35 protein-coding genes (2 of these 35 cut by a window edge) are annotated in these 57,671 nt (G+C 42.5%); 12 read left to right on the top strand and 23 right to left on the bottom strand.

Features of this window, described 5'->3' with window-relative positions:
* Both G6Q48_RS14995 and G6Q48_RS14990 read left to right on the top strand, forming a co-directional pair.
* Nucleotides 1–826 carry the 3' portion of an MFS transporter gene (locus tag G6Q48_RS14995; RefSeq protein WP_166267331.1) on the top strand. Its footprint begins 347 nt before the window's first position, so only the last 826 of its 1,173 coding nucleotides appear in the window; its start codon lies off the left edge, out of view; the stop codon is at nucleotides 824–826.
* 242 nt (nucleotides 827–1,068) lie between these two features.
* Complete coding sequence (locus G6Q48_RS14990; protein WP_102139104.1) at nucleotides 1,069–1,476, top strand: helix-turn-helix domain-containing protein; 408 nt, start codon at nucleotides 1,069–1,071, stop codon at nucleotides 1,474–1,476.
* A gap of 626 nt (nucleotides 1,477–2,102) precedes the next feature.
* Here the strand turns inward: G6Q48_RS14990 and G6Q48_RS14985 are convergent.
* From G6Q48_RS14985 to G6Q48_RS14975, 3 genes are all read right to left on the bottom strand, one after another.
* Nucleotides 2,103–3,455 (bottom strand): DNA-processing protein DprA, encoded by a 1,353-nt coding sequence (locus tag G6Q48_RS14985; RefSeq protein WP_166267329.1) that lies wholly within the window; start codon nucleotides 3,453–3,455, stop codon nucleotides 2,103–2,105.
* Entirely contained in the window at nucleotides 3,452–5,551 is a 2,100-nt protein-coding gene (locus G6Q48_RS14980) for a RecQ family ATP-dependent DNA helicase (protein WP_166267327.1), read from the bottom strand. The genes G6Q48_RS14985 and G6Q48_RS14980 overlap by 4 nt, the downstream gene beginning before the upstream one ends.
* Before the next feature lie 142 nt (nucleotides 5,552–5,693).
* On the bottom strand, nucleotides 5,694–5,918 hold the full coding sequence (locus tag G6Q48_RS14975) for a helix-turn-helix domain-containing protein (protein ID WP_166267325.1): 225 nt from the start codon (nucleotides 5,916–5,918) through the stop codon (nucleotides 5,694–5,696).
* A 178-nt stretch (nucleotides 5,919–6,096) separates the two neighbouring features.
* On the opposite strand from G6Q48_RS14975, the gene G6Q48_RS14970 reads away from it, so the two are divergent.
* Nucleotides 6,097–6,306 (top strand): IS3 family transposase, encoded by a 210-nt coding sequence (locus G6Q48_RS14970; protein ID WP_166267323.1) that lies wholly within the window; start codon nucleotides 6,097–6,099, stop codon nucleotides 6,304–6,306.
* 668 nt (nucleotides 6,307–6,974) lie between these two features.
* Nucleotides 6,975–7,235 (top strand): hypothetical protein, encoded by a 261-nt coding sequence (locus G6Q48_RS22820; RefSeq protein WP_166267321.1) that lies wholly within the window; start codon nucleotides 6,975–6,977, stop codon nucleotides 7,233–7,235.
* A gap of 262 nt (nucleotides 7,236–7,497) precedes the next feature.
* Here G6Q48_RS22820 and G6Q48_RS14960 read toward each other — a convergent pair whose 3' ends face one another.
* From G6Q48_RS14960 to G6Q48_RS14935, 6 genes are all read right to left on the bottom strand, one after another.
* Entirely contained in the window at nucleotides 7,498–13,266 is a 5,769-nt protein-coding gene (locus G6Q48_RS14960; protein WP_166267319.1) for an AAA family ATPase, read from the bottom strand.
* Between the two features lie 73 nt (nucleotides 13,267–13,339).
* Nucleotides 13,340–13,816, bottom strand: coding sequence for a protein kinase (locus G6Q48_RS14955; protein ID WP_166267317.1), 477 nt, complete (start codon nucleotides 13,814–13,816; stop codon nucleotides 13,340–13,342).
* Nucleotides 13,809–15,818, bottom strand: a complete 2,010-nt coding sequence (locus G6Q48_RS14950) for an integrase (protein WP_166267315.1) — start codon at nucleotides 15,816–15,818, stop codon at nucleotides 13,809–13,811. Before G6Q48_RS14950 ends, G6Q48_RS14955 begins: the two co-directional genes overlap by 8 nt.
* Nucleotides 15,811–17,394, bottom strand: coding sequence for a phage integrase family protein (locus G6Q48_RS14945; RefSeq protein ID WP_166267313.1), 1,584 nt, complete (start codon nucleotides 17,392–17,394; stop codon nucleotides 15,811–15,813). The genes G6Q48_RS14950 and G6Q48_RS14945 overlap by 8 nt, the downstream gene beginning before the upstream one ends.
* 5 nt (nucleotides 17,395–17,399) lie before the next feature.
* Entirely contained in the window at nucleotides 17,400–18,572 is a 1,173-nt protein-coding gene (locus G6Q48_RS14940) for a tyrosine-type recombinase/integrase (protein WP_072667565.1), read from the bottom strand.
* A 219-nt stretch (nucleotides 18,573–18,791) separates the two neighbouring features.
* Nucleotides 18,792–19,313: a single-stranded DNA-binding protein gene (locus G6Q48_RS14935; protein ID WP_102139105.1), complete on the bottom strand. Its 522-nt coding sequence runs from the start codon at nucleotides 19,311–19,313 to the stop codon at nucleotides 18,792–18,794.
* A 585-nt stretch (nucleotides 19,314–19,898) separates the two neighbouring features.
* On the opposite strand from G6Q48_RS14935, the gene uvrA reads away from it, so the two are divergent.
* The gene (gene uvrA, locus G6Q48_RS14930) at nucleotides 19,899–22,733 is read left to right on the top strand and encodes an excinuclease ABC subunit UvrA (RefSeq protein WP_166267311.1); all 2,835 of its coding nucleotides are present in this window, start codon (nucleotides 19,899–19,901) and stop codon (nucleotides 22,731–22,733) included.
* 87 nt (nucleotides 22,734–22,820) lie between these two features.
* On the opposite strand, the gene G6Q48_RS14925 is transcribed toward uvrA, so the two are convergent.
* The 3 genes from G6Q48_RS14925 to dnaB all read right to left on the bottom strand — a co-directional run bounded on the left by G6Q48_RS14925 (nucleotide 22,821) and on the right by dnaB (nucleotide 26,898).
* Nucleotides 22,821–24,014: an amino acid aminotransferase gene (locus G6Q48_RS14925; protein ID WP_166267309.1), complete on the bottom strand. Its 1,194-nt coding sequence runs from the start codon at nucleotides 24,012–24,014 to the stop codon at nucleotides 22,821–22,823.
* A gap of 102 nt (nucleotides 24,015–24,116) precedes the next feature.
* Nucleotides 24,117–25,199, bottom strand: coding sequence for an alanine racemase (gene alr / locus G6Q48_RS14920; RefSeq protein WP_166267307.1), 1,083 nt, complete (start codon nucleotides 25,197–25,199; stop codon nucleotides 24,117–24,119).
* 286 nt (nucleotides 25,200–25,485) lie between these two features.
* A complete protein-coding gene (gene dnaB / locus G6Q48_RS14915; RefSeq protein WP_004260904.1) occupies nucleotides 25,486–26,898 on the bottom strand; it encodes a replicative DNA helicase in 1,413 nt (470 codons plus the stop codon).
* Between the two features lie 212 nt (nucleotides 26,899–27,110).
* On the opposite strand from dnaB, the gene G6Q48_RS14910 reads away from it, so the two are divergent.
* Complete coding sequence (locus G6Q48_RS14910) at nucleotides 27,111–28,094, top strand: quinone oxidoreductase (RefSeq protein ID WP_166267305.1); 984 nt, start codon at nucleotides 27,111–27,113, stop codon at nucleotides 28,092–28,094.
* A gap of 54 nt (nucleotides 28,095–28,148) precedes the next feature.
* Here G6Q48_RS14910 and dusA read toward each other — a convergent pair whose 3' ends face one another.
* From dusA to G6Q48_RS14895, 3 genes are all read right to left on the bottom strand, one after another.
* Entirely contained in the window at nucleotides 28,149–29,150 is a 1,002-nt protein-coding gene (dusA, locus tag G6Q48_RS14905; protein WP_102139111.1) for a tRNA dihydrouridine(20/20a) synthase DusA, read from the bottom strand.
* 213 nt (nucleotides 29,151–29,363) lie between these two features.
* Entirely contained in the window at nucleotides 29,364–29,990 is a 627-nt protein-coding gene (ycaC, locus tag G6Q48_RS14900) for an isochorismate family cysteine hydrolase YcaC (protein ID WP_004260919.1), read from the bottom strand.
* Nucleotides 29,991–30,127: 137 nt separating this feature from the next.
* Complete coding sequence (locus G6Q48_RS14895; protein ID WP_004260921.1) at nucleotides 30,128–30,337, bottom strand: YdgH/BhsA/McbA-like domain containing protein; 210 nt, start codon at nucleotides 30,335–30,337, stop codon at nucleotides 30,128–30,130.
* A 243-nt stretch (nucleotides 30,338–30,580) separates the two neighbouring features.
* Here G6Q48_RS14895 and cbrC point away from each other — a divergent pair, with 243 nt between their 5' ends.
* Nucleotides 30,581–31,168 carry a PF03691 family colicin E2 tolerance protein CbrC gene (gene cbrC / locus G6Q48_RS14890; RefSeq protein ID WP_166267303.1) on the top strand — a complete coding sequence of 196 codons (588 nt, stop codon included), beginning with the start codon at nucleotides 30,581–30,583 and terminating at the stop codon, nucleotides 31,166–31,168.
* A 201-nt stretch (nucleotides 31,169–31,369) separates the two neighbouring features.
* On the opposite strand, the gene G6Q48_RS14885 is transcribed toward cbrC, so the two are convergent.
* The 4 genes from G6Q48_RS14885 to G6Q48_RS14870 form a co-directional block, all read right to left on the bottom strand.
* Complete coding sequence (locus G6Q48_RS14885; RefSeq protein ID WP_166267301.1) at nucleotides 31,370–31,843, bottom strand: DUF6882 domain-containing protein; 474 nt, start codon at nucleotides 31,841–31,843, stop codon at nucleotides 31,370–31,372.
* A 3-nt stretch (nucleotides 31,844–31,846) separates the two neighbouring features.
* Nucleotides 31,847–32,782, bottom strand: a complete 936-nt coding sequence (gene uriH / locus G6Q48_RS14880; RefSeq protein WP_166267299.1) for a uridine-preferring nucleoside hydrolase UriH — start codon at nucleotides 32,780–32,782, stop codon at nucleotides 31,847–31,849.
* A 98-nt stretch (nucleotides 32,783–32,880) separates the two neighbouring features.
* Nucleotides 32,881–35,040 carry an ornithine decarboxylase gene (locus tag G6Q48_RS14875; RefSeq protein WP_166267297.1) on the bottom strand — a complete coding sequence of 720 codons (2,160 nt, stop codon included), beginning with the start codon at nucleotides 35,038–35,040 and terminating at the stop codon, nucleotides 32,881–32,883.
* A gap of 272 nt (nucleotides 35,041–35,312) precedes the next feature.
* Nucleotides 35,313–36,332: a mechanosensitive ion channel family protein gene (locus tag G6Q48_RS14870; RefSeq protein ID WP_102139116.1), complete on the bottom strand. Its 1,020-nt coding sequence runs from the start codon at nucleotides 36,330–36,332 to the stop codon at nucleotides 35,313–35,315.
* 143 nt (nucleotides 36,333–36,475) lie between these two features.
* Between G6Q48_RS14870 and G6Q48_RS14865 the strand changes: the two genes are divergently transcribed.
* Nucleotides 36,476–36,883: a DUF2750 domain-containing protein gene (locus G6Q48_RS14865; protein ID WP_166267295.1), complete on the top strand. Its 408-nt coding sequence runs from the start codon at nucleotides 36,476–36,478 to the stop codon at nucleotides 36,881–36,883.
* A gap of 31 nt (nucleotides 36,884–36,914) precedes the next feature.
* Here the strand turns inward: G6Q48_RS14865 and G6Q48_RS14860 are convergent, their stop codons facing one another.
* The 3 genes from G6Q48_RS14860 to rbsK form a co-directional block, all read right to left on the bottom strand.
* Nucleotides 36,915–37,931, bottom strand: a complete 1,017-nt coding sequence (locus G6Q48_RS14860; RefSeq protein ID WP_166267293.1) for an aldose 1-epimerase family protein — start codon at nucleotides 37,929–37,931, stop codon at nucleotides 36,915–36,917.
* Nucleotides 37,932–37,994: 63 nt separating this feature from the next.
* Nucleotides 37,995–39,302, bottom strand: coding sequence for an L-fucose:H+ symporter permease (gene fucP / locus G6Q48_RS14855; RefSeq protein ID WP_102139119.1), 1,308 nt, complete (start codon nucleotides 39,300–39,302; stop codon nucleotides 37,995–37,997).
* 108 nt (nucleotides 39,303–39,410) lie between these two features.
* The gene (rbsK, locus tag G6Q48_RS14850; RefSeq protein ID WP_102139120.1) at nucleotides 39,411–40,340 is read right to left on the bottom strand and encodes a ribokinase; all 930 of its coding nucleotides are present in this window, start codon (nucleotides 40,338–40,340) and stop codon (nucleotides 39,411–39,413) included.
* Between the two features lie 168 nt (nucleotides 40,341–40,508).
* Between rbsK and deoC the strand changes: the two genes are divergently transcribed.
* Nucleotides 40,509–41,177 (top strand): deoxyribose-phosphate aldolase, encoded by a 669-nt coding sequence (gene deoC, locus G6Q48_RS14845; protein WP_166267291.1) that lies wholly within the window; start codon nucleotides 40,509–40,511, stop codon nucleotides 41,175–41,177.
* A 55-nt stretch (nucleotides 41,178–41,232) separates the two neighbouring features.
* Entirely contained in the window at nucleotides 41,233–42,012 is a 780-nt protein-coding gene (deoR, locus tag G6Q48_RS14840) for a DNA-binding transcriptional repressor DeoR (protein WP_166267289.1), read from the top strand.
* 42 nt (nucleotides 42,013–42,054) lie between these two features.
* Here the strand turns inward: deoR and rnz are convergent, their stop codons facing one another.
* Nucleotides 42,055–42,969: a ribonuclease Z gene (gene rnz / locus G6Q48_RS14835; RefSeq protein WP_166267287.1), complete on the bottom strand. Its 915-nt coding sequence runs from the start codon at nucleotides 42,967–42,969 to the stop codon at nucleotides 42,055–42,057.
* A 233-nt stretch (nucleotides 42,970–43,202) separates the two neighbouring features.
* Between rnz and G6Q48_RS14830 the strand changes: the two genes are divergently transcribed.
* Nucleotides 43,203–45,383 (top strand): inverse autotransporter beta domain-containing protein, encoded by a 2,181-nt coding sequence (locus G6Q48_RS14830; RefSeq protein WP_166267285.1) that lies wholly within the window; start codon nucleotides 43,203–43,205, stop codon nucleotides 45,381–45,383.
* A gap of 380 nt (nucleotides 45,384–45,763) precedes the next feature.
* Nucleotides 45,764–57,671: the 5' portion of an invasin domain 3-containing protein gene (locus tag G6Q48_RS14825; protein WP_166267283.1), read on the top strand. The gene runs 2,024 nt beyond the window's last position; the window shows 11,908 of its 13,932 coding nt (coding positions 1–11,908); it begins with the start codon at nucleotides 45,764–45,766; its stop codon lies beyond the right edge, outside the window.

Here is a 57,671-nt window from a genome sequence, read left to right as displayed (position 1 = left end):
TGCTGCTATCGAAGAAGCACCAATTTCTTTGCGAGCAAAAGCTATTGGCCTTGTCATGAGCGGAGGTATCGCAGCCGCCTTAATCGGCCCAACATTAGCCATTACTACCCAAAGATTTTTTGCAGAGCACCCGTTTGCAGGGCCATTCATCACATTAGCCGCCATCTATGTGGTCGCATTCATTCTATTATTAGTTGTGCCATTAAAGAAAATAGAGAAAACACCATCGGATGAAGCGTTAGTCAAACGCAACTACAGTGCATTGTATTCACAACCTATTTTAAAATTAATCGCCATTGTTAGCGCGGTTGGATATGCCATTGTGGTTTTCACCTTTGCCTCAATACCGTTATCCATGAAACAACATGATTTCGCCTTTTCCTCTATTGCGATTGTATTTCAATTCCATGTATTAGGTATGTTTGCACCATCATTTTTCACTGGAACATTAATCCATCATTTAGGGGCAAAACGCATTATTTTCTGCGGTATCATATTGTTAATTTTATCAGCTACTATGAACCTGCTAGGTAACCATTTTTACAATTATTTGTTGGCTGGTATTTTTGTCGGTGTCGCCTGGAATTTAATTTTAATTAGCACCACTAACTTATTACCACATACCTATGAAGCTCATGAACGCGCTAAAGTGCAAGGAATGACCGACTTTCTTATCTATTTCTTCGGAGGAATAGGTAGCTTAGGGGCAGGAGTTCTTTTCTTTATATTCGGTTGGCAGACGATGAATGCCCTATCTGTAGTCATTTCCACCACCATTTTAATTAGTTTTTGGAAGCTCAAAAAATATATCCCCAAACGCCAATGAAAAGTTACATCACTGTACGATGGTTTTATATTCAGAGAGCCTAATAGTTTTATCTATTATTAATCGATATCATGATGAATATATCTCCTTAAGATAAACTCCACTGGCTATAAACTAATTAAAAATCGGTATTTTGTCTATTTTGCCAATTAACAAACTGTATTCAACTTTGTTTACTATTTATTTATTGGCTATTGGCTGAATGAGGGATAAGATTAAAAAGTAACTAATAGGAAGATATTATGTATAAAGAAATCCCTGTTCCCTGCAATGGGAAATACACAGAATTTCAATCTACAGTTGTTAATGAAATATTAGTTTGGATTGAAATGAACTTAACCAGTCGTCTATTACTTGATGATATCGCACTAAAATCAGGATATACAAAATGGCATTTACAAAGAGTATTTAGAAAAGTCGTTGGTATGCCTTTAGGTGAATATATTCGCCGAAGGAGGATCTGTGAAGCCGCTAAAGACCTGTGTTCCACCGAACTCCAGGTTATTGATATTGCATTAAAATACCAATTTGACTCCCAGCAATCTTTTGCAAAGCGATTTAGAGCTTATTTAGGTACATCACCGTCAATCTACCGACTGTCCGGTGAAAGTCAAAATGACCCATTACTACTGGAACCTAAAGTAGCTTGATACGCTAATATGAAAATAAAATTTATATTTCCTTTTTTAATAACACTACCAATACAAAGCCCTATGTAAGTTAATTACTAGGGCTTTTTTATTTTCTATTCATTTAAGAAACTCTTAATTTAAGATTAATAAACTCTTAAGGTTTTAGTTTTATATTTAGTTTACCATATTAATAAAAAAAATAATTTTCTGGATATATAATTTTATTATTTATTTTATTTGCATACTCTGATAAGCAAACAAAGTAGAACAGTAATTAACATAAAGCAGAGAAAAAACCGTTTAGTTAAGCCTAATATTATCAACTTTCTGATCCGGTACTCTGGGAGTATTTGTCCCAAGCGTAAAGGTAGAATCTTGACACTTTCATTAACAGCACTTTCTCAACTCAGGCTGCTCCCTCAAAATCAAATAGGTAAGTATTCGAAAGCGGGCTGTTTTTAACAAACATTGAATCATATTCTAGTAAGATCTCAGTGAAAAAATCCATTTTCCACTCTTACCCTCAACTCTATATCAAACCTTAGTATTTTTGCTCAACTAACTGTGGAGCCAAAATCAGGCCACTATACTGCGATGACTTCCTGAACTAGCGTCTATTTATTCATAATCATGAATAAATCCCTCTATTTATTATTCTTAACTTGATAACGTACCGGACGATTGAGCTTCTTCACCACGCCATCATCAACAGCGCGTTTCAGCCATTCAGTTAACTGAGACTTATGAAGCTGAGTGCTTTCAACTAGCGTATCAAGGGTAACTGGCTTTTCAGCCAATTGTTGAAGCTCGGAGGCAAACAGCTGATAAAAATCGACAGGCCCTGCTGGCGTAGCTTCGCTTTTGGTTGCCTGCTCTGGAATAGTCTCAATATTTGCCTGACTTTTGCTAACGACTATTTCACGCTCTGACTCGATAACGTCTTCTTCAAGCTCAGATTGTGGCTCAGGACTAGACTGAGGCTGAAAAAACAATTCCGACTGAGCAGGCATGGAAAATAAATCGCCTATCTGCCCTTCTACCTGATTCTCACAGCCACCTTCATTACTCATTAAATCGGAAATAGTGAAGGCTTGAGAGTCTGCCTCCAGCCAACGACCACCTTTGGCAACCAAATCGGCATTCGCGGCATCTTTATCAGTCGTTTGTTTAACCCACAGAGGCACCCATGTTTTTTTCAGATTTTCTTCTGCACCGTTTAGTGTACCGCCTTTTTTACCTGAGTGAATCACCAGAGAGCTATCCGCAAGACAATAGATATATTTATTGCGGGCCATAGCGTTACCTACACTGAATCCTGCCTCAGGGTAGAAAGGCGATACCAACACAGTATGACCATCCATTACCCCTTTTCGCCACTTTCTGCTGGTTGATGCCTTTAGCAGGCTATCGGCCATAATGCCGATCACCACTCCACCTTGTTTGATGGCACCCTGCATTACCGTTTCGTCGACCCCCCGTGCACCGCCAGAAACAATGGCAATACCCTCTACTGCGGCTTTCGCTCCTATCTGTTCGGTAAAGGCCAGATCAGGCTCACTGGCATTTCGCGAGCCAATAACCGCCAAGCCACCTGCATTTAACAAGGATTTATTACCGCAGCCAAATAACACCGGCGGACAATCGGTTTTCAACCGTTGCTTTAGGCGTTTTGGATATTCTGGATCTGAGCGGGTTACAACCCAGAGACCAGCCCGTTGCCATTTTTCCATAGCCAGTGCAAGGCTATGGCCACGACTCAACAATTCAATGATTCTCTCCATGCTGATACGCGCATCGTACCAACCATGCAGCAATGCTTTCGGGTCAGTCATCAACAAGTCGGCGGGAGTGGTGGACTTTTCTTTTAGCCATAAGGCAAAGCGTCCCCACTCCGTATTAGTCAGCGGCTTGGCAGCTTCGCTACTAGTTTTCGAAAAATAACTGGTCAGCAGCAAGGTCGCTTGCGCCGTAGGTGACAATAGAGTGGATTCAATCATGAGTCTTTCACCGAAGATGAAGCTAGTGCCACAGGATAAACTACTCCGCTGCCTGCTTGCTGTAAGAGTGCTGCAATGACCGTCAGCGTCCAGCCGGAGTCTACTATGTCATCAACTAACAAAACTGGCTGTTCCCTATAAAGCTGAGTTACAGCAAACGCGCCATCTAGATTGCGACATTGATGGAAACGATTCTGCTGGCCTTTTTGCGGCTGGTTGTCTTTGACTTTGCTAACTGCATCCACAAATGGTAGACCTAATCGTTCAGCCAGACGACGTGCAAAATCCGGTACCAGTTCAGGATGATTACGCGATGGCACGCAGCACACCCACTGTGGCGCAGGATCCGGCTGCCAGCGCTGAAGAAACATTTCCGCCATGGCTTCAACCAACTCATCGCTGAAACGCCCGGCATGCTTGTTGTCAGCAACCGTACTACCCCAGCCAGCATCCCCCCAGCGGGATAAAACACGGCCTTCTTGTGCGCGAAGTTGCTGGGGTAGATTACCATGAAAATCGTAATCCAGAAAGGAATTGGCCGCCACTTGTGCTTTAGGGGTAATCACCATTTCCGCGTGCTTAAGGAAGGTACCTGCACGATGCACCAAAGCAGGATCAATCGGAGTATTGATGACGGCCTGCCCTAGGCAAGATGAACATTTATTGCAAGGCGTAGGATCGAGATCATCCAGCGCCCGGCGCAGAAAAGTCATTTTGCAGCCAGTATCATTCAAATATGCCTGAACCTCTTGCCATTCGTTCTCCCGCTGCCCGGTTAAGTGAGCAATTCGGGCATGATCCATTTGGTAACGAACCGGTGTTCTAACCCAACGACTTCCGTCTTTAATGACAGGTGCAGGGTTTTCCACGCTCAGCAGCTTTAATACTTTTTCAATCTGGCCATGCCGAAGGTTGGTTTGCTCCTCAATGCTACGGATCGACACACCATCGTTCTGCTCTAGAACTGACAAGATCTCATTAACATGCTCCTCTGAAGGAAAAGCCGAGTCGCGGAAAAATTCATGAATATCCTGATCTTCAACACCCGACATCAACATCCCTACAGCATAAGTAATACCACGACCGGCGCGCCCTACCTGCTGATAATAGGCAACGATAGAGCCCGGCGCTTGATAGTGAATAACAAAACTTAAATCCGGTTTGTCGTAGCCCATCCCCAAGGCTGTGGTAGCTACTAATACCTTTAACTGGTTATTGAGCAGCAGTTCCTCCAGATACTGTCGATATAAGTTGCTATTTTCAAAACCATCTGCTTTAACGCTGCCGTGATAAGCTCTGGCGTCTATGCCATTATCACTTAACCATTCAGCTACCTGTTCGGCATCCCGTACTGTTAAGGTGTAAACGATACCTGTGTTCGGTAATGTAGGTATCACCTGCGCCAACCAAGCCAATCGAGAAGCCTGGTCGGGCAATATCATAGTCTGCAATGCAAGGCTTTCTCGGATCAACTGGCCTCGATGGATTTGAATAGTTCCAAGCTGAGTTTGAATATCCTCAACTACACGGTTATTAGCTGTTGCTGTAGTCCCCAGTACCGGCGTATTGGCAGGCAACTGGCGAAGAATATTCACTATTCGACGGTAATCGGGGCGAAAGTCATGACCCCAGTCCGAAATACAATGCGCTTCATCAATCACCATCAGAGCGATACGATCGGCAATGGGTTGTAACACGGTTTGGATAAAGTTGTCGTTGGTCAAGCGCTCAGGGGAAATCAACAAACAATCGATTTGATTATTCAGAACCCGCTGGGTCACCGCCTGCCAATCGTTTTGATTGCTTGAGTTCATGGTCTCGGCGACAATACCCAAACGCTGCGCCGATTCGATCTGGTTACGCATCAAAGCTAACAAAGGCGAAACGATAATAGTCGGTCCCATCCCCCGATCACGGAATATTTTGGTGCTAATAAAATAAACCGAACTTTTACCCCAACCGGTGCGCTGCACCACTAACAGCTTTTGACGATGATTCACCAATGCATCAATAGCTTCCCATTGGCCATCGCGGAATTCGGCGGCAGGATTAGCTAAGGCAGCTTTTAGTAATTGTTGGGCTTGGGCTCGATTCATGATCACTCCTTGATTTACATGGTTAGCTCGTTACTCATAAGTTTGAGCCGTAGCTAGTCGTGGGCTTTAGGGCATCAGCAGATTTTCACAGTCGTTTTTCAATTACTTCGATGTTTTCCAGTTATGCCGTCGGGCCAAATTTCTAGTTATCGTCTGAACTACTGCTTGCTGATTTAATGACTTCACTCACTCTTGCTCGGTTGTGCTGGGCGGCGATATATTGCTCCAGCTCGCTTTGTTTAAATCGCCAGGAGTTACCAACTTTAAAGCCTGGTAGTTCACCACTTGCAGCCAAACGGTATATAGTTCGTTCATTCACCTTGAGGTAATCGGCCACGTCTTTGATAGTCAATATGGGGTTACTCATGACGAGATTCTTCACCAATGTCGAAAAAGTACCAAAATGTCAATATATAGGATCTGGAAAGGAGATCAAGTAAGAAAAACTTTCAGTCTTATTGATCACCAAACATTCTTTGGTAGTCTGCCTTATAATAGTTGACAGGTATGTTTTTGACCAATCCATTGATTATGTGATGGACGTTGTGACTGGTAAAATCCACTTTGATACTACTGGAAACATATTCGGACTATTAAAACCAGAAATGTACCATGGACATAATTTTCAAAATACCGATGAACTAACTGAAAAAATTGACGAATATATAGAGTATTACAATACCAAATGGGCCAACTCCAAACTAAAAAGCCTGACTCCGGTTGAATATCGAAATCAGGCCTTACAAGCCGCTTAGCTAAAAATGTCCAACTTTATGGGCACTTCACAATTAAAGGACTTTAATTTTCATTTATTAAAAATAACTCCAAGATAAATCCTAGAACGGTAGTTCACATAACACAACGCAAAAACATCTCAAGCCACTGAAAATATTGACTTTTATTGTAACAACAACCCAATTTTGTTAAGTTAAGCTCAATATTGTCAACATTCTGGGCTAGTGCTATAGGATTGCTACCCGCTAAACGTAAAGATAATAACTTGACACTTTCAGCGACAGCACCCGTTCAACAAAAAACCAAACGGGGCTTGGAGTACCCGGTTGGTCATGCCTCTCTCCAATGATTATGTAAGAGTACCCTAGAGGGATTGTCTCCTTAGGTTAATATATTGCTGTTTTGGGCCAGCTACCATTATAGCCAGCAAGCGCTGACGATAAGTAAAGAGTACAACAGACGCCCAGACGAGTAAAACTCTGTAATTGCCCTTTTGGGGTGCAAAAGATTCCATGTTAGGGAATAGAGTAAAAGTATGCTGATTCGATGGTAAGTGGGGTAACAAGCTTTATTCAGCCAAGGAAAAATTGGTTTTACTTCTCTTTAATGGTTAAAATACCCACACATACTGTTCTAGGAAAAACTTTCACATGTGAAAGTTTTTCAGCTCAACCCAAAGGCCGAAAAAATGAGCAGAAAATTAGAAGATATCATTGCAGAACAACCTCAAGAGCTCGTTGATTCCGCAAAAGAAATCGCTTCGAGGCAGCTAATCCATATCCATTTAATCGAGTTATTAGAATGTATTGGGGCAGATACAAACTGCCACATTGATGACTACACAATCAATAGCTTACAGCGATTAAAGCAGCTTGTTGAATCAGATGGAGGTAAACTTCACCTTCATGTTGACCTACCAGACGGCTCACATCACGGTTTTAAGCTATGAATCTTTAACTTTCACATGTGAAAGTTAATGCTTCGCTGGTCTCACTACAAGTCAAGCTGGCGTTGATTCCTAAATCAGGCAAGGAAATACAGTCCCTTAGAGGGCTTGCCGCCTTTGCTGACCAACTGGCGAACCGAGCGTCAGCATTTTGTTCATCACTGTCACCCCGTAAAGGGCTTCAGCAACTCGGCCTTATAGTCACGCAAGCTCAGCATCGGGATGATGAGTTGCTAACTCTATGATGTGAAATAACTCGTAAAAATCAAACTATAAAAAACTCAATCTCTTGCTCATTAAATTCCCTAAAGTTGTCTTCAGCTGTACACAGAATGGCTTTGCATAAGTAACCGCCATTACGTTCTGCTCCACTTAAGCTATGCCATTCCTCAATTTTTTCCTTGCTAACTGCTGTATAAGTTCCACAGAGAGAACGAATCCCTCTGGGGTGAATAGGTTGCCAGTTATTGTACCAAAACGATGAAAAACCAACTTTAGAACCATCGACAGAGTAAATAAACAAACCATCGAAAGATGAGCCGACAATATTTATACCATCATTAGTACATTTGGGAATGTAGAACCCTCGTGATTCGAGATCGGAGTGCCAGTGTCCATACCTCATAAATGGATACGAAGTGCCAGCCATTATAGGAACTTTAGGCATCTGACTATAACCAAACTCATAAGACAGCTCCTTATCCAAAAGATTACCAACGGCCAAACAACCAGAACGCTCTTTTACCTGCATGTCAGGCATCAGCTCAATTTCAGCGCTCACCTTTACAACAGTCAGATCAATCCAGTTATTGTCATCAATTTTTATGGGTAATGAAAATGCTAAAAGGTCATTACTGCCATCTGTTTGTTTAAAGCTGGCTAATCCTTCTTTAACATAGCTGGTTAAATTAGCTTCATTCGGGGAATTATGACCATTCCAAACCGGCAACCATTTAGGTTTTTGAGGGCGAAGCTCCATATACGCAGGTTCGATAGGTAGTGCTGGTATGGATAGATACTTCGCATAAGAATCCGGCATGCCGTAAAATTCTTTGGCTAGGTCTATTGTCCTAAGATATGCAGAACGGCCTCGATGACTTGCTTGCGTATAGAATTGCCCAGTAGCTCTTTGCCTATCGCTGCTAAAAAAGTAATCAATGGTTGTTGCTGTTGATGGTTGATATTCGAATGTATTGTTCCACTCAGTTTGGTAGTGATCTATAAAGGGTAAGCGGGTTCTTTTTGCTTCTTTTTCCAGCCAAGAATAGTACACACGAGGAACATGGCTGCCCTGATAATACTCGAATCTATTATTGTCATGATCCAAAATAATAAAAGGGGAAAATGGATAAACATATTGCCCGAATTCTACTGGGGTCGATAGCAATTCCGATAGTATTAGATCTGACAGTACGGATCTTGCCTTTACATAGTGCCCCAGATCATTTGGACAGACATAACCCTTAGACTTCGCAATAAAAAATACACACAATACTTCTACGCACTCAGACTCTTGCTTCCTACCTGCTAAGTCTTCCTTTAATAACTCTTCAACTCTTGAATGCTGGGCTATCAAAAGTCGTGAAAGCTGTTCTATTACCCACAATTTTACAGAGGGTATAGGTAACTTTAGCCTTGAAACTAACGTCTTGAGCATCGCTTCCTCGAGAGAGTCATCTTGACGCCAATCCCAGACCGGTTTTGCAAGTTGAAGATTGCGAACGCTCTCTTCCAAGCTTATAACCATCTCTAACGTGAGCTTGAGCGCCTCATCTTTCCTCCCACCATAAGAAAGCAAAAAAACCAGTTTATCATTCGGAATAATTAAGTTGCCAAACTTATCTTTCCAATTATCCGGTTGTGATGTTGTTAATTTAATAAATTCGTCAATTTTCTTAGGGTATTGCTCTGCAACCATCTTAAGCCGATTAAGGCTATTTTCTGAACGCTCATACCAATCAGACCACCCTCCCATTGCCTTGTGAGCCGCAACCAAAAGATCAAAGGCTTTCGTTTTACCGTCTAGTTTTTTAACACTAAAAAAAAGAAGATCTAACAAGTATCGCTTATCATCAAAACGATCAATAAACTTCGACACCTGTGGAAGTAGCAGCTTTAATAAATCAGGCTCCTTGCCTTGAGCACACCAATATGTGTACCAGGTTTTCCAAACTTCACTGGTACTATATTTTTCTTTGAGCAATACAGTCAGTTCTTCGAACTTTTCAGGCGGATAATCCGATGGCTGCAACGGAATTTTTTCATCAAGTTCATTAGCTAACGGCTGGTTTTCTTCAACCATATTTTGAACATTAATACCAAGAAAATTCTCTATTTCATCGGCAATACAAATGGAATTAGGCTCTCCTTTCTCAATCTTTTCTCTGAGCAGTTGGTAGCAGCTAGAGTGTAAACCTGTAAGATATAAATACTTTGTAATCGGCGAAGAAAAATCACACCTTTCAAGCAACCTAGAAATTGTCTCTTCAGCATAATACCATTCGCCATCGCTGAGCTCCTGCGCATAAACTGAAGCAGCTGCTTGCGGGTTTAATTTTGCTAATAATGAAGATATTGAATGCTTAGAGTGTCTAGTTTCATCCCCATCAGTAAAGTCGGTTATATTGAAAACTATCGGCGATATTCGCTCTAATATTTCCAAGGCAGAACCTGGATCAGATTCAGAAAGGTATTCCACAGCTTTCAATACATCAAAGATGGTGGGGTCTTTGTGATGTCCGTAACCAAGCACAAAGTCCCATGTCTTTCTCAAACATTTTTCGAAAAGAGCTAATTTATCATGTTGGAATGCTATTTGAGCTAGTTCAAGATAAGCATTAGAATTCTCAATTGTTTGCTCTAACTCATTTAATTGTCGATTATCTTCAAGCTCGATAAGTAGCTCAGCGGCATCATCGTCTAATAACTTAAGACCCGCTTCCTTATACCATAGCCTTAGCCAGTCCACTCTAAATAAACCATCGTCAACTGTTTGCTTTAGTTCATCACGCGAAATTTCAGATTTGGTTGTTATAAGATGACAATCGGCTGCAATTTCAATCCAATCACGCTTTAAAGCTATGTCGGCTCTCCGTGTTTCCCATTGAATCTCATCTAGTATTGGAACACGCGGAAACATCGCACAAACTACATCAAAGTTCAGTGTATTCCCTGCGACAATTTCATTTGCGACTAAATCTGCCAACTCGTTGAGTAAATCATAATGAGCTGAGACATCCACTCTATCTGAGGTTGCACTTACTGGTAACCAAGAATAGTCACCTTGTGCATTTAACCTGACACAAAGTGAAGAAAAAAACCAACGATGGTAGCTGCTCGCAGCTTCAACTCTGAAGGCTTTCGACAACTGACCATGAAAATAATGAGTCTCAATATTGGTGAATATTTTCTTAGAAAAAATATCTATGAATTTAGATAGCTGCTGCGATAAAAAAGAGCTATATTCTGGCCTACAGGCAATATCAGCCCCCTCTACTATACTTAATCTAATTGCATCAAGTTCGATTTTACTAATATGGTTTGAACCAGGGGGCAAGCACTGCCGTGCCCTAAAGAGCAGGCCAAGTTCTTTTTTTACGCGGCATGCACGTCTAAAGCTAGTCACATATCCATCAGGCCAATTAGAGAATTTTCCTTCTTCAAAAATCGCATCAAAGTTAAGACTGTCAGTTAATACTCCTGCTTTTATTAATGCAGTTGCTTCAGCCTCGTTATCTTGGGAGTGTCGTGAAGACAAGAGTTTCGTTTTAGCCCGATATCTATCAATTGCCTTCTGCGATAATAGCTCTGCTTGAGCAACCGCCCCTCGATACCATAATGCAATTGCCAATATAGATAACTTGGTTGGTGAATACTCGTTTTGTCCTGAGATTATTTCGTTCAGAGACTGCTCATCAGCGAGCAGTAGCGAGAGCATCTCCAAGTTAGTGGAGTCCCATGTCTGAAATTCAGGGCCATTGATAAGCCTAGTTTTTAGGGCTCTATGTCGATATGCCTCCGCATAACAAAGCGCCTGGAAAGCATAAGTTTCAGCCTCAGATAACAGTCGAATAAATGATCTAACAGGCATTCCAATTATAAGCCTATCAAGCACCCAATCTCGAGTAACCCCCTGTCGCAACTTGGAAGAGTCGCCACCTCGAGCCAAACTAGACCAGAGCCAATTATCTTTGAGATGTGTTGGGGCGCTAGAACTAAGCCATTCACATACAGGTGGTAACAACGCATTTATTCGCTGTTGGTGCTCTTCCTGGTTTCGAACAAATACTACTAGGCTTTCGTGGAAAGGCCTTACGCCACAAATTCCCTCCGAGAGCATATGTGCAACCGCATCTACACTCGGTGCATATTCATGATTGTCTTTTACAACGGCACCGATCGCCTGTCTCGGCCACGCAAACTGAAAGCCACTGCATAGGTGAAGAACGTCTTTTTGTCTATAGTTGAGGTTACGCCAAAGCTCAGAATAGTAAGTAGTAATATTGCCATCGGAGCACGGAGGAAGCTTTTCAATTTGCCAAGAGGAAAGTGCTAATCCATGATGAGACAAATACTCAGATGAGTAAATTACATGCAGAGGGTAGCCATTTGTTATTTCTAATAAAGCGCCAGCACTGTTCTGAATTTCTTCATCAACTTGATTTTCATGACAGTTTAAGAACAATCGACCAGATTCAATATGAAGTTTTAAAAATTCGTATATCGAATTTCCAGACATCTCAGGCAACCAATGCCATTCATTCTTAGGAGAGTAAGTAAGCAGTGTGTAAGGAAGCAATTCATCATCAACTGGTTGCGTTCCGACAAGTACAACTAAGTTGTCTGTTGTAGGAAGCAATTGCCTGAAGGTTTCATCCAATGGATTTTTATTTTTAGCATTATCTCGCCATACATGATCCAGCCCATCAATCAATACAACAAATGGTTTTCCCTTACTTTTGTAGTAATTTGCGCAGGTTAACAATGCATCACGCAAATTTTCTGGTTTGGATGCATCTGCATTTGACTCTTTATGAAAGCTATCGATTTGATGTAACAGAGATTCGGCAACAACCCTTGGGCTTAGCCTGTCTTCAGTTGTATCTCCCAACGACAAGAAATAGTGGTGACGTATTAACGGAACCTCCTGATCTTCCAGTTCTTGGCATAAAAACGATAAATACGTACTTTTTCCAACACCAGGCTTGCCCGTTAGAGTTATGACTTCACCATTGGAGCGATTAATTTGAGCAAGTAACTCATTGTGAAAATCTGAATCGGGGAGGCAGTAGTCATCAGGCACAGAAAATATTTCAGGTATAGGCTCTGGTCTTTTGGGTGATAAGACTTCTCTAACATGATGAAGATAAATCCAACCATGCTCTGGTGGATTATCCTTAAACATTGCCCATTCACGTGCTCTTGCTACAAGCCGTTCGACGCCTGTATCGTCGGAAAATTTCAGTAGCTCAGCTCGAAGCCTACGTTTTATCGCAAGATAGTCACCATCACTATGCTGGACAGTCAATTTCGAAAAAAGAAAAATGGCAGCTTCTTTATTTCCTAGTTGGCGAGTAATCTCAAGCTGTGAGTCATTATCAATTTGACTAAAGTCTACTTTCGTACCCTGCAGGCAGGACTCCATCGACCTGTCCGGCCGTTTGTTGGTCAAAAGAATAACATCCCCGAGTTTTTCAGCAGGCACAGCACTGATAGCATCATAAAGCTTTTTAAGAATGGAACGAGACCTAGCTGTTTTACCCGAGATATTCAACAACCAATCCCACGTAAGGCGGTTTTCATCCTTCTCTGGAGAGGGGGTGAATTTTACTTGCCAATAATCTCTGACACCATCTGGTCGCTCACAGACAACATCATCTATACCTTCAGGCGTGTCATTACTATCTGTATCGGCTTCAAATTCCACCCTGACATACTTAGTCGGACTATGAAGCCATTCAGCAAGTAGTTTTACTCCCTGCAAAGTCTGATAATCATAGCCTGTATAGATAATCGCAGAATTTTTAACTCTCATAAGACTCGAAAACACTCCTTATTCAATAAATCATCCACTCCACTCCAAAAGTACACCTCATCAACAGTCAACATTAGGCTCTTCCTGAAGGAGGAATTTCTTTATTGAAAGGCCGTAATATTCGAGCTACTTCAGTATTTGAAGGCAGGTCTGCCCCTTCTGGCGTAGGTTTATCAACGCTAGTCATCTGTATACCTTTCTGCCGCACGTGGAAGGCTATCTGCTGCCAGCGGCACAGCCATTGAGCTTCTTTTCGTTTATAGGCTTCTAGTTCCGCTTTGAGGCGATCCACCTCTACCTGAAGCTCTTCCGCCTCTTTCGCTGCCTGCGCTTTGGTTTTCACGAGGCCACCCGACAATGCTTGTTTGGCATTGTCATAAGCGGCTTTAATCTCAGACTTGGCTTGGAGTGACTGACGACTAAAGCCAAAACGTTCTTCTAGAACAGCCCAGGTGAGTTTTGCTCCAAGCTCGCCGAGTGCCCAGCGATCCAAATCAGCAACGACTGTATTGATGTCACTATCGGACATGCGCCTGAAGCGCTTAACCATGCTCTACCTCGTTTAAATATTGTTCGGGATCAAAGTGCTCCACCCCGTTATCAGCCAGTTGCACAGCCAGCGTTTTGAGTTTTTTATCGTTATGAGCTATCCAGTCAGTGCTCTTTTTGGGCTTGTTACTACTTAACTGTTTCTCAGCATTTTTTCGGGCCAGTGCGGTAAGGGCATATTGGCGCTTTTGCTCGTCCAGCCTACCCTTATCATCCTTGACCCACACGTAGTCTTTACAACCTGCCGGACATTGTAAATGGCGCTCGCAGGGTGTTTGAGAAAAGTTGTGGACGCAAATACCCGTACCGACATCATGCACAGCCTGAATTCGTGCTTTAAGAATGGCATCCTGTACTTCTACCGGAACTACTTTGATTTGCTCAGCCAATAGACCACCGACCAAGCCTTTTTTGATATCTTCGCGGAGCATCAGTGCACGTTTTTCGCGGGATGTATGCTGATAGGCTTTGGTGTCCCTGGGATTGGTTCGCCCAAACCATTCGGTTTGCAGAAGATCACTTAACCCACCTTCATCAAGTAAAGTATTGAGCGTGTGGCGGAAGTGGTGACTGGTAAAATCTACCTCGATACTATTGGAAGCGTATTCAGCAGCAAGAGCAGGGAAATAACGGAGAAATGTGGTGAACATAGACTGGCTACAGCTTGTAGCTAACCAGTGAGCGTAGCTTCCAGTAGAAAGTCCCAATGAGCGAATAAATAAAAGATCTTTCAGATAGTATTCTTTACCAAATTGATCAATATGGAATGCTCGTAGTAGTTTTTCAGAAAAGTCTCTAAAACAATACGCTTTGACACCATCTTTATTTGTGTAGCAAATAGGGTTATTAGGCTTCTTTCCTTGCTTGGTCAGTCGCTCATGGTCCTGCCAAACAAGACCAATCTTTCGAATCCATCCAGTAGAACAAATTGTATTGCTGCTTATCCCCATCTTTAGCAGGTCATCAATATATAACTTTCTTTTATCTGGAATTTTATTCAAAAAACGAAGATCTGGACCGCGAGAACGATGCATTTCCTCTGCGGTAATTCTCACCGAATCTGTTGCCGCACGTACCTCATCAAGTACATCTCTAACTATTGTTACAACCCCTGAAGGTAAGTAGAGTTTTCTTTTAGGTGTAAATTGGTCACCGAGACTAGCCTTTCGAGGGAAATATTCTATGAAGGCATTTTGGTCTTCGTCCAACGTAACTTCTTGAAGCGGAAGTAATGAAATCTCACTAAAACGGCGGCCAGTACAAGCAAGCAGAGTCAACATCAGGACATACAATCTGTATTTATGCTCTTTTGGAACCGTCAAATAGAGCTCACCGATAACTCGAAACACGGCAGGAGCAACAAGCTTCTCGGATTTGGTCTCCAGAACTTCAGGATCATCCAGCCTTTTATGATTCAGACCTCCTGTATTCACCGGGCGTACCATCTTCGAATATTTATACTGCAACAGCACCCTGCACAAACCATTAGCATCACAGTGTCCAGCGAACTCTGCTACATGCTTGTGAAGGTTGTAGGCAGTAGTGTCACTGTAGTGTTTTGAAATTAACTCACACGCATTGTCTAACGCTTCTGGCGTGAGTTTGGCCAGATCCTGCCCCAGTTGGTTAGCTGCAAATGAGATATACCCAACAGCGGTAATGAAGTTACGCTGATTGGGTGTTGATTGATGTTTTCTGTGGAATCGAAGAATCAGTAATGCTTTGACAACCTCCTCCCAGTCATCACGTAGAGGTACTGAACCGAATTTTAGGGGAAGTGTAAAAGCAAACGACGCAGTTCTAGCGTTTTTGCCCGTAAGTTTGACTAGGCGGCCAGCATTGACTTGCCATACAGGATCATCCCAAATAACCGACTCAAAACCTTCCAACTTAATTAGTTTAGCTTTACTAACTAAAGCTTGGATATTTACCTTTCTTTCGCGCTCAAGGCGATCAATGAATGGGATAACCTTGGCTTTGCGATTTGAGCGATCATCAGACATTGATGCCCCTTTTTTCACAAAGCTGAGCCACTTGTGCAACCGCAGCGATTACCTCATCAAGCTGTATGCCCAATCGCGCATTCTCGTACTTTTTTAAACGCTCTTCACGACCAGCCAGCAGGCATTCCAAAACATACTCATGATCAGCATGACGATAAGGCTGAAACTTGGGGCACAAATAACATGAGTAAGGGGGATCAAAATGGCAGACACTGGATTCGCCACACACACCAATATCAGCTTGATCGGCAGGGTTTTGATCATCTACAAACGTTAGATGCTTGTCATCTCTCTCACCATTGATAGCTTCTTCATCACTATCAACAAGCTTACCTTTGAAGAAATTGAGGTACTTCGAGAATCCTTTTGCCATCGACTTGTCGAGATGCTCAACAACTTTTCCGGCAACATCAAAATATACCCCTACATGCTGGGTATCCGTATGATCTAATATCCTGGCTAGCTCACGCCTGCTGATTCCCTCTGTCGCTAGGCCTGTTGCCAAGGTGTATCGTAACCTCCTTGGTGTGACATGCATGAATTCACCAGTAAGAGGGGAAATTATGTTATGACGTTTTATAAAGGCTGTAATTAAACGAGATATATCCCCACTCGTCATATTGAAAACATTCTCTGCATCTAGAGAAAGCATAGCAACGCGGTTACCGCCTGATTTTATTAGAAGAGGTCTATTCTCTGGGGTAGAGAAGTCTGCACCTTTAAAGCTAAGAGGCACTAAGTTATTTTGCTCGACAAGATTTTCTAGAATTCTTCCGAAATGGGGATCTAAATATTCATCCATCAGGTCATCGCGAGGATTAACAAATCTCTTCTTAATACGCGGCATCCGAATGATATAACAGGGGTCTTCGCTCGATGGATCAAGCTTAACGAGATCACCCTCCCTCAGGTATGTCAGGTTTGCGGGGTTTCGGCCGAAAGCTAGTGACAAAGCCATAACAGCTTTTTGCTGGAGATGCTCAAACTCTAGGCTCTTATCCTCTTTTAGCGCGGCAATCAAAAGAGGGAGCTCTAAGGATTTATGTAATGGCCCCATATCGGGGTCGGACATCCTAACTGCCTCTCCCTTTGGACCTCCGGGTATAACCATTGCTTCAAGTTCAGCGGCATATGCATCTGAAAATGTACTATCTGAAATGTTGTCAGAACACCAGATATACCACCGAATTGGCATATACATTGTCCAAAGCTTGTGCCGAGAGCGCTGAATGTTGATAGAGTTTTCAAATAAATCAATAAGATGATCTTTAGCACTTTCCGGTTGATTATCTTTCCCCCAATCCCTAAGAACTAGTCTCCATACATCACGAAAAACTTTGTATCCAGCGGATGTTGAAGTACGTCTAACTTGGTCAGACACATAGTGCTTCAACGCATTTCTCAGCTGTAAATTTGAGACTTTGCCAAAATCGAGTGTTGAGTGGCCACGAATCACTATGGGGAGCAACCATTTATCGCCTGATATATCAATTGTTTTCCCCTCTCGAGTAACCAAGATCTGCATCTCAGACCAAGACTGATCTACAGATTGTGTTTTCGATAAGTTCGTACTCACTTTGGCTACCTCTCGGACATCATATCTGCCTGATAACGCCTCAATGACTTAACCGCCTGCTCCTCCACTTCTTGGGCTATGTAAGTATCTTGTGAATCCAAACTACTATCGCCACGCAGCAAGGCTAGGGCCTCCCTTCTGCGCTGCTCATCCATTCCTGAAGCACGCAACACCCGTTCAAGCCGGGATGAGAATGTATGCCTTAGAGACTTGGCCGTTAAGTTTTCAGGAAGATCGTCAGCGTATTGCGATCGCAACAATTGAAAGAACTGTGTAATTGAGGATTGCGACAAAGGCGAACCCTCATCACTCAAGATTAAATAGTCTGATTCGTCTTGGCTTTTACTTTCAAGCACTTCACGCCAAGTAACAATGTACTCATTCAAAGCAAATGCAAGCTGCCTATTCTCAATCGGGATGATTCGACCATTGCGCTTTATTTGAGGCCTCGGTCGTCTTACATCTAGCGGGTCCGCTGGTCTACGCTCAACCTTTATCGCCGAAATCGCACCAACCTGGACATCCTCTACCCTGAGGCTAAGCAGCTCACCTGGCCTTAAACCACAAAATAGCATCAGCCCAACAGATACATAATTTCTAAATTTTACAGCAGAATCTCGCCCATAACCCTGCTCAGCATCGGGGTTCAATACCTCAAACAAGAAATTAACCTCTGCCTCGTTAAGGCCCTTTCTTAGACTCTTTCTCATTGGTGTGGCAGACATAAAGCTACCATCGAGCGTTTTAAGCAAAAATGACTTTCTCTCCCTTAAACGCTCATAGTCCAAGGAAGATAGGGGCAGCTGACTAGTCAGGACGTCCATGCACCAACTGAAAAATTGTCGGATAGTTGTTAACCGTTGATTGAAGGTATTAGGCGCTACTGCATTCATACGCCCATTGGCCTGATCGATTCTTAACGCTTCGATCAAACCACCTTTTAATTCCGCTTCGTTGAATGAGTTTTGAGCCAGTAATTTCGCAGATAGGTCACAATTTGATTTATCCAGCCAACGATAGAGCACTGACAGCTCTCTCAAATTCCGAACCAATGTATTGGTACTAAGGGATCGTCTGGAAAGGACAAACTCATTGGGTAAGACAACTGGCATACCAGAAGCATCCAGTATCATTGGTATTTGTTCGCCCGTTTTGTGTGTGACTAGCTCTATTTTCATTACAGCACCCTTGTTGACAAAACAAGGATAGTCATAAAATCCTATCTTTACAATATTTTAAATTATACGATTTCACAAAGAAGCAAAACCATGTAAAACAAAAAAGCCCTTCAAATGTTTACACACTCAAAGGGCTTTATTTTTCATTTATTGCCTGTAAAACCAATCTATTAGATAAACCTGATTGTGAGTTACTTAACAATAATTGCTTTATGTCATTCAGAACGGAATATCGTCATCGAAGTCCATTGGTGGTTCATTGGTTTGTGGAGCAGGCGCTGATGAGCGTGCTGCAGGGGCTCCGCCGCCACTAAATTGCTGTGCTGCTTGTGGCTGCTGAGGTTGACCCCAACCGCCTTGGCCGCCTTGACCTTGTGATGGTGCATCACCGCCACGGCCGCCTAACATTTGCATTGATCCACCGATATTCACAACAACTTCTGTCGAATAACGGTCTTGACCACTTTGGTCTTGCCATTTACGTGTTTGCAGAGAACCTTCGATATAGACTTGTGAACCTTTTTTCAGGTATTCACCGGCTACCTCAGCAAGTTTGCCGAAGATAACCACGCGGTGCCATTCGGTTTTTTCACGCATCTCACCGGTTTGCTTGTCACGCCAACTTTCAGAAGTTGCCAGAGTCAGGTTTGCCACAGCTCCGCCGTTAGGCATATAACGGATTTCTGGATCTTGTCCTAGGTTACCGATAAGAATTACTTTATTTACGCCTCTGCTGGCCATTTATTACTCCTGATGCATTGAATTTTAATCTCTGGATTAGCCGTGAAGTTTACCACGACCTCGCTTTTTTGCACCACGAAATTGAAACTACTGAGCGTTATTGCGAAACGCTTTCCAACTTTTGGTGAAATTCTACCGTGCCAATTTTCAGTATAGACATAAAATAATTCGCACAGCATCTATCTTTTCGATAAATTCAGATCGCTGTTTTTCTGTTTTTCTGTTTTTCTGTTTTTCTGTTTTTCTGTTTTTCTGTTTTTCTGTTTCACCATTAAAACCTTACTCTAAATAGTTCAAACAGTGGCTAGGCGGCAAGCGAAGATATCGTAGGGAGCATACAAAAGTATGTGACCTACGTAGCTGAGAGCAGCCAACACCACCACGGTTTGAAATATGACGAGTAAAAATAAAGCGAAGATATCGCGGGAAGCATACAAAAATATGTGACCTGCGTAGCTGAGAGCAGCTAACACCGCCACGGTTTGAAATATGACGAATAGGAAATACTGTATATCCATTCAGCCATAAATATGTGATAATAGTCTCTTGCGATTGTTCAATATCAAATCATCCGGGAAGTGGTAAATGGATAATATCGAAGTCCGCGGCGCACGCACGCATAATCTGAAAAACATCAATCTCATCATCCCTCGCGACAAACTCATTGTTATTACTGGGTTATCTGGTTCAGGGAAATCATCTTTAGCTTTTGATACCCTGTATGCAGAGGGTCAGCGCCGTTATGTTGAATCTTTATCTGCTTATGCTCGCCAGTTTCTTTCTTTAATGGAAAAACCGGATGTCGATCATATTGAAGGGTTATCCCCTGCGATTTCGATTGAACAAAAATCCACTTCACATAACCCACGTTCGACGGTCGGAACCATCACAGAAATTCATGACTATCTGCGGTTATTATTTGCACGTGTTGGTGAACCTCGCTGCCCTGATCACGACATACCACTTGCTGCTCAAACTGTTAGCCAGATGGTCGATAATGTTCTGGCTCAGCCCACCGATCGCCGAATGATGCTACTTGCGCCTGTCGTTAAAGAACGTAAAGGGGAGCACGTTAAGTTACTCGATAACTTAGCCAGTCAAGGTTATATCCGCGCCCGAATTGATGGAGAAGTTTGCGATCTATCCGACCCGCCAAAGCTCGAATTACAGAAAAAACATACGATTGAAGTGATTGTCGATCGTTTTAAAATTCGTGATGACATTGCTCAGCGTTTAGCTGAATCCTTTGAAACTGCATTAGATCTGTCTGGCGGTACCGCAATTGTTGCAGATATGGATGACGCCAATGCAGAAGAACTGGTTTTTTCTGCCAATTTTGCCTGTTCCGTTTGCGGCTACAGCATGGTGGAACTTGAACCTCGCCTATTTTCTTTTAACAACCCTGCAGGTGCCTGTCCGAGCTGTGATGGCTTAGGTGTTCAGCAGTTTTTTGACCCCGAAAGAGTCATTCAAAATACTGAAATCTCACTCGCGGGTGGTGCAATTCGGGGTTGGGATCGCCGTAATTTTTACTATTTCCAAATGCTGATGTCATTAGCTGAGCATTATAAATTTGATGTGGAAGCCCCTTATGACACTCTGAGCCCTGCCATTCAAAAAATTATTTTATACGGCTCAGGCAAAGAAACGATTGAGTTTAAATACCGTAATGATCGTGGTGACATCACCGTGCGCCGGCACCCTTTTGAAGGCGTACTCAATAATATGGAGCGTCGTTATAAAGAAACAGAATCAACGGCAGTCCGTGAAGAATTAGCGAAATATATCAGTAACCGTCCATGTGTTTCTTGCCATGGGACTCGCTTACGTAAAGAAGCGCGCTTTGTATTTGTTGAAAATACGACATTGCCTGAAATCGCAGATTACAGCATTGGCCACGCAATGGAATTTTTCCAGAACCTAAAACTCACAGGTCAGCGCGCTCAAATCGCAGAAAAAGTTTTAAAAGAAATTGGCGATCGCCTGAAATTTCTCGTCAATGTTGGGCTTAATTATCTGACACTTTCACGTTCTGCTGACACCTTGTCTGGTGGTGAAGCACAACGCATTCGTTTAGCAAGCCAAATTGGTGCTGGTTTAGTGGGAGTGATGTATGTTCTTGATGAACCTTCAATTGGCTTACACCAACGGGATAATGATCGCTTACTTGAAACATTGATCCATCTTCGTGATCTAGGAAATACTGTGATCGTCGTTGAACATGACGAAGACGCGATCCGCGCTGCAGACCATGTGATTGATATCGGACCCGGTGCTGGGGTGCATGGTGGGCAAATTGTTGCTCAAGGAACACTGGAAGATATTGTCGCAAACCCAGATTCACTCACTGGTAAATTTTTAAGCGGTGAGCGCAGAATTGACATTCCACAAAAACGCGTTCCAATTAATAGAGATAAAATGCTGACGGTGTTTGGGGCCAAGGGCAATAACCTGAAGAATGTGACATTAAAAGTCCCTGTCGGGTTATTTACCTGCATCACTGGTGTGTCTGGCTCAGGTAAATCAACACTAATAAACGATACGCTATTCCCTATTGCTCAACGCCAATTAAATGGGGCAACCACCATCACCCCTGCCCCTTATTTGGATGTAGAAGGCTTAGAGCACTTTGACAAAGTCATTGATATTGACCAGAGCCCAATAGGCCGTACACCACGTTCCAACCCTGCTACCTATACCGGTGTTTTTACACCTGTTCGTGAATTATTTGCCGGTGTGCCTGAGTCTCGAACTCGTGGTTATAACCCAGGGCGCTTTAGCTTTAACGTTAAAGGCGGCCGATGTGAAGCTTGCCAAGGTGATGGCGTCATTAAGGTTGAAATGCACTTCTTACCTGATGTGTATGTCCCTTGTGACCAATGTAAAGGCAAACGCTATAACCGCGAAACACTAGAAATTAAATATAAAGGTAAAAATATCCATGAAGTGCTGGATATGACCATCGAAGAGTCTCGTGAATTCTTTGATGCCGTACCTGCCCTTGCTCGCAAGCTACAAACTCTGATGGACGTTGGTTTATCCTATATCCGTCTCGGCCAATCAGCAACGACGCTATCCGGTGGTGAAGCACAACGTGTGAAATTAGCCAAAGAGCTATCCAAACGCGGAACAGGGCAAACTATCTATATATTGGATGAACCGACAACAGGCCTGCACTTTGCTGATATCCAGCAACTTTTGGTCGTTTTACATCAACTTCGTGACCAAGGAAACACCATTGTAGTGATTGAGCACAACCTTGATGTGATTAAAACGGCAGACTGGATTGTTGATTTAGGCCCTGAAGGAGGGAGCGGTGGCGGTGAAATTTTAATTGCCGGCACACCAGAAGAAGTGGCTGAGTGTGAAAAATCGCACACTGCAAGGTTCTTGAAAACGATTTTAGAACGCGGCTACTAAGTAGAAAGGCTATAAAAAAATAAATAAGTAAGAAGATTATCAGGGAGTATTTTGCTCCCTGATAATTATTACGATAGCTAAGAGTTATTAGCTAACCGCAGCAAATGCTTCCACAATACGTTTAACATTATGGCGATTGACACCTGCCATACAAACACGGCCAGTTCCAACCAAGTAAACCGCGAACTCGTCTTTCAGGCGAGCAACTTGCTCTTTAGAAAAACCAGTGTAACTGAACATACCACGTTGCTTTAACAAGTGGTCGAAATTGTGGTTTGGTAATGCTTTTTTCAGCTCATCAACCAGTACCGTACGCATGTCTAAAATGCGCAAACGCATCTCTTCCACTTCTGCTAACCATTTGGCTTTTTCTGCGCTATTGGTTAATACCGCTGCAACAATTTTTGCGCCATTCGATGGCGGGCTTGAGTATAAGCGACGAACACCCGCTTTTAACTGACCTAATACACGGTCGCGCTCATCTGGGTTTTCGCAAATAACGGATAGCCCTCCGGCACGTTCACCGTAAATACCAAAGATTTTAGAGAATGAATTGCTAACGAACACAGGCAAGCCAGCTTTAACCATCGTTCGGATAGCGTAAGCATCTTCATTAATGCCTTCTGCAAAACCTTGATAAGCAATATCTAAAAATGGGATCAGTTTACGCTCTAATGCCACCTTTGTGACTTCATCCCATTGTGCAGGAGTCAAGTCGGAGCCTGTTGGGTTATGGCAGCACGGGTGCATTAGGATGATGCTATTAGCAGGTAATTTTTTGAATGTTGCTAACATTTCATCAAATTTAACGCCTTTAGTTTTTTCATCAAAGTATGGGTAATAATGCACTTTTGTACCCGCACCTGAAAAAATAGAAGCATGGTTTTCCCAAGTTGGGTCACTGCACCACACTTCGGAATCTGGATAATATTGATGTAAAAAATCTGCACCAATTTTCAATGCACCAGAACCACCAATGGTTTGCACAGTAGCAATACGCTCCTGTGCAATTAGTGGGCAATCCTCACCAAATACTAATTTTTGCAATTCAGTACGGTAATCTTTCAAACCTTCCATAGGCAAATACAGTGATGCGCTTGCTGGCAGTTTATTTAACGCTGCTTTTGCCGTACCGACTGTCGCCAGTTCAGGGGTTTTCCCTTCACCATCATAGTAAAGACCGATACTCAAATTAATTTTATTTTCACGAGTGTCTTTATTAAATTCATCCATTAACGACAGAATTGGGTCGCCCGGATAAGCATCAACATGTTCGAACACAGGACATCTCCTAATCATTATTTTACGCTAAATAAACCAAGCGATGATTTGCCCTATTTAGCGCCATTTTTACGTTGTTATCTGAAAATAACCCTTTGCTGGCTATTCGTCTACATATTCCATTGCAACTCTAGAGGTTAACTTTGTCAGCAACTCATAGTTGATAATACCCGTTTGTGTGGCAATTTCTTCAACCGGTAGTTGATTTCCCCACAAAATAACGTCATCACCCACTTTATCATTGGCATTTAACCCTAAATCCACCACGGTCATATCCATGGAAATTCGCCCAACAATAGGCACTTTTCGTCCATTAATTAACACGGGTGTACCTGAAGGTACGTTACGTGGATAACCATCACCATAGCCGATTGCAACAACACCAAGCAGAGTCTCTTTATCACTGCACCATGTTTCACCGTAACCTACACATTGCCCTGCCGCATGTTTCCTAACCGCAATTAATGTTGATTTTAGTGTCATCGCGGGAAGTAAACCGAAGTCTTGTGCACTTTTCCCCTCTTGTGGCGAAGCGCCATACATCATGATCCCTGGACGTACCCAGTCATAATGAGCTTCTGGCCAAAGTAAAATCCCCGCGGAGGCCGCAATGGATTTTTCCCCCTCTTTATCAGCAATAAACTGTTTAAAGCAGGCAATTTGTTTTTCAGTTGTCGGTAAATGGGGGGCATCCGCTTGGCAAAAATGACTAACAATGTTGATAGGAAGCTGAACTTGTTGGCAGCGTTGTAAACGTTGATAAAAGCCTTCAGCATCTTTAGGGAGGACACCTAGGCGGTGCATGCCTGTATCTAATTTCATCCAAACTTTAAGAGGATAAGGCAATTTGGTGGCCTCTAGCATTTCAAGTTGTTCAATACAGTGGATCACGGTATCAATCAGGTTTTCTGCCATCAACAACAAGTCAGACTGCTCAAAAAAACCTTCCAGTAACACAATCGGTTTTACCACACCATGTTGCCGCAGCAATAGCGCCTCGTTGAGCCTTGCCACCCCAAAGCCATCCACCAGCTCTTCTACTGCCTGACCAACCCCTACTAACCCATGACCATAAGCGTTTGCTTTGACAACTGCAATCATTTGGCTATTTGGTGCAATTTCTTTCACCCGTTGCAAGTTGTGTCGCAGAGCGCGGCGGTTTATCAATGCGGTTGCCGCTTTCATTGTTTCCTCGTTCTTTTTCTCTAAACCCGCTAAAAATTAAGCTGCCCTTTGGCAGCCCAATATGTTCTCTATTTGTTATACGCTAAAAAATATCAATTTCCATTCGATATTATTTTTATGGATCATTTAATTTTAATGCGCTAGTTCCAATACTCTAAATAGTTTGCGTTGTCGCTAGGCGGCGATTGAGATAATCCTAGGAGCATACAAAAGTATGTGACTAGGATTAGGGAATGAAGCCAACACCGCGACAGCGCGAAATATGACGAGTATTTATGAGGAGTATTTAGTCCTCGTCGTTATAAGCCGGCCCCGCATAATTATCGAAGCGCGACCACTGCCCATTAAACGTCAACCGCACTGTACCAATTGGCCCGTTACGCTGTTTACCTAATATAATCTCAGCAACGCCTTTGAGCTCACTATTATCGTGATAAACTTCATCGCGGTAGATAAACATAATCAAGTCCGCATCTTGCTCGATAGACCCTGATTCACGTAAATCCGAGTTAACTGGGCGTTTATCAGCACGTTGCTCAAGGCTTCGGTTCAACTGAGACAGTGCCACCACCGGTACATTTAATTCTTTCGCTAACGCCTTAAGTGAACGTGAAATTTCGGCAATTTCTAACGTACGGTTGTCAGAAAGCGCAGGAACTCGCATCAATTGTAGGTAGTCAATCATGATCAAACTTAAACCACCATGTTCACGGTAAATACGCCTCGCACGTGAACGAACCTCTGTGGGAGTCAGGCCCGAAGAGTCATCGATGTACATATTGCGCTTTTCCATCAAAATACCCATCGTGCTTGAAATTCGCGCCCAATCCTCATCATCAAGTTGCCCAGTACGAATACGGGTTTGGTCAACACGGGATAATGATGCCAACATACGCATCATGATTTGGTTACCTGGCATCTCTAAACTGAAGATTAAAACCGGTTTTTCTTCCGTCATTGCCGCGTTTTCGCACAAGTTCATTGCAAAAGTGGTTTTCCCCATCGATGGACGAGCGGCCACAATAATTAAATCAGAACCTTGTAAACCTGCAGTTTTTTTATCGAGGTCTTGGTAACCTGTTGAAACCCCAGTAACACCGTCGTGAGGCTGCTGGTAAAGTTGCTCAATTTTTTCAACAGTTTCCGACAAAATGGCTTCAATGCCTTTCGGCCCTTCATCTTTATTCGCTCTTGATTCGGCAATTTGGAAAACTTTAGTTTCGGCTAAATCGAGGAGGTCTTCACTGCTTCGCCCTTGTGGGTCATAACCTGCATCCGCAATTTCATTAGCAACAGAAATCATATCGCGAACTATCGCACGTTCGCGGACGATGTCTGCATAAGCATTAATATTCGCCGCACTTGGCGTATTTTTAGATAGCTCAGCCAAATAAGCAAAACCACCGACGCTATCTAATTCACCCTGTTGTTCTAGTGATTCCGATAGAGTAATAAGGTCAATAGGTTTGCCTTGCTCAAGCAAAAATTGCATTTGCGAGAAAATAGTGCGGTGGGGTCGGCTAAAGAAATCAGCATGAGTCACACGTTCAGAAACGGTATCCCAACGCTCGTTATCTAACATTAACCCCCCTAAAACAGACTGCTCCGCTTCGAGAGAATGAGGTGGAAGTTTTAACCCTTCCATTTGGTGGTCTCGTGGGGCATCCGTTTTGAAATTTGATGAGGGTTTTTTAGCCATACATTAATATCCAAGTCTATAATTAACGATCTGCGCTTAGTATACGCCAATCTTATTTTTTTGTGGTTTTCTTTGCATCTTTACGCAAAGTCATCACAAGATAAAATACATCACTGAAAGCACAAACCTATAATTCTTCTGATTGAAACATGGCGTTATGATAAAACGATTGTTATTGTAATTAAAATGAATGGTTCTTATTGGAGATTGTCATGGCAAAACGTATTGAGTTCGCGCAACATGGCGGCGCTGACGTCCTTAACTTGGTAGATTACTCCCCAGCAAATCCAGCAGATAACGAAATTCAAATTGAAAACCGTGCTATCGGGATTAACTTTATCGACACCTATGTCCGCAGTGGTTTATACCCTGTCGCTAATCTGCCTTGTGGTCTTGGTACAGAAGCAGCGGGTGTTGTTGTAAAAACCGGTGCTCATGTCACAGGTTTCAAGCCCGGTGACCGTGTCGTTTATGCGCAAGGCCCACTAGGTGCTTATAGCGAAGTCCACAATGTTCCTGAAAATGCGGTCGCTCACCTCCCAGATGGTATTACGTTTGAACAAGCCGCAGCCAGCTCATTAAAAGGTATGACGGTTTATTATTTATTCCATCAGACATATCAACTGAAACGTGACGAAGTCTTTCTGTTCCATGCCGCTGCCGGCGGTGTTGGGCTGATAGCTTGCCAGTGGGCAAATGCACTAGGCGCTAAGATGATAGGCACAGTGGGTTCTGCAGATAAAGCGTTAAGAGCCAAAGATGCTGGGGCATGGGAAGTCATCAATTACCAAACAGAAGACATTGCAGCTCGCGTGAAAGAAATCACGAATGGCGAAAAAGTGAATGTAGCGTATGACTCTGTTGGTCAATCCACATGGCTTGCCTCATTAGACTCACTCAAACGCCGTGGCTTGATGGTTAGCTTTGGTAACGCCTCAGGCCCTGTCACTGGCGTGAATTTGGGGATCTTAAACCAAAAAGGCGGGTTATACGTTACTCGCCCATCGTTAGGCGTTTATGTGACTAAGCGTGCTGAGCTAGACCAAGCTAGTAATGCCTTATTTGATATGATTTTAAGCGGTAAAGTGAATGTGGATGTACCGCAATCACAAATTTTTGCTTTAAAAGATGCACAAAAAGCGCATGTCACTATCGAATCGAGAAAAACCCAAGGTTCGAGTTTGTTAATTCCATAATCAGCCATATGACAGCCAAAAAGCGCCAATTGGCGCTTTTTTTCCCATATGTAGCTATTCACCGCGAGTGACAAACTCCAGAGCTTGCTCAACAACGGCTAGATCCGCCCCTTTTTTATGCGCATTTTCACTTAAATGCCGACGCCATTGGCGCGCACCAGGAATACCTTGGAAAATCCCTAACATATGCCGCGTCATATGACCTAAATAGGCGCCCTTTGTTAATTCATTTTCTATATAAGGGTACATCGCCCTAACTGCATCAACACCATTGGTGATAGGAAAGTGCTCACCAAACAATTGGTTATCAACCGCTGTTAAAATAGACGGGTTTTGATAAGCTTCACGCCCCACCATCACACCATCTAAATGTTGAAGATGCTGTTTGGCTTCTTCTAATGTTTTAATACCGCCATTAATGGCCATCGTCAGATGTGGGAAATCACGTTTTAATTGATAAACTCGCGGGTAATCTAATGGTGGGATTTCGCGGTTTTCTTTTGGGCTAAGGCCGGATAGCCATGCTTTACGCGCATGGATAATAAACATCTCACAACCGCCTTTATCAGAAACGGTTTCAATAAAATCACATAAAAACGCGTAGCTGTCTTGCTCATCAATACCAATACGGGTTTTTACGGTCACCGGGATAGAAACCACGTCTTGCATGGCTTTCACGCAATCAGCAACCAATTGGGCATCACCCATTAAACAGGCACCAAAACGCCCATTTTGTACGCGATCTGATGGGCATCCGACATTTAAATTAATTTCATCATAACCACGTTCTTGCGCCAGCTTGGCACATTGTGCCAATGCGGCTGGGTCGCTACCACCGAGCTGTAGTGCTACCGGATGTTCTTCCTCACTAAAGGCAAGATAGTCCCCTTTCCCGAAAATAATCGCCCCTGTTGTGACCATTTCAGTATACAGCAAGGTGTTTTTGCTTAATAAACGATGAAAATAACGGCAATGGCGATCTGTCCAATCCAACATCGGCGCAACGGAAAATCGGTTTAGGTTGGTGTAGCCTTGTTTTGAGGTATTTTGATGCATGGTGGTCTTGTGTATTGAAATCAAATGGATAGCCCCAAAAAGTAAGGAGCCAAGCAAAAACAGCAGGCTATTATAGCATAGAGCGAACTAAGTGCGATGATGACGAAAACGAGCGGCTGAACCCAGCTAATTTAACGAAATAACCCCCGATATGAGCAATGTCATATCGAGGATTTCCAAACCAATTATGTCATTTTAATATTCAGTCACACACTATTTTTTCGCAGAAAGCAGTGCATAGCTGGTCATTAAGTTACGATAATCAGGGATATGGTTTGAGAACAACGTACCTAACCCTTCCACATCATTGCGCCAATCACGGTGTAATTCACAAGCGGCACCAAACCAGCTCATCAATTGGGCCCCTGCTTTTGACATTCTATCCCACGCGGCATCACGTGTGATCGGGTTAAATGTACCTGAAGCATCAGTAATAACAAAAACTTCATAGCCTTCTTCTAAGGCTGATAATGCAGGGAATGCCACACACACTTCTGTCACAACACCGGCAATAATCAACTGTTTTTTACCTGTCGCTTTGACAGCTTTGACGAACTCTTCGTTATCCCATGCATTGATTTGGCCTGGGCGGGCAATGAAAGGGGCATCAGGAAAAGTTTCTTTTAACTCGGGCACTAACGGGCCATTAGGACCATCTTCAAAAGATGTCGTCAAAATAGTCGGCAAGTTAAAATACTTGGCAAGATCCGCTAACGCTAACACGCTATTCTTGAATTTATCGGGGTCTTGGTCGCGAACCAGTGATAATAAACCCGTTTGATGGTCAACAAGTAATACAGCGGCATTATCTTTATCTAGGCGGTTATATTTGAAACTCATATCAACGACTCCTCAATAGTTAGAAAAGTACTCTATGTGGGTTCAGATAAAACAAAAGTGGTATTTAGTCTGCTTATCGCACCTAAAAAACCACTTTTCATCAAAAATATTTCAACAAGATGAATTCACACAATTCGTTATTTAGTTTCTGCGCTCATTGTGACAAAATTTCCCATACGAGCACTGGTAATTGTATAGCTATCCGCACCGGCGGCTTTAGCTTTAGCTGCAATTTTTGCTTCTGTTGAAGCCAGCGTATCACCTGTTGCAGTGATTGTTGCTGCTGATGCACCAAATGCGACGAAAGATAATACAGAAGCTGCCATCAAAGTTTTTAACATGTTCATAATCCAATTCCTTCACTTTTTATTCGATGAGACAACCCTTGTTGTCTGCGATGAAGGTATCATATCGACAATGTTATTTAGGTTAAAGCTAATAATATCGCTCAATTCATTCAAATTAACTGAACGACTTGCTTTATCTGAAACTCACCATGGAATAAAACCGAAAGATATAATCAAGCAGCCTTGTGGTATGCTTTCCCAAAGTTGGTTTACTTCTCGCGCAACCTTTAATAGGAACTGTATATGCCACTCAATAACCGAACACTCCCTACATTTAGGTACCACCCGGATCCTATTGAAACTGAAGCTTTTCTGACGGATAAAACAGTAACCTGTGATTGTTGTAAGCAACCTACTGATATTTATTATGAAAGCCCGTTTTATTCTATTGAGGACATTGATGCTTTGTGTCCTTGGTGTATTGCCGATGGTTCTGCCAGTGCAAAATTTGATGGTGAGTTTCAAGACCCTGCCAGTGTTGAAGGTATTGATTGCGAATATGACGAAGACGGCGAGTTTTCACATACCCTAACCCCCTATCCTACTGAAATGTTTGATGAACTAATTAAACGAACACCGGGCTATCAAGGGTGGCAACAAGAAATTTGGCTCGCACACTGCCAAGAGCCTTGTGAATTCATAGGCTATGTTTACTGGGATGACATCAAAGATAAACTCGATGAATTTGTTTCCCTTGAAGATGATATCGCTGATTATGGTTTTTCAATTTCAGAGCTCGCGAATATTCTCCATCAAGATAGCGCTGCTCAAGGTTATTTATTTCGTTGTTTACATTGCAAAAAACTACGTTTGCATTTTGATTTTAGCTAATTTATACCAACTAAATCGCGTGAAGAGGCTTATCTTCACGCTCTCATCTTCAACTATTCATCAGTTCAATAATTTGCTCAGCTAATTCTGGCGTCGCGGCTGATAGCAAACTCCTCATTGAAAAAACTGAGTATAACGGGCAGGTTATAGAATAAAGGCGCTAAAATGCCTTATCGACCAGAGATAAAGCACCAATACAACCTAAATTTGTTGGAGAGACACCTCACCAAATGTCATAAATATCAAAGTATGCCCCGCAATCCCACGATATACCCCTTGCTGGCTATTGAGTTCGCAAGCCAATGCCGTTAATTGCCATGCGTCATATTCTTCAATGTGACTAATTCGGGCGGTTAATAATGCGTTGTCTTTCCGCTCGCCATAAGCTTTCACCGCAATTGCATCTTGGGTTAAAGCGCTGTCGATAGAACTGTTTGCCCAGCTCCACATCCAACTGCCTTGGCTTTGGTCATAAGTACCCACAATTTGAACTGGCGCTGTTGCCATTATATTGTCAGGCGCATGAAAAATAATGGTTCCTTCGTCTTGGTTCACGGACCAATCGGCTTCATCTAATTCCCATGTATCACAATGAAATTGGTTTTTGGCCTGTAACGCATTCATACTGCGTTCAATTAATGCCTCATAAGGCATCTGTTCTATTTCATTATCCATTTATTACCCAATATTTTTTAATGCATTGATAATCAACTGCCAAAATTTATGATGGTCTAACTTAACCGCGACTTGAGTATAGCAATTTTCAGGCGCTGGATGACGGAAATCAGCCACTGTCATGCCTAGCGTGTGCGTTCCTGTCAGCTCAATATTCACAGGCACTTTTTGCGTAGTCATTACTGTCGGATCAATGACATAGGCAACCGCACAAGGGTCGTGCACTGGCGGAGCATCAAAGCCTTGAGCTTGCTTGTACATTTTCCCAAAGAAATCCAATAATTCGATGACAAATTGCGAACAATCACTGCCAATCGCAGCAATTTCTTTCACAACATCAGGGGTTGCTAGCGCTTGATGGGTAAGATCTAACCCCACCATGGTTAGTGGCCACTTTTCATTGAAAACAATATGAGCCGCTTCTGGGTCAATTTTAATATTAAACTCAGCTACCGCACTCCAATTCCCAACATGGTAGCCCCCGCCCATCAGCACCACCTCTTTAACTCGCTCGACAATGCGCGGTTCAAGACGAGCCGCAAGCGCAATATTGGTTAATGCACCAGTAGGAACTAAAGTCACTGTTTTAGGAGGATGAGACATAATCGTTTCGATAATCAGCGAAACCGCATGCCGTTCATCAAGCGTCAATGTGGGCGTTGGTAATACAGGCCCATCGAGACCTGATTCCCCATGAATATCAGGTGCGACTTCAATTTCCCGAACTAAGGGGCGAACCGAACCCGCGGCAAATGGAACACCGGTGATCTTCGCCATTTCAGCGATAGCCAATGCATTATGAGTGACTTTTTCAAGGGTTTGATTGCCGGCAACGGTTGTTACCGCCAATAATTCAATGTCAGGGTTACCATAGGCCAGTAATAACGCGATAGCATCGTCATGGCCGGGATCACAATCGAGGATTATTTTTTTGCTCATACCTTACCTTCTTAAAATTGGAGTCAGAAATGGCACTGACCCCAATTTAACGAGCTAGCAAGGCAAAATCTATGCTTAATATCTGAATACTTGGAAATTTATTTCAAAACATGCGCATAGACACGTTTTTTCTCACCTTCATTTTTCGAAATATAAACACCTTGTAGCTCAGGTGCAAAGCCCGGTAATGCATTAATCCCTGTTTCTAGTGCTTTGAAATAGCGCAATACTGGGCCAGACCACACTTCCCCTGGCACCACACACAGCACACCCGGTGGGTACGGTAGCGCACCTTCAACCGCAATACGCCCTTCTAATTCATCTAACGGCAATAATTCACAATTACCACGAATAAATTCTAAGTGTGCTTGCTGAGGCGCCATTTTTACTTCAGGGAAGTGATTTTTACGGAACATCTCTTTTTGCAGCTGTTTAATGTTGTCATTAACGCTGAGCTGATGCATTTCTTGGCACAGGCGACGCAATGTGTAGCCTTGGTAATGTGCTTGATAACGCTGATAAACCGATGGCAAAACCTCTTCCAATAGTGCGTCTTCATCCAGTAACTGTTCGAAACGGACTAAATGAGAGACTAACAGCTCCAGTTTTTCACGGGTTTCTGCGGGAGTTAACAAAAACAAAATTGAATTTAAGTCACACTTTTCAGGGATCACTCCGTGTTCACGTAAAAAATGCGCCAAAATCGTCGCAGGAACGCCAAAAGTTTCATATTCGCCACTTTCGACATCAATACCCGGGGTCGTTAGCATCAATTTGCAGGGGTCAACGAAGTATTGGTCCTGTGCATAGCCATCAAACGCATGCCAACGTTCTTGCGGTATGAAATTAAAGAAGCGCTGCTGCGCAGCGATTTGTTCCGTTGGGTATTCATGCCATGCCTTGCCATCCACCACTTCAGGAACAAAGGGTTTAAAATAACGGCAGTGCTGAAATATCGATTTTCTTACCTCAATCCCCACTTTCACGCAGTCCATCCACATCATTTTACCTGCATCACCTTGGTGAATACGTGCATTCACATCCAAAGAGGCAAACAAGGGATAAAATGGGCTAGTAGAGGCGTGCATCATAAAAGCATTGTTGAGTTTTTTGTGTGATACAAAACGCTCTTGTCCCTTGATATGATTATCTTTTTTATGAATTTGTGACGCTTGAGAAAACCCGGCCAGCTGTTTATGAACTGACTGAGTGACCATAATACCTGGGTCGTTTTCATTTAATTCAAGTAGCAATGGCGAGCACTGGCGCATCATTGGAATAAATTGTTCATACCCCACCCACGCAGAATCAAATAGAATGTAGTCACATAAATGACCTATTTTATCAACGACTTGCCTTGCGTTATACACCGTACCGTCATAAGTTCCAAGTTGGATCACGGCTAAGCGAAATGGTCGTTTAGCTTGAGCTTTTTCAGGCATCACTTCTTGAATAAGTTCACGTAGATAACTTTCGACAAAGCAGTGCGCATCAATACCACCAATAAAACCAAAAGGATTACGTGCCGTCTCTAGGTAGACAGGTGTTGCCCCCGCCTGTATTAACGCCCCATGGTGGTTTGATTTATGATTGTTGCGATCGAATAAAACTAAATCGCCCGGTGTTAATAGCGCATTTAGCACCACTTTATTGGATGATGAGGTACCATTTAACACAAAATAAGTTTTGTCCGCATTGAACACTTTCGCGGCGAATTTTTGTGCCTCTTTCGCGGCACCTTCGTGGATCAATAAATCGCCCATTGCCACATCGGCATTGCATAAATCGGTACGAAACAGGTTTTCACCATAAAACTGATAAAATTGTTCCCCTGTAGGGTGGCGACGGAAAAATTGGCCGCCCTGGTGGCCCGGACAGGCGAAAGTCACATTATGGCCCGCAGCATAATCCATCATTCGAGCAAAAAATGGCGGTAATAACTGCTCAAGGTACTGATCCGCCGCATCGAGCAATTGACGGCTATTTTCTTCACGGGCAGCAGGAGCTGGCGGTAATAACGCCGTTAAATAAGGTGGTAAGTTTCCATCGGTTGGCAGCTGTTTATCACTGATGATAAACAGCGGAATACTCAGCTGGCTCTCAACGACTCTTTCCCACAGCCCTTGGTTGGCATCTTGTTCAGATAGCACGACAGCGGCAATATTGTTTAACTGTGCATCGCGAATATCTACCCACTGAAATTGATTAGTGAAATAGATTGCGACCCCCTGGCTACATGCCACATTGATTTTGTTCATAGCAGTCTGGCTCTTAGTTAGCTGAGGAAAAGAGGCGGACAATATACTTGATAGATCAGGGAATTGAAATGATTAGCATGGTAAGAAAAGAGGGCAAGATTTGGAAAGTCGAATATATTTTATAAGCCACTGGTTAATAGCATAAAAATTCTATCTCATCACAACCCACTTCCCCACACTTCAGGCCATCATAAAGATAATAAAAAGATAAATTAACCAATTAACCCGGTGATCACCACCAATTAATCGGCCAATTTATCTGTAATGGGACGTTAGTTGTTTTTTTCCACATACAACGTTTGTGATGGGAATGCGAAGTCCGCATCGTGGCGTTTAACTATCTCAATGATCTTCAAATACACCGCTTGCTGCGCGGCTAACCATTCAGCCCAAACTGTTGTTTTGGTAAAGCAATACACCATAATATTTAACGAAGAGTCAGCAAAAGCATCGAAATACACTAATAGAGTTTGGCTGGTATCGATATTGGCATCTTGCTGTAACATCGTACGGATATCGTCGACAATCGCTCCAATTTTATCTGAATCTTCGTAACGTAAACCAATTTCAGTTTTGATGCGTCGGTTAGTCATGCGCCCTGGGTTTTCTACACTAATAGAAGAAAAAACCGAGTTAGGAATGTATAGCGGGCGGTGGTCAAACGTAATAATTTTGGTGATCCGCCAACCAATTTCAACCACCGTGCCTTCGATATTTCTATCCGGTGAACTGACCCAATCGCCAATATTAAAGGGGCGGTCAAAATAGAGCATTATCCCTGAGAAAAAGTTACTTAGGATGTCTTTACCTGCCATACCGATAGCAATACCGCCAATTCCACCAAACGCCATCAAACCAGACAGGCTCATCCCAAAATGCTCACCAAACAGCAGTACCATAATGACAAATATTGCGGTTTTAAATACACGGGCGATAATACGAGCCGAAGTGGGGTCACTGCCTTTTTTAATCTGAGCTTTTTCTAGTCGGTTCGCTAATTGAAACAGTTTTCGCATTAAAATCAATGCAATCAATGTAATAGTGATAAAATTAACTAAAGAGGTTGAAATAAAAGTTAAATCAAAATCAGAGGCAGCCATATCGACATACTGAGCAATAACGATAACTACGCCACACAGCACTAGGGTTTGAACCACATGGATCAAAATACTTTTGCGCTTATGTTTATGCTTACGCCGTTTATGTACAATCTCAAAAACTAAATAGATTGCGAGAAAAGTCGCAATTAAGGTCATGCCAATGGCATATTTCTCAAGTAATGCTTCTATCATTTCTAACCGCCCTAAAATTTACCTGATAGATCTTATTTTTATTTGTTTTACTGTGTATTGTTTTTCGTTACTTTGCCATTAAGATAACAATTATAAAGATAATTTTCCTAATAATTATCAGTTACTTTTTAAAATATCCAATAATGAATAACAACCAGTTTTCCCCAAATGACAAAGAAATAAAAAATGTCCATGCGCTTAGGCCATATCAGCAGTATACCTATTTTGTCGGTAAAATCGCTGATTGGGAGCAGGTATGGGGTCTTGGAGATGGGCAAAATATTGTTACCGCATGGAATGATGAAAAATGTCTTTTTCTACCCCTATGGCCTGCCAAAGCGTATGTTGAGTTGTGTTTAACGGATAAATGGGCAAATTTTACGCCAATGCTATTTACCCTTGAACACCTGATGACAGAAATTTTGCCTGATATGCATGAAGCAAATATTAAGGTTGCTTTGATGATGCAATCTGATGGGAAAAAAACACTGATTTATGATGCTGCGGCGCTTCTTGCTGATTTGGAAGAAGAATGTCAGCAATATGAGTAAAAGGCAGCAACGCTGCCTTTTTGAGATAAAACTACTTTTCAACACCGGTAGTGACAGTAAATTCACGGGTTTGCCCCGCCTCCAACCAAATCAGTGTTTGGCTATTTTTTGCCGCAAGGAAACCTTCTGGACGACACGTTGCGGGGAGAACAAATGCGCCAACTTTTTGGTCACCATTATACAAAATCCAACGGGTCGCATAATTTAGCTCATTAGATTTGAAACGAGTGACAAACGTATCTCCTGTAGACGAAGTCATCCTAAACTCAGGCGTTGCGGTATATTGGCTAAGGTCATCCATAAAAAATACAATTTCAGGGTCACACATTTGTGGCTGATTAAGCTGATTTAATGTGACTTTACCGGATTTCAGCGCTTCATTAAATTCGAGCCATTTTTCAGTTGGCTGAACATGCCCCGGTATTGATTCACGCAATTTAATCGCATTTTCAGGGATATTTTGCGTCAGTGTTGCATTCTCCACGTAAGCATAATTCATATGGCACATATATTGGAGAGGCATAGGAACCGATGCTAAATTGGTGACTGACATATGAATATCAAATAATGCACTGTCTGAGTTTAATTGCACTGACGGTGTCGCACGATAATGATGACCAAAACCCATCACATACTCATATTCGCCAACAACTCTTAAACTTTCGCCAGTCAGTTCAAGCCAAGCGCTATCCATTGCTGCGCAAGGCATTTCCCCATGTAATGGATGTGAATCTTCTGGTGAAGGGCAACCATTGCTGATTAAACCTGAATGGAATGCAAAGCAACCGTAGGTTTCAACGACCGTTGGAACACGTTTTGGCGCTGAAAACATATTTTCCATTTTCAGATTTTGGCCACAAAATTGTGCATCCCAAATCATTTGTCCTAAAAAAGGTAAAATCGTTAAATACCCTTGCTGATTTTCAATTCGTAGCCCTTCCACGCCAGTTTGGTAACGAAATGCAGTGGCCGTAAATTGGTTATTTTTTAGAATAAGCGTCGGGTTTTCCGTAAATAAGCTTTTGTGAAGAGGTATCAATGTATTCATTTTCATACTCACGGTTTAATGAGATAAATGGAAATGGGTAGCTCACACTACCCAATTTGAGCACTATTTTGCAGCTTGTTTGGCTTTAAAGCGGCGTTCACCAACGAAGTAAAAACCGACATACACGAAGCACAGCATAGAAACGAGGAATGAAAGCTGTAATGAGTGCAGCATATCTGCGACATAGCCTTGAACTGCAGGAACAACCGCAGCACCGACAATCGCCATTACAATGACCGCTCCGGCCATTTCGGTATGCTCATTATCAACAGTATCCAAAGTACCTGCGTAGATTGTTGCCCAGCAAGGTCCAAATAGAATACTCACCATGACCGCTGCATACACTGCAGTGAAACTCGGAATAAATGCAACATAAATCAGGAACAGCGCACCAATCACCGAGTAGATAATTAGGACTTTCTCTGCATTAAAGCGAGTCATTAAAATATTGGCGATAAACTTACCAATAAAGAAACAGGCAAAGCTATACACCATAAAGTTTGAGGCATCACGTTCGTTAATATCCCCCATTTCTAGCGCTAGGCGAATAGTAAATGACCACACTGCCACTTGCATTCCGACATATAAGAACTGGGCAATAATTCCTTTTCTAAAGCGGCTATTTTTCGCTAAATATCTTAAGGTTTCTAATGCAGTAGGACGCTTATGATCTTGCGTTTCTGCCACTTTACATTTAGGAAACTTGGTAATAAGGAATAAAATCATTACCACAACCAATACCATAATCATGTAACGGTAAGGTTCGAGGGTATTCTCCAACATGGCTAACCGGAATTCATGGATTTGTTCCGCATTCATTCCCGCCATTTGGTTTTGTAAACTCTCTCCTTCGGAAAATACCAGATATTTACCCAGTAAGATCCCACCAGCTGCGCCAATTGGGTAGAAAGTTTGGCTAATATTTAAACGCAATGTCGCGTATTGTTTAGGTCCTATCATTGAGCTGTATGTATTCGCTGCGGTTTCAAGGAAGCTTAAACCAATCGCAATGGCGAAAATCGCGGCCAAGAACATGGTGTAAGTCGCCATATGAGACGCAGGGAAGAACATGCTGCAGCCCGCGATGTATAGGATCAGCCCTACCATAATGGCATATTTATAACTGGTTTTTTTGATCACTAACGACGCTGGAATAGCGATTAAGAAATAACCACCATAGAATGCGCTTTGTACTAAAGCAGAGGCGAAGTTACTGAGCTCAAAAACACTTTTAAACTGTGTGATTAAAATATCATTTAATGCTGCTGCGCATCCCCACAATGGGAACAGGCACGATAGTAGGATAAATTGGAATAGAGGTGTCTTACTCAGGTAGCCATCCGGTAACTGAGTGATGTTCTTAATGTTCATAGTAACCCTTATATTTTTATAATTTATACCCGATGAGTGGCTATGTGGCTCTGATGACCACTTAATTATTCAAAGGGTATATAGCTACGTTGGACTATTATTATTTAGCTATTCATTAGCTGTGTTGATTTGTACAAATTCATTAAATTGCTCAACACTTGGATAAGAAGATTGAGTTCCTTTCCCTGTCACACTGAAAGCCGAAAACATCACTGCTTTTTTCAGTGCTTCTTCAATATTCCCCGTATGGACATAGTAATGAGAGAAACAGCCGATAAAGGCATCCCCTGCACCACTGGTGTCAATCGCATTCACTTTAATTGCGGGTATATGTAACTCGCTGTCGCGGGTCATCCATAACGCCCCTTTTTCCCCTAATGTCACGATGACGTTTTTTAACCCTTTATCCAGTAAAGACTGCGCAGCACGACGAATGTTATCCATCGTGTCGACTGGCATATTGGTTAAAATTTCGAGTTCAGTTTCATTAGGGACAAAGAAATCACATCGGCAGGCAAAATCCAGATCGAGCGTACGTTGTGCAGGCGCTGGGTTAAGCAACACAGGGATCCCATGTTTATTACCGAATGAAATCGCGTGATAAACTGTTTCAAGTTGGACTTCTAATTGCAGAACGATCAATTTACATTTTTTCAGATCTTCCGCTGCGCGATCGATATCTTCTGGGGATAAAAACTTATTCGCCCCTTTGACGATCAAAATACTATTCGATGAATTTTGATTAACAAAAATTGGCGCAACACCACTTGAGGTACAAGGTACTTTTTCCACATAACGGGTGTTAATGCCATAAGACTCTAGATTGCGGATCGTATTATCTGCAAAAATATCATCACCGACTTTGGTTAGCATGATCACTTTTGAATTTAACTTAGCAGCAGCAACCGCTTGGTTCGCACCTTTACCACCGCAACCAATTTTGAAAGCTGGCGCTTCTAACGTTTCGCCTTCTTTTGGCATTTGATCGATGTAAGTGATCAAATCAACCATGTTTGAACCAATAACTGCTATATCCATAATGCCCCTCGTGTTAAATAAATCACATAATGATATGATAGTAACATTATCATGTTGCAAAAATATCATTTGTGATTAGGATCTCGAATAACGAATGATCAAGTGTTATATCTACCACATTTCCTCATTCTTTGTTGTCTATCCCACATTTATATAGGAAAGTTGAAAATGCAAGACTTAGCAAAATATATTGATCACACTTTACTTGCTGCGAATGCGACTGTCAGCGATATTACTAAACTGTGTACAGAAGCTGCAGAGCACCATTTTGCATCTGTCTGTGTGAACACAGGTTATGTTCCTTTAGCCAGCGAACTTTTAAAAAACAGCGACGTTAAGGTTTGCTGTGTGGTAGGCTTTCCACTCGGTGCAGGCTTAACGGAAGCCAAAGCATTTGAAGCCGCAGAAGCTGTGCGCCGTGGTGCTGATGAAGTCGATATGGTTATCAACATTGGCATGCTCAAAAGTGGCGACTTAGACTTTGTTCGTCGTGATATCGAAGCCGTATTTGCCGCCTGCGGTAAAGCAACATTAAAAGTTATTTTAGAAAATTGCCTGTTAACTGATGAAGAAATTACCCAAGTTTGTGAAATTTGCCGCACAATTAAAGTCGGTTTTGTGAAAACTTCAACAGGTTTCAGTACAATGGGTGCAACAGAACACCATGTCGCTCTGATGCGTAAAGTCGTTGGCGATGAAGTCGGTGTCAAAGCCTCCGGTGGTGTGCGTGACCGTGAAACTGCAATTAAAATGATTGAAGCCGGCGCAAACCGTGTAGGTGCAAGTGCGAGTGTTGCAATTGTCACAGGAACGGCAACCAAGCCAAGTGACTACTAAGTGATGGGGCGCGGTTTAACCGCGCCAATTTTGTATATCATAAAAGGATTGTAGGGTGATAGAAACTAAACAAAAAGAACGCCTTCGCCGTTTAAGTGAATGTTTAAAACGCTCAGGGCGCATTCATTTAAAAGAAGCCGCTAGAATACTCGAAGTCTCAGAAATGACTATTCGACGAGACCTCAGCGCTGATACCGAAGGCCCTATCCCTATGTCGCTCCTCGGCGGCTATATTGTTTCTGTTACCCAACCTGCCAATTTAGTGTCAAATGAGCCACAAGCGGATGTTTTTACCCCAGATCAAACTGAAGAATTATATATTCCTAACCTTGCAGCGAGCATGGTGACTGAAGATGACGTGATCTTCTTTGATAATGGCATTGAAATGGCAACCTTAATTTCACTCATCCCCGAAGAGATTAATTTCACCGGTATTTGTTACTCACATAACGTTTTTCTCGCCCTTAGCCAGAAAAAAAATGCCACTGCGCTACTGTGTGGTGGGGAATATCGTCCTAAAAGTGACTCTTTTTACAACCCATCTCTCCCTTCATTACTGGATTCAATCAACCCCAAAAAAGCCTTTATTTCAGCGGCCGGTGTACATGGGAATTTTGGTGTAACTTGCTATAATCTCGATGATTTACCCATGAAGAAAAAAGCTATGGAGAAATCCATCCGTAAGATTTTATTAGCGCCCTATAACCTGTTTGATGAAGTCGCTACCGCCAATATGGGGGAATTATCACAATTTGATGTGATTGTCACAAACCGGCAACTTTCTGATGAATATGAAACATATTGCCGTAATGGCTTTGTGAAAGTGATTTATTAAAACCATCAATAGATTTAGCGGGCAACCTATTGCCCGCCAACATTAGATCTTCACCGTCAAATAATCTTCTGCGATTTCCGTTTGAGGGAATACTGACTGGCACTGTGCCAATAACCTTGGAATATCCTCACTCGTATAGCGGCCACTCAAATGAGTGGCAATAAAACGTTTTACTCCCGCTTCACGTGCTAGCTCCGCCGCTTGTACTGTCGTCGAGTGCCCACGCTCATTGGCTTTTTCGGCGAATTCAGCCTCTAGTGTCGTTTCATGGATCATTACATCGGCATTTTTCGCGAGCGCCAGCGCTTGCTCTGTCGGTTGAGTGTCTCCAAAAATCGCAACGACTTTACCGGGTACTGGCTCACCGAGGTAATCAGCGCCATTAACGACTCGCCCGTCATCAAGAATTATCGTTTCTCCCGCTTTAAGCGCTTGCATCCAAGGGCCTCGGGGAATATTGTCATTGGCTAATTTGACTGCATCTAATGCACCACTCTTCGGGTACTCCTCAATACGATAGCCATAGCACTCAACACGGTGGTCAAGGGCATAAGCCGTCACAATTAACTCCCCATCATCAAATAACTGCCCAGCTTCAATTTCAACGATTTCCAACGGGTATGTCATATAAGACATACTCACCGCTAATACCGTTTCAATATATTGCTTTAACCCTTTTGGACCATAAACCGTCAGCGGGTCTGTCGCTCCCCCCATTGAACGGCTACATAACAAGCCGGGTAGACCAAAAATATGGTCGCCATGTAAATGGGTAATAAATATTTTCTCAATTTTTGGCGTTTTAAATGGGCTATTTAAAATGCGATGCTGTGTCCCTTCGCCACAATCAAATAACCAATAGCTTTTACGAATACCGACCAAATTTAATATCATACTGGTGACATTGCGCTCTTTTGTCGGCACCCCAGCACTGGTTCCTAAAAATGTTAACTCCATAACTTCCTCATCTAATTTGTTGTTTTTATTATGGTAAGATTTTTTCCAATAAAAAATCATTTACTTTAATCTGTATAATATTCTGTATTTTTTGATTATCAACCAAAGCCAGTTATTCCAAATATTTCCAATATACAAATCGTGTTTCCGTATTCATCCAATCAATTCACAAGCACTGAGCACTGTCTAGCCTGAAAATAGCCATGTTAATATTGATATCAGGAATATGCTCGATGAATCCCCCTTCGTCAAAATTGAAACCTAAATTACCGAACTGCTTGCTATTCTCAACGGCAATTTGGTCTACGGCTATTGTGCCAATGGTGCCAAGCTATGCCCAAATCGCCCATTTAGACGATTTACCTACACTCGGTAGTAATGCTATTCAATTTGAAGGACCCCAACCCGAAGCACAACTTGAAGATAGTACTGAACGTTTTTTAGCGGAATATGGGCAAAATGCCGCAAACTTTGCTTCTGAAGAAAAAAACACCCAAAATCTTGCCGATATGGCACAAGATTACGCTCGCCATAAAGCGGCTAATATCGCTACAGATGAAATAACACATTGGTTATCCAAAGCCGGTAATGCCAGGCTCAATATTAACCTCGATAAAAAATTGTCAATTAAGGCTTCTCAATTAGATTGGCTAGTACCTTGGTATGATCAACACGATTTGTTGTTATTTTCTCAGCACAGTATTCACCGTACTGATGGCCGGTTACAGACCAATAACGGTATTGGTTTACGTCATTTTCAACAAAATAGCATGATCGGGGTGAATGCTTTCTTTGATCATGATTTATCCCATTACCATTCGCGCTTAGGGCTTGGAGTCGAGTATGCTCAAGATTACGTTCGAATGAGTGCGAATAGCTATTTAGGGCTATCGGCTTGGCGTAGTGCGTCCGAATTAGCCTATGATTATAACGCACGACCTGCTAACGGTTGGGATATTCAAGTTGAAGGTTGGCTCCCTACGTATGCCAATTTAGGTGCGAACCTAAAACTAGAACAATATTATGGTGATGACGTGGCTTTATTTGGTAAAGATGAGCGTCAGAAAAACCCAATAGCGGCTACTGTAGGCATCAATTGGTCCCCATTCCCTCTCCTTGCGCTAAATACAGAACATAAAATAGGTAATAGAGGAACAAATGAAACAAGTGCAAAAATTGCCTTCAATTGGTTGTTAGGAAGAAGCTTAGCACAACATCTTGATGCTTCCGCGATAGAAGCTACTCGTCATATTTCCAGTAACCGCTATGATTTTGTTAACCGTAATAACAATATTGTGTTGGAGTACCGAAAGAAAACGTTAATTTCACTCTCATTACCGAAAGTTATTCAGGGTATGACAGGAGAAGAACTCTCTATTATCCGCAATTTAACCACGAAATACCCGCTAGAAAAAATAGTGATAGAAGCCCCTGAATTGATAGCCGCTGGGGGAGAAATTCACCTTAATGGCATAGAAAGCTCAGTAAAACTGCCATCTTATAAAATTGCCAGCAATGCTTTTAAAAACCAACAACTCAACCTTTATCGTTTAACCGTAACGGCTTATGACACCAATGGAAATGTTTCTCCACAAGCAGAAACGTTAATTGAAGTTACCAATACCGGTGCTCTCACCATCACCCATAAAAATACCGTAAAAAGAAATAATGCCGTCGCTAACGGTAAAGACGCAAATACATTCGCCGTAGTAATTAAAGATGCTCTTGGTCACCCAGTACCCAATGCAAAAGTCAGCTTCATACTGCCTGCAAGCCTTAAATCTATTGACCAAAAAAATATGGGGTATTATTCATTACTTAATCATTTTATGTGGAAAGCCCAAGCGACAAAATCAGTTTCTGAACAACCCTATAGCATCGTTGCCAATAGTAAAGGTGAAGCCTCTATTCAATTCACCTCTTTTATATCAGGAAGTTATGCCATAAAAGCAAATACGGAACATGGCATAGAAATAAATGAAATGTTTAACTTTAAACCCGATATTAGCCAGTCATTCATTGGTAGCATTGATATCATGCAAGACAATGCAGTCGCTGATGGGATCAGTAAAAACAAAATTAAACTGCATATTGTGAATAATAGCCGACAAAGCATCGCTGGGGCACAGGTTCATTTTGAAGCACCAAATGGCGTTATCTCACCAACTAAATTGACTGATGAATATGGAAATACAGAATTAGAAATCAGCAGTTTAGCCGAAGGCTCCATGGATATCATTGCTACCTTAAATGGCGATAGCCGAACAATACAAGTTAATTTTCTAAGGAATGCATCTGCGATAAATATTCAGCCAAGCACAGGGACTCTTTTCAAATCGCCAGTAAGTGAACAAAACAGCCATCCACGCACACCGTTAGGTTTGCTAAAGCAGCTATTTCAAAAAATGGGATAACGCTGTTCGCTGTAAAATAGACTTAATTTAGTTGTTTTTTCAGTATCAAAATTGCCCCTGATGGGGCTTTTTAAATTCAACTAACCTAGCTTATGACTTTATTGAATCGCGACTAAATTTGCTCTCCTTACCAATCCAATATCGCATGTTTCATAAGCTAGTAGCTTGTTTTCATTCAAGTAAGGTTTATTCCCAATCGATAAAAATACTTTAATATAGGCGAAGAGACTATTTTTTAGCATTATTAATAAAAGCTGCCCATTCCGTGTTATTCCACCTTGTAAATTCCGCTTCTGTTTAAGTCAAACTAATTCACAAGCTCTTACCTATATAAGCATTCAACAATAACCCAGTTAATATTGAAACTAGGAATAAATTGAATGAACCCCGCTACGTCAACCACAAAGCCAACCATGAGACATAAAATCTCAAATGGTTTTGTGCTCTTTACTGCAATATGGTCTTCGGCCATCATGCCGGTTATACCAAGCTATGCAAAAATGCTCACACCTGATGACCTACCTACTCTGGGAAGTGACCCCGTTCTAACCGATGATGATAAAACAGAGAAGCTGGTTGCTGAATATAGCCAAAGTGCTGCGCGTTTTATCTCTGGTAAGAAAAAAGCGGCAGATCTTGCTGATATGGCACAAGACTTCGCTCGCAGTAAAGCCACAAATGCGGCAACAGATGAGATAAATCGTTGGTTATCCAAAACCGGTAATGCCAAATTCAGTGTTGACGTAGATAAAAAATTAACCATTAAAAATACCCAATTAGATTGGTTAATTCCTTGGTATGACAGTACAGATTTATTATTGTTTACCCAACATAACATTCACCGTACTGATGGCCGATTACAAACCAATAATGGTATTGGGGTTCGTCGCTTTACCCCAGAGAGTATGATGGGCGTCAATGCCTTTTTTGATCATGACTTATCTCGCTACCACTCTCGCCTAGGTTTCGGGGCAGAGTACGCTCAAGATTTCTTAAAACTGAGTGCCAATACCTATTTACGTACATCAGCATGGCGTAGCGCTCCTGAATTAAAGAATGACTACAATGCCCGCCCGGCTAATGGATGGGATTTACACGCTGAGGGCTGGTTGCCTTCTTACCCAAATATTGGCGGAAGCCTTAAATTTGAGCAGTATTTTGGCGACGATGTCGCCCTATTTGGCAAAGATAAGCGCCAGAAAGACCCTCTTGCCACAACGGTTGGTATAAACTGGACTCCATTCTCACTGGTAACTTTAAGCGCAGAACAAAAAATCAGTGGTGGATTAAGTGAAACTAATGCCAAAGTCCAGTTCACTTGGGCACTGGGTAAGAGCCTCGCAGAACAGCTTGACCCAAGTAAAGTGGGTGATGCTCGTCGTTTAATGGGCAGTCGCTATGATTTTGTGAATCGTAATAACAATATCGTACTAGAATACCAAAAGAACACCCTGATAACCCTATCATTACCCTCAATAATCCAAGGGAAGACAGGGGAATTATTACCTTTAATTAATACCCTCAATACCAAATATCCGTTAGATCAATTAGCCGTACAAGCACCTGAATTTTTAGCCGCTGGGGGCGAAATAATCCTCGACGGAGCGTCTACAAGAGTCAAATTGCCGTCTTATAAAGTGGCAATGACCGAACAAGAAAGGAAGAAAATCAACCTTTACCGATTCACGGTAACAGCCTCTGACAGCAAAGGAAATATTTCACCACAGGCCACAACTTTGGTTGAAGTTACAAACTCCGGCGTATTATCAATTAACCCAAATGAGGTTATCAAGCAAGGAAATGCGGTTGCTAACGGCCAAGATATTAATAAATTAACCATTACGGCCAGAGATAGTTTAAATAATATCGCGCCAGACTCAACAGTGACATTTATTCTCCCTGCAGGACTTAAATTCGTCACACAAAAAGCCACCTCTTCAAGAATGGCGTTTAGCAATTTATTCAAAAAAATGCAGGCGGCAAAATCAACTGATAAACAAAAATATAAAATTGCCACCAATATCAAAGGGGAAGCTTCGATTCAATTCACCACTTTGACTACGGGTGAACACCGAATTCAGGTAGTGCCAAATGGCGGCGTTCCCATTGAAACCACCTTTTTCTTTATTGCCGATACGCATCAAGCGCATATTAAGCATTTTAATATCCTCAATGATAATGCGATAGCCGATGGGACATCCAATAACAAAATTCAATTCCATGTTACTGATGATAATGCACACCCCATTAAAGACGCTGTACTGCAACTTGAGGCAAGAAATGCCACAGCCAAGCAGCTAAGCCCAACCGATGAACAGGGTAACACTGAAGTCGAGGTAAAAAGCCAAGTCGCAGGGCCTGCCAAAATAACGGCAACACTGAATGAACAAAGCGTCACGGTAGAAACCCATTTTGTATTTGGCCAATTAGCCCATGTCACGATTGTCGACCTTGCGCAAGCCGCTGCTGGCACAGACAGCACGATTACCATTTCACTGACTGATACAAACAACAACCCTATTTCTGGCGCCGATGGTTCTGTCATCGTGAACATCGATGGCAAACCAACACCAATTACTATCACGGAAAACCGTCCTGGTAGTGGTATCTACACCGGAAAATTACCGGGACAACATACTGGTACGCCAAGTATCACCGTCACCATTGATGGGCAAACCTCCTCTCCAGAAACGTTAATTGTTGAGCAGCCAAAACCAATCTCCCCAAACAACTCAAGCGGCACAGGCCAAAAAGGGGAAAAAGGCGTTATTGAAAATATCGTCGTCACTCCAAACCGAACCCACGGTTTACAATCGGGAGATACTCTTGACGTCACTGTAACCATTACTGATGGATTTAATAATGGACTTACGGGTTTAAACACCAATGACATCGATATAGGTCAACATAAAGGCGATACGCTGATATGGACGGATAATGGCGACGGGTCTTACACCACCACTTTGCCATTAACGGAGATTGGTACCAATGATTTAACCGCTTCTATTAATGGCACCACTAGCTTGAAAACGGATATTCAGGTCGCTAATGCCACTGGGACTATTCATGTTGATAAAGTCAAAATCATTAAAGTAGAAAAACCAGCAGCAGGTGTAGATAGTACAATAACCCTCGAGTTAACCGATAAACATAGCAACCCCGTTGTTGGTGAAACAGAAGTGACTGTCAATATTGATGGCCAAGCACATACTTTGCCAGTGACAGAAACATCTCCAGGTATTTATGACGTCATTATTCAGGGTCAACTCGCAGGCAACCACATTGTTTCTGTTATCGTTAATGGGGAAGGATCACCAAAAGAGCCGCTTATTGTTGATAAATCACAGCCTGTTAAACCTAAAGACCCAAGCGGTGCAGGGCAAAAAGGCGAACTAGGTGTTATCGATAATATCGTTATCACGACAGGCGATACTAGCCATCTGCAATCTGGCGATAAACTTGAGGTCGTCGTTTCCATTACTGATGCATTTAACAACGGCTTGTCAGGCTTAGACACCAATAATATCAATATTGGTAAACACAAAGGCGATACATTGGTATGGGCTGATAACGGTGATGGCTCTTACACCACCACCTTGCCACTAACCGACATCGGCAATAATGACCTTACCGTTTCCATCAATGGTACTAAGAGCCCGCAAAAACAAGTCCAAGTTAGCAATGCCAAAGGAAAAGACAAAGTCAGTAAAGTTGAAATTATTCAAACAGAAAAACCCGCCGCAGGTTCAACCAGCACACTAACCGTTCAATTAACCGATAACAACGGTAACTCAGTAGTCGGTGAAACTGAAATGACCGTGAATATTGATGGCAAACCACATACTCTCCCCGCGAAAGAAGGGAAACCCGGTATCTATGAGGTCACGCTGCCAGCACTGCAAGCAGGTAATCATCAAATTACTGCCGTGATAAATGGCCAAAGCTCCCCTAAAGATACTTTAGAAGTACAAAAACCGACCCCAATTAGCCCGAATAATTCGAATGGTACAGGCCAACAAGGTGAGAAAGGCGTTATCGACAAAGTCGCAATCACACTTGATCACACTCACCGTTTTGAATCCGGTAATCCTCTTGAAATCACGGTTGCGGTAACTGATGCCTTTGGTAACGGCTTAGCTGGCTTAAATACTGATAACATCGATATCGGTAAACACAAAGGAAATACCTTAAGCTGGGTAGATAATGGTGATGGCTCTTATACCACTACCTTGACCTTAACCGACGTTGATAGCAATAATTTAACTGCCTCCGTCAATGGTGCCCATAGCCCACATACAGAAGTTCAGGTCAATCATGCCATAGGCGCTTCCCATGTCGATAAGGTAAAAATCACCAAAACAGAAAAACCGGCGGCTGGTACAAATAGTATTGTAACTATCGAGTTAACCGATAAATATGGCAACTCGGTTGTCGGTGAAAAAGAAATTACCATTCATATTGATGGACAAGCCTATAAACGTCCTACAAAAGAAGGTAAACCCGGGATTTATGAGGTTAGCCTACCCGCACTGCAAGCGGGCAATCACAACATTAGCGCGAGTGTGAATGCCCAACACTCAACTGACACAACCTTAGTGGTCGCAAAACCAACTCCAATTAAACCAAATAGCAATGGTAAACCGGGAGAAAAAGGCGTGGTCAATAGTATTGCTATGACGACAGGCAATACCAGTAACTTACAGTCTGGCGATCAACTTGAAATCACCGTGACCATCACCGACGCTTTTAATAACGGTTTAATTGAGCTAAATACAATTACCCTTGACGGATTTAACGGCAAGCCAGTCTGGACGGATAATGGCGATGGCTCTTATACGGCGACTCTCACACTGACTGAAGTTGGCGATAAAAACTTAATTGCTTCTATCAGCAATCATAAAACCGCTGTAACACCGCTCCAAGTTAGTCACGCGTCGGGTCAAAATAACGTCAGTAAAGTTGAAATCACCAAAATAGAAAAAGCAGATGCAGGTTCAAATGGCACTCTAACTGTTCAATTAACCGATAAAAATGGCAATCCAGTGGTCGGTGAACAGGAAATGGTTATTGAGATTGATGGCACCCCACACACCTTGCCAGCAAAGGAAGGGAAACCGGGCATTTATGAGGTCACGCTACCCGCACAGCAAGCAGGTGATCATAACATTATAGCCACGGTAAATGGCCAAAGCTCAGTTAAAGATACTTTAGCGGTGAAAAAACCAACCCCAATTAGCGCGAAAAACTCAAGCGGAACAGGTGCTCATGGTGAACGAGGCGTTATCAATAACCTAACCATGACAACAGGTGATATCTCACGTCTGCAATCAGGTGACAAACTGGATATCACTGTCACCATCTTCGATGCATTTAATAATCCGTTAACGGCTCTCGACACCAGTAATATCATTTTGGATGGATACAAGGCAAGCTCGCTGAAATGGTTAGATAAAGGTAATGGCGCTTACACGACTTCGTTGCTGTTAACACAAACTGGCTCCAATAATATCGCGGCATCTATTAATGGTCATAAATCACAACAATTCCCTATTACAGTGAGTAATACGACGGATATCAATCGAGTTGCTAACGTCGAACTTGAAACAATCATCCCGAGTGATGCAGGTGAAAACCAAATTATCACCGTAAAAGTCACTGATAAATATCAGCACCCCGTCACCATGATTAGCAGTATGATAACGGCAAATATCGACGGCCAGTCAACATCGATTGTTTTAACAGAGTCACTCACTCAAGCAGGTATTTATACAGGAACGTTACCTGTACAAAATACGGGTAAATATACCGTTAAAGTGACGGCGAATAATAAAACTGCATCAAAAATTTGGACAGTTAAAACCCCTGCAACCATAACCGTGAAAGACAAAAATGGAAGTGGTATAGGAAATCAGCGTGGCGTCATTAAAACCGTTACATTGGCTTCATCAGCGGTTAACGACCTAAAATCAGGGCAGTCATTACAATTAACCGTGACACTTAAAGATACATTTGGTAACCCCCTTGAAGGGCTCAGTGGCGCGAGTATTCAGTTAAATCATCGACAACCTAGCAATCGCTCTGTGACTTGGATAGACCTCCGCAACGGCGACTACACGGCTCTTTTGCCTCTCACCAAAATTGGCCAAGATACTTTAACCGTGAAAGTGAACAAAATAACCACTTCCCCACTGAATATTAACGTGGGAAGTGCTATTGGAACCTCGCAAATCAAGCAAGTTAAAATCAAAGATATCGCTAAACCCGCTGCAGGTGAAACGAGTTCCATCACACTATCAATCACTGATACCAATGATCAACCCATTACAGGGATAGATAGTAACGCGGTCATCTCTATTGATGGCACTGAAGAATTGTTTAAAATCACGGAAACAACCAATAGCAAAGGAACCTATACTGGCACGCTTTCTGGCCAAAAATCAGGCGTTCATAAAATTATTGCCACTGTTGGTGGTGTTAAATCCACAGAATCAACCTTAACCGTTAGCGCTCCTTCCCCCATTGCTATCAATCATGGTGGTAAACCACATTATCGCGGTGTCGTTAACCGTGCAACACTCGCCATTTCCCCAAATAATAACCTAAAATCTGGCGGTGCGTTAAAGCTAACCGCGATATTAGAAGATGCCTTTGGTAACCCATTAACTGGCGTTGATTTAGCGCAATCACTCACCCATAAACAAGCGGGTAAAGCCACTTGGATAGCACAAAAAGATGGAAGCTATACGGCTAACTTAGTTTTAACGCAATTAGGGCAAGATCACTTATTTATCACCGTAAATAACATACAAAGCCCAACCATTGTTATTGATGTCAAACCACAGTTAGGCAATAACGCGATTCATAAAATCGATATTAATGATATTACCAACGCAGCCGCTGGTGCAGAAAGCACCTTCACGGTGGTATTGGCCGATGCTCAAGGTAACTTAATCGACGGTGTCCAAAGTGTTGAGGTCACCATCGGTAAGCAAAAACCAGAAAGCATTAATGTCACTCAACAAGCAGATGGCCGCTACATAGGGAAATTATCTGGGCAACAAAGTGGCTCTTATGACGTGGTTATTAGCGCCAATCAACAAAATTCGGCTAAAAAAACATTCGCCGTGACAAAACCTGATACAGTCACTGCGACCTCAGATGGAAGTGGCAAAAAAGACCAGCGTGGCGTCGTTAGCCATGTTGAACTGAAAAGCGCATCAGTAAGTTCGGTATCTGGCCATCATTTACAGTTAACTGTCGAGCTAAAAGATAGCTTTAATAACCCATTAAAAGGCGTCTCCAGCAACCACATTGCACTAACGCACAAGCAAGCAAGTCATGTGGTTTGGACCGACCATAACAACGGCCAATACACCGCGACCTTGCCATTAAAGGTACTGGGAAGCGATGTATTAACCGCCACCGTTAACGGTATCAATAGTTCGGTAGCAAATATTACCGTGGAAAATACTGCTGATATTAAACAGGTGAGTAAGCTAATCGTCGCGACGATTGCACCATCTGCAGCGGGAACAGAACAGCAAATCACCGTACAAGCCGTTGATGCCAATAACCATGGTGTGACTCAAATTGAGAATAACATCAACGTTACCCTCAATGACAAGCCACTTAATTTAACATTTGTTGAATCGAAAACCATTAAGGGCACTTACACTGCAACCCTACCAGCCCAAAAAACCGGTAACTATACCGTCAAGGCCAGTGCCAATAAGAAGGAAACGCAACAAACTTGGCAGGTTACTGCCGCCAAAACGATTCAAGCAACAAAAACTGATGGCTCAGGTGTTCAAGGCCAAGCCGGTGTGGTGAATACCGTTGCGCTCGCTGCGACAAACGCACCAAACTTTAAATCCGGTGATACCGTAAAACTCACGCTAACCTTAAAAGATGCGTTTGATAATGCGCTTAGCGACATTGATGTTAAAAACATCACATTAGCACATAACCAAACCGGTAAAGTAACTTGGGTTGATCACCATAATGGCACCTACACCGCTGATTTACCGTTAAAGACACTGGGTAAAGAGCGCTTAGTGGCGATGGTTAACCAGATAAAAAGTACGCCAGTTGACATCAACGTTGAAAATGCAATTGGAAGCAACCGCACCCATCAGGTTGATATTGTTAATATCGCCAGTCCGCAAGCCGGTGCCGAAAGCCACTTTGCAGTATCCTTGACCGATATAAACAGCCTCACAGTCATGGGGATCACTGAGGTCACTGTGAATATTGCGAAACAGCAACCACTAAATATTGCCGTTACTCAACAAACGGATGGCATCTACACAGGGAAATTACCGGGACAACAAAGTGGGGTTTATAGTGTCGTTATCACTGCCAATAATAAACCATCCACGGCAAAAACACTCACAGTGACAGAACCTGATACAGTCACTGCGACCTCAAATGGAAGTGGCAAAAAAGACCAGCGCGGCGTCGTTAGTCATGTTGAACTGAAAACCGCATCAACAAGTTCAGTATCTGGTGATCATTTACAGCTCACTGTCGAGCTAAAAGATGGCTTTAATAACCCATTAAAAGGCGTCTCCAGCAACCACATTGCGCTGAAGCACAAGCAGGCAGGTCATGTCGTTTGGACTGACCATAACAATGGCCAATACACCGCGACCCTGCCATTAAAGGTATTGGGAAATGATGCATTAGTCGCCACCGTTAACGGCATCGATAGTTCACCAGCAAACATCACCGTGACAAATTCCACCGATATCAAGCAAGTTAATCAACTGGTTATTGCCGCTATCGCCCCATCGGCAACCGGCTCAGAGCAAACCATTAGCGTACAAGCGGTTGATGGCAATCATCATGGTGTGACACTCATTGCGGATGACATTAAAATTACGCTCAATGATAAGCCACTTAACTTAACATTTGTTGAATCGAAAACGGATAAAGGCACTTATATCGCCACTTTACCTGCACAAAAAACAGGGAATTATCTGGTTAAAGTGACCGCCAATAAACAGGAAACTCAACAAACTTGGCAAGTTACTACCGCCAAAACGATTCAAACAACAAAAACCGATGGTTCAGGTGTTCAAGGCCAAGCCGGTGTAGTGAATACCGTTGCGCTCGCTGCGACAAACGCACCAAACTTTAAATCTGGTGATACCGTAAAACTCACGCTAACCTTAAAAGATGCGTTTGATAATGCGCTTAGCGGTATTGATGTTAAAAACATCACATTAGCGCACAACCAAACCGGTAAAGTGACTTGGGTTGATCACCATAATGGCACCTATACCACTGATTTAACCTTAAAAACACTGGGCAAAGACGCATTACGTTCCACCGTTAATGGAATTAGCAGCCAAGCTGTCGATATTGAAGTAATAAAGAGTGACGAGGTCAATACAGTCAAGAATGTTGATATCTTATCTCTCCCTACGCAAATCGCGGGAATGGACAGCACATTAATTGTTGCACTGACAGATATAAATAATCACTCCGTCACAGGTATCAAAGAGGTCACAGTTAAAGTCGATAATAAGCATTCATCGACGATCCCTGTAGCGCCACTCAATAATGGTAACTATATTCTCACGCTACCGGCGAAACAAAGCGGCTCCTATGACATTATTGTTACAGCTAATAATATCAATTCAGCTGCTAAAACACTGACAGTGTCTAATCCAAGCACCATCGTTGCCACAAACCATCAAGGAAATGGAATTAAAGGCCAACGCGGGGTCGTTGCTAAAGTACAATTTAATACCGCACCGTCAGGCAGCCAACAAGCCGGTACCCTGCTCGCATTAACTGTAATGTTAGAAGATAGCTTTGGTAATTCGCTGACGGGTGTCAACAGTCTCGCCATTGCTCAGCAGCAATCAGGCTCTGTCATATGGAAAGACAATGCGAATGGTACTTATACCGCTGACTTATTATTAAGCAAGCTAGGCACTGACACCTTAAAAGTCACAGCTAATGGTATTAGCCAATCACAGGTTATCGATGTTGAAGCGCCACAGGGTAAACCTGCCGTGAGCAATGTGGCATTAAAGGCGACCAACCGGACGTTTAAGGTAGGTGACACCGTCGAATTACAACTGACATTGGCTGATAGCCATGGCAATGGTGTTGAAAAGGTACAAACCAACGACATTCAATTAGAGCATAATCATACGCTTGTTCCTAAGTTGACCTGGTTAGAGAAAGGCGCAGGTATTTACACAACGACACTCCCTCTGCATAAACAAGGGAAAAACACCTTTGTAAGCCGAGTTAATCACCAAACCAACGCCCCACTGACGATTGATGTCAGCGCACTAACAGACCCAACACAGGTAAAAACGGTTGAGCTCAAAGCCAATACAAACCAACTGACTGTAGGCAGTAAAACAGAGTTGACACTGATATTAGCAGACCAATGGGATAATGGCGTTGAAGGGATCGCCGCTAAAGATATCACCATAAATGATGCGCATACTAAGAAAGATCTTGCAGGCTTAGTTTGGGTTTCAAAAGGTAACGGGGTCTATACCACACCCATTACCCTATCAATGGCAGGTATTCATTCACTGAGAGCTAAAGTTAATTTACAACATAGTAAAAATATATTAATTGAAGCGAAGCCTTCCACTGACTCAAACCGAGTTCGCAATATAACGCTATCAGCGACATCAAATATGATCACTGCGGGTGATGAAGTCTCTTTGTCCTTGAAAGCGACTGATATGGATAACAACCCGGTTATTCATATCAACAATAATACAATCACACTGACTGATAACAAGAAGCCAGTTAACGTGATCTGGAATGAAGATAACCATGGATTAGGGATCTACACAACTCGCATCATGCTCAGTGACGTTAAGACGCATACTCTGATGGCTGGTATTGATCAATTTACAGATACAGCAACTATCACGGTCAATTCACCAACAGGTAAAGATGCAGTGAAGACCATCGCCATTTCACCAATAGCCAACAGTGATGCAGGACAATCATCACCGCTATCTATTGATTTAACTGATGCATATGGCAACCCGGTTAAAAATGTCTCCAGTAGCGATATTACTGTGACCATTAATGGGCAAAAACAAGACATCCTCTTTATGGAAAAAAATGTGTTAAATAAATATATCGCCCAACTTCCCGCCGCTAAAGCTAGCCGCTATAAAATAGCAGTGGAAGTCAACGGCCAGTCAGAAACTGCCGAATGGCTCGTCAATCCGCCGATAGAAATCCCAATCACTTCTTATGATAAAGACCGTTTACGAGGCTCGCTAGAGACTATTTCTATCACCAGTAATACCCCCACTAACAGTGCCAACTCAGGCGATAAAGTGACCTTAACTGTCGGACTAAAAGATAAGTTCGATAACAAACTGACTGGTGCGGCAAACTCATTAAAATTATTAACTAACTTACATTCAGCCTCAACATGGAGAGAACTCCGCGGCGGGCTATATACTCAAGAACTCACCATGAATAAGCTACATAAGCAGTCTATTCAAGTCGTAGTAGATAAACTACTCAGCGATAAGCTTGAGCTAACCGTTGCTCCTGCCAAAGGGGTAAATAAGGTGCATAAAACCACTCTTGAAACCGATGAGGGTACTATTGAGGCAGGTAAAGAAGTGCAATTAACATTAGCCTTAACGGATAGCGTTGATAACGGTGTTATTGATATCGATACAGGGGCTATTCAGCTCACCAATAATGGAAAACTAGCCAACGTTACATGGGCTAATCCACAAGATGGCGTGTATACCACCAAGCAGCAGTTAAGCACTGTTGGTAATTATCAGTTTAAAGCCACCGTAAATAACCGCTCAAGCCGTATCCAAACCGTGGAAGCAACCTATCCAAGTGGAAAAGATGTGGTGAAATCCGCAAAAATGACCACAAACGCAAATACGTTTGATGCAGGTAAAAAGGTTGACTTAACGTTAGAACTAAAAGACCAATATGGCAATTTGGTTACTGGCGTCAATGGCGCTGATATTGCTTTAACCGATAGTCATACAGGAGAAACTATTGATAGCAGCAATATTGCTTGGAAAATGGAATCGGTGGGCGTGTATAAAGCCACTTTACCATTAACCAAAGTGGGTAAACACACATTAACCGCGACGGTGAATAAACAAGATGCCAATACCAAGGAAGTCACGGTGAAAGCGTTGAAAGGGGCTAGCAATGTTAAGGAGATCAAATTAACCACGGTGGCAACTTCAATCAATGCAGGGGAAAGCACCTCATTAATCCTCACCATGCTCGATAACTATGGTAATGAAGTGGCAGATA

Origin of the sequence: Providencia sp. M-27 (genome assembly GCF_011077905.1) — a bacterium.
GTDB classification, from domain to species: Bacteria; Pseudomonadota; Gammaproteobacteria; order Enterobacterales; family Enterobacteriaceae; genus Providencia; species Providencia huaxiensis.
The sequence above is the reverse complement of the archived record's forward strand: the minus strand, read 5'-3'. Positions and strand labels throughout refer to the sequence as shown.

What these genes read in the sequence shown, in the direction of transcription:
- G6Q48_RS14990 (WP_102139104.1), top strand. Translation starts at nt 1,069, where the DNA reads ATGTATAAAGAAATCCCTGTTCCCTGCAATGGGAAATACACAGAATTT.
- G6Q48_RS14985 (WP_166267329.1), bottom strand. Translation starts at nt 3,455, where the DNA reads ATGATTGAATCCACTCTATTGTCACCTACGGCGCAAGCGACCTTGCTG.
- G6Q48_RS14980 (WP_166267327.1), bottom strand. Translation starts at nt 5,551, where the DNA reads ATGAATCGAGCCCAAGCCCAACAATTACTAAAAGCTGCCTTAGCTAAT.
- G6Q48_RS14975 (WP_166267325.1), bottom strand. Translation starts at nt 5,918, where the DNA reads ATGAGTAACCCCATATTGACTATCAAAGACGTGGCCGATTACCTCAAG.
- G6Q48_RS22820 (WP_166267321.1), top strand. Translation starts at nt 6,975, where the DNA reads ATGAGCAGAAAATTAGAAGATATCATTGCAGAACAACCTCAAGAGCTC.
- G6Q48_RS14960 (WP_166267319.1), bottom strand. Translation starts at nt 13,266, where the DNA reads ATGAGAGTTAAAAATTCTGCGATTATCTATACAGGCTATGATTATCAG.
- G6Q48_RS14955 (WP_166267317.1), bottom strand. Translation starts at nt 13,816, where the DNA reads ATGGTTAAGCGCTTCAGGCGCATGTCCGATAGTGACATCAATACAGTC.
- G6Q48_RS14950 (WP_166267315.1), bottom strand. Translation starts at nt 15,818, where the DNA reads ATGTCTGATGATCGCTCAAATCGCAAAGCCAAGGTTATCCCATTCATT.
- G6Q48_RS14940 (WP_072667565.1), bottom strand. Translation starts at nt 18,572, where the DNA reads ATGAAAATAGAGCTAGTCACACACAAAACGGGCGAACAAATACCAATG.
- G6Q48_RS14935 (WP_102139105.1), bottom strand. Translation starts at nt 19,313, where the DNA reads ATGGCCAGCAGAGGCGTAAATAAAGTAATTCTTATCGGTAACCTAGGA.
- uvrA (WP_166267311.1), top strand. Translation starts at nt 19,899, where the DNA reads ATGGATAATATCGAAGTCCGCGGCGCACGCACGCATAATCTGAAAAAC.
- alr (WP_166267307.1), bottom strand. Translation starts at nt 25,199, where the DNA reads ATGAAAGCGGCAACCGCATTGATAAACCGCCGCGCTCTGCGACACAAC.
- dnaB (WP_004260904.1), bottom strand. Translation starts at nt 26,898, where the DNA reads ATGGCTAAAAAACCCTCATCAAATTTCAAAACGGATGCCCCACGAGAC.
- G6Q48_RS14910 (WP_166267305.1), top strand. Translation starts at nt 27,111, where the DNA reads ATGGCAAAACGTATTGAGTTCGCGCAACATGGCGGCGCTGACGTCCTT.
- dusA (WP_102139111.1), bottom strand. Translation starts at nt 29,150, where the DNA reads ATGCATCAAAATACCTCAAAACAAGGCTACACCAACCTAAACCGATTT.
- ycaC (WP_004260919.1), bottom strand. Translation starts at nt 29,990, where the DNA reads ATGAGTTTCAAATATAACCGCCTAGATAAAGATAATGCCGCTGTATTA.
- G6Q48_RS14895 (WP_004260921.1), bottom strand. Translation starts at nt 30,337, where the DNA reads ATGAACATGTTAAAAACTTTGATGGCAGCTTCTGTATTATCTTTCGTC.
- cbrC (WP_166267303.1), top strand. Translation starts at nt 30,581, where the DNA reads ATGCCACTCAATAACCGAACACTCCCTACATTTAGGTACCACCCGGAT.
- G6Q48_RS14885 (WP_166267301.1), bottom strand. Translation starts at nt 31,843, where the DNA reads ATGGATAATGAAATAGAACAGATGCCTTATGAGGCATTAATTGAACGC.
- uriH (WP_166267299.1), bottom strand. Translation starts at nt 32,782, where the DNA reads ATGAGCAAAAAAATAATCCTCGATTGTGATCCCGGCCATGACGATGCT.
- G6Q48_RS14875 (WP_166267297.1), bottom strand. Translation starts at nt 35,040, where the DNA reads ATGAACAAAATCAATGTGGCATGTAGCCAGGGGGTCGCAATCTATTTC.
- G6Q48_RS14870 (WP_102139116.1), bottom strand. Translation starts at nt 36,332, where the DNA reads ATGATAGAAGCATTACTTGAGAAATATGCCATTGGCATGACCTTAATT.
- G6Q48_RS14865 (WP_166267295.1), top strand. Translation starts at nt 36,476, where the DNA reads ATGAATAACAACCAGTTTTCCCCAAATGACAAAGAAATAAAAAATGTC.
- G6Q48_RS14860 (WP_166267293.1), bottom strand. Translation starts at nt 37,931, where the DNA reads ATGAATACATTGATACCTCTTCACAAAAGCTTATTTACGGAAAACCCG.
- fucP (WP_102139119.1), bottom strand. Translation starts at nt 39,302, where the DNA reads ATGAACATTAAGAACATCACTCAGTTACCGGATGGCTACCTGAGTAAG.
- rbsK (WP_102139120.1), bottom strand. Translation starts at nt 40,340, where the DNA reads ATGGATATAGCAGTTATTGGTTCAAACATGGTTGATTTGATCACTTAC.
- deoC (WP_166267291.1), top strand. Translation starts at nt 40,509, where the DNA reads ATGCAAGACTTAGCAAAATATATTGATCACACTTTACTTGCTGCGAAT.
- rnz (WP_166267287.1), bottom strand. Translation starts at nt 42,969, where the DNA reads ATGGAGTTAACATTTTTAGGAACCAGTGCTGGGGTGCCGACAAAAGAG.
- G6Q48_RS14830 (WP_166267285.1), top strand. Translation starts at nt 43,203, where the DNA reads ATGAATCCCCCTTCGTCAAAATTGAAACCTAAATTACCGAACTGCTTG.